Genomic DNA, 57,671 nt, shown 5'->3' with positions numbered 1-57,671 from the left:
CCGTCCCACTTATATTATAACTTTCTTGGCTATATGCCGACAAAACTGAGAATGATAGAATTACCATCCACAGAGAAAGGATTTTAATTTTCATAATGAAGAATTTAGGCTTTTAATTAATGGATAGTTTTCTAACACGATTATTATTAAAATCAGCTACATAAACTGACCCATCGGAACTAATTCCTATTCCAGTAGGGTTATTGAACAGGGCATCTTCTTTACCTCCGTCTCTCCAGCCAGCAGTTCCGGGCATTCCAAGAACAGTTTCAACCAATCCTTCTGAATTAATTCTACGGATACAATGGTTTCCGCTATCAGCGATATACATATTCCCGTCGGCATCGGTGAAAATCTGCTCGGGGTTTCTAAATTGGGCGACTTCCAGCTTTCCGTCCCGATGTCCACCTGCAGTGGATCCGGACAATTTTTTAAATGTTGTCGAAGGTTTGGTCACGTCGATGCTGCAAATACTATTGGCATTGACCCCAGAGTTCCCAAAAAAAGAAATATAAAGAATATTCGGGTTATTAGGACTAAAGGTTAGGCCGTAGCTATCTCCTTGTTCGGTTTTAAAGATGGTTTCGACCTCATAAGTTCGAGGATTGATCTTTACGATATGGCCATAATAATAGCGTGTGTAGATAAATCCGTCGGACGGATTTACAACCATGGAATGCTTCCATCCATTATCGGGTCGGTCACCGGAGGCCGGCCATTTCATTTCTCTAATCCTTGGTCCCCAGAATTCTTTTGGGTCTAATGAATAATAAGAACCCACCGTGGTCTCCGTTGGGAAACTGATGATCCCGGTAAGTGGATCTGCTGCCGGTACGTTGGCAATTACATTTCTGGCCACCGTAATCAATTCATTTTTCTCCTCATCAATTCTGGCTACATGATATTGGTCCGCCACCCGATTAATGATAAAGATATTATCATCTTTATCAACACATAAATACCTTGGTGCAACGATGGACTGGGTGAGGTCGCCATCGCGATAAGTATCGCGACTTCCATTACCCGCTAGGGTTGTTACCGTTACTGAAGTTTTGTAAAAGAAATCTTTATTATAGGCGATGGAGTCATCGCCGATGGCAACAGAGATCTTACAGGTATCACCAGGAAGTCGGGGAGCCAAGACATACATCCTACTGCCGGTTGATCCGACTACTGCAGCTTTTTTACCGTTGAACCAAACCCGAATTTGCGAGGGGTCTGTTCCAAAATTATCACCGGTAATCATTACTTTTTCCAGGTATTTTCCTGAATCGGGGTAAACGAGATCAACTTTGATTGGTTTTGATGCATCGTATGGGACATTGATGCCATCTTCGGCTTTTTCATCTTTACAAGAGCTTGAAAGAATCAATAATGCGAAAGCAAAAGCACCTAAAAAATGGCCAATACGCATCATCGAGAGATTGATACTGAACATAATTTTCGTTTAAGTAAATGGTTAGTTTTTATTCTATAAATTAGCGTAAGCTATTTATTCTTTTTAGTTTTAAAGGTTTAATAATTGGTATTCGTTGATTAATAATTTTCAATTGAGATTGTTATGACAATATAATTAGATAGTTATAGATTGGCATCCTGCACTATCCTGCATAAAGGACCATCATTCACATAAGTTAAATAAATTTTTATTCTAGACGGTATGCAGTATGGAACTCCATGACAAATTTCTTCCATAACCTCCTTTCCTCAAACGGGAAAAGTTCTTTTGGACCGTTACCGTCAGCAAAAGGTCCTGATAATCTAGATTCTGGTGGTCTTGGAAGATCACGGATTATTCTTGACACATATAAATAGCCTTTTTCTTGCTACGGTCACTGTTATTTCTTCCGATATGGAAAGCCTGGTCTAGCCCTTTAGATAAAAGAGGCTGAACAACTGGATTTTGTCGGTCTAGTGATCCAAAAAGAATCTCCCCCAAGAATCAAACGGCAATAGATCCGCCTGAATCTGCCTTCCAATAGTCTCTGCCTCTGCACCCCGGTCCCGATGAATCTATACTGAGGTAAAAAAGGCAATTTGATCTAAAACCCTTAGAATTAAAAGCCAACGAAAAGTACAGGTCTGATTGATGATCATCTCAAAGTCAGATGATTTAAAGAGGTTTGAATTTTCGTTCTCGCCACATATTTCCCTATTATGCCCGTCTTTGAACATATCATCAATCCATTTCTTAGGTAAGGGGTCGCTGCACCGCATGTTTTTGGGTAAATCGACTTTACCCCATGTGGTTTCTCATCGCGGAGTTGTGAATAGGCGAATTTTCGAAATCTTTTGGCATCTTTTAAAGACAAAAGCAAACGGTACAAACCATTTGCCTTTGTCATTGTATTTAGGCATGCTATCTTGTTGTGTAGCCACCATTTGCAAAAATGGTCTGACCCGTTATCCACCATCCATCAGTTACCAAAAACTCAACTAATGGCGCTATGTCTCGAATGTCGGTTAAACCGCCCAGAGCTGAAGCCGATCTGTGATAAGCAACCGCTTCTTCACTCTCCTGTCCGTAGAAAAAGGGGGTATCCATTGGCCCTGGAGCAACCGCCGTCACAGAAATTCCGCGATCACCAAATTCTTTAGAAGCTGCCCTCGTAAAATGTTCCACAGGAGCCTTCATGCCTTCGTAAGTAGAATAGAAACCGGTGTATGCTGCCAATAATGAAGTCACTATTGTGCAGATCTTTCCGTTATCACGGAGTTTTTTTCCCGCTTCCTGAATAAAAAAGTAAGCCACTTTCGAATTGACCTTGCTCATGCTGTCGTATTCACCTTCTGTGGTATCCACAAAGGGCTTCTTCAAAACTTTGCCAACGGTATTGATAGCAATATCAATGCCTCCAAATTTTGCAACAGCTTCATCAAACAGTCTGGTTAAGTTAGCTACATTAGTAAGATCTCCCTGTACCAAAATAGCTTCTGCGCCTGCAGCTTGCACATCTGCCAAAGTTTTCTCAGCTTCAGCTTTTGTACTATCGCTATTATAATGAATAACCAGTCTGGCGCCTTTGGCAGCAAAATCACGGCTCAACAAGCCGCCTAAATTTTTACCGCCGCCAGCGATTAATACTACTTTTCCGTTTACATCGTTGCGTGCCATAATTATTTTTTTTGTTTCAACAAAGTTCTGTAAAACAAACAGTTCCATTATGGTGAGCTTTACGGAAATTTTAATTTATCATTTATTTTTAGTCATTCGTTTTCTGAAGCTACCCGGTGTTTCCCCAGTCCATTTTTTAAAAAACTTGGAAAAATTTGAAGGATCATAAGTGAGCTTAATCGAAATCATTGCGATTGATGAATCGGTTGTAATCAACAGTTCTTTTGCTTTGTCGATTATTTTAGCATCGTAAAAATGACAGGGATGGTTGCCTTCCTGTTTTTGGATTGTGTCGGTAAGATGATTGTGGGATACGGCCAGCTCCCGAGCGATTTCATTCAGCTTGAGGAAATCAGGCACTCGGCCAGTGACGACATCGTCAATGTGCTGTTCTAAAAAGTCGAAATATTGATTGGTTATTTCTATGCTGCGCTTTACTTTTATATTCTCTTTAGTCCCCATTTCAGATATCCAGTTTGTTGGCATATAAAGATCGAAAAACTATATGTAAAAAAATGGTGAACTTTACCGATTGACCCTAGCCAAAATAATCTATGTGCTGGAAGCGTTTCCTTCCAAGCGAACTGGAAATTTTGGGATTTTAATTTTATTAAAATTTTTCTTAAATTCGATAACATTCATTAAACCAAGTGAACCATGAAAAAAATCCTCTCCATCCTGTCGATGACTTCTATTGCATTGACAGTCTCCTTAAACGCACATTCACAGGACACAAATACGGACATCCATACCATCACAATAGGTGTTCCCGAGGTAGCAATCGTCGATATCGAACCACTGGCAAGTAAGAATATCACTCTGGGTTTTACCGCCCCTACCGAAGCAGGACTTCCGATAGTTGCCGACGCAGCCAACAACTCACTCTGGCTGAACTATTCGTCGATAAAATCGGCGACAGATGCCACCAGAAACGTCTCGGTAAGACTTTCAGCGGCCATTCCGGGAATCGACATCCAACTCACAGCAGCTGAGGCTTCGGGTCTCGGTGGCGGAACTCTGGGGATCCCATCAGCACAGCTGACCCTCAGTTCAGCTGATCAGACTGTAATTTCGGGAATTGGCAGCGCGTATACTGGGGATGGGGCAAATAACGGCCATAACCTGACCTATGTCCTTGCACCTACGTCCACCACTGGTGGGTATGCGGACCTAGAGGCCACTGCATCCACGGTCACTACCGTAACCTATACGATCTCGGACAACTAGTACTGAACCCCCTTTAAAATTAACAATAGGGCAACTTCCCATTTGGGAAAGATTGCCCCTTTTGGCATACCATCGAACTTAACAAATAATGAAAAGAAACGTTCTTCTCTTAATGCTGGTTTCTTTATTTGCGACCCAACTCCATGCGGGCATTGTCATTCTCAATGGCCTAACACACATTTACAGAACCGAAAAGGGAAATGTATATAGAGGAATGATCGAGGTACAGAATACCAGTACGGGACCACAGACCGTCAAAATATACCTTCAGGACCTATCATATAAGCATGACGGCAATATATACTACTCACCACCTTCAACAAACCCAAAGTCAAATGCAGGATGGATCAAGATCAACAGCAATCTCCTAAACCTAAAGGACCGGGAAAAGGCTGAAATTCACTATGAAATCACCGTGCCCGACAGTATCAATACCGAAGGCAGCTACTGGAGCACTATTATTGTAGAACCTGTCGATGAGATAATACCCAATAAAAATACTTCGGGACTTCAGATCTCCTCCATTGTCAGGTATGCCGTACAGCTCATAACCAATTATTCTGCCGACGGCCTAAAGCCAAAGTTGGTTTTCGAGAAGATCGACCTGGATGGTTCAGGGGCTTACCCCCGTCTTATGGTCGCTTTGGCCAATGAGGGTCCCATTTATTGTAGACCCACGGTCTCGATCGAACTTTATGATACCAAAAGCGGGAAGAAGATCGCTCACATTTCCAGTCAGGCAATGGGCCTACTTCCCAACACTTCGAAGACCTATCCGATCCTGGTAGAAGGAGCGCCTCCAGGCAGATACAGGGCTGTACTGTATGCAGCTGACCAGGATCATAACGTTTTTTCGGTCCAAGCTGAACTAGAAATTTAGGATGAAAGTGACCTGGGCACTATTTCTTCTTGCAATCTATTCTCTTACTGTGCCTGTCCTAGCACAGAACAGGAGTCTGGACGAAAACATTAGTGCCCACTCTCCCGGAGATGCAAGGTCCGTTTCTTTCATGGTTCACAATCCGACCGATCAAATCAGAACCTTCTTAACTTCGGTCCAGACTTCCGATAGCCTAATCGTCTCCCTGCTCAAGGAAGAAAGGATAACTTTACCACCAAACGACAGTGTCATGCTGATAATACCCCTTCTCATTCACCCCAAAGCATCTCCCGGTGAGAAGACTGTATCCATTTCAACATTGGACCCCCAGGTTGGACGTTCCTTGACCTATACTTCAAAGATCCGGGTCTCCAGAGTGAGCGGGATCACTATGACCGCATTGAATTGCAAAGTATTCGCAAAGGCAGGCGAAACCGTCAGCACTACCGTCCTGATCAAAAACGTAGGCAATTCCCAAGAGCAGCTCTTCTTATCCAGCCGAAGTAAAATTCAGCCACCAGAGACCGGTTTACTACTCAATGCGGGTGAAGAAATGACAGTTGTCATTTCCCATCAAACGGATCCGGGAGAAGGAAGGATCCTTTCCTACAACCTTGATCTCTCCGTGAGGACTGCAGATCCTGATGCCCATCCCTATATATTTAGCGAAATGGTGACGGTTATCCCGGTCAAGGCAAAACAGGAGGATATCTACCTACGGTTTCCGATAACAGCATCCATCTCGTTTCTCGGGATGAAAAATCAAGGCAAGATGGAGAACGGCTTTCAAGGAGAGATCTATGGCAGGGGAACCTTGGGTAAGATGGGAAAGGATGAACTTGAGTTCCGTGCCATTACCAAGAACCCTATCCAATTCAGTTCTTTCTCTCAGTATGAAGAATACTTTATGAACTACAGCCGAAAGAACCTTTACGTGCATTTGGGGGACAAGGTATTCTCTTCCTCCTTTCTGACGGAATTCGCCAGATACGGACGAGGCGCGGAAATCAGGGTTGATATGGGAAAGCTGTCTATCGGAGGTTTCTACAATAGGCCAAGATTCTTTAGGGAAATAGATAGCGAGTTAAATCTACTAACTACATTAAAAGTGGATTCCAACACAAAATTCACCGCAGGATACCTGTATAAGCAGCCCCTGAATGGATCTGATCGCCAAGGATCCCCCTACTATCCATTTCCATATTCTTCACATCTGCCTTATTTAATCGGCCAGACCAGGATGTTCGGGCTTCTTGACGTCCATGGTGAATTCTCACTCAGCAAGAGCGGTAACGAAATTGGGAGGGGGTACAGGATAGAGGCTAAGGGAGACTTTTCAAATTTCCATGCTAATTTTGCCTTCATGCATTCCAGTCCCCGATTTGCAGGATACTTTACAAATACGACAATGGTCAACGGAAATTTTCGTTACGCTTTTCTAAAAAGGTTGGAATTGCTGGGGAATATTAATCGGGATGCAAGGAACTTTCAACGCGATACGCTCCTCTTCGCTGCGCCCTATAGGAACAGCATGCAATATGGGCTGAACTATCGCTATCACCCCACGGGTAACATTTTGATTTTCAATGGATATCAGCGATATTTGGACCGCTTCACTCCCCAACAGTTCAATTATGAGGAGATATTCTTTAGAATTTCCCTAAATCAAAAGATCGCAGACCTCCAGGTCGACCTGGAGGCTCAGCTTGGAAACACCAACAACCTTATCGCAGGTTTTTCCGGTAGATCGAACTACTATACGGCAAACTTCAGCATCGACAGGTTCAATACGCTGTTCAGCATGTTCGGAAGCTTTGCCAAAACCTCGAGATATCAGGAGATGGACCAGGGACAATTCTTTTACGGAGGAAGGATCATTAGTCGGCTTTCGCCCAAAAGTTCACTGAGTGCATTTTTTCAGAACAACTTTATGCCGGAAGAATATTATAGGGATAGGAATCAATTTGAACTTAGCTTTAGACAAAAGGTAAGCTCTGTCCATTCATTTCAGCTGTCGGGAAGATACTTATTGCAGCGCGGCAGTTTGGGGCAGAGAGACTTTATTCTATCATTGCGCTATACGATGCAGTTGGGGCTCCCCGTTCGTAAGGTTGCCTCTTACAGCAGCCTCAGCGGAAATGTCCGGAACCTAGGGGTAGAAAGTACACAGGGCATCAGGTTGAAGCTTGGCAGCAACGTCTCTTTGACCGACGAATTTGGCAATTACACGTTCAAGAATATCCCTCCTGGAGACTACATGCTGGAGGTCGACAGGTCAGCGATGTCCTTGGAGGATATTACGGACGTCCCTATCCCGATTCAGCTGAAGATAGAAAAGGATGGAGGAAATTCCTTCAATTTTGGGATAACCAAAGCCTCCCGAATTACCGGAAAGGTCAGCCTCACCCAACAAAGGGAAGAAAAGGACAGCACTGAAGGCCCGATAGTCGGAAAGAAACCTCAAAAAAATAGTCTGATAATCGAAATCACCAACGGTTCTCAGATTTACAGGAAAAAATGCGATATAGGTTCGGAATTCGACTTTACCTATCTGAGACCTGGAAAATGGACGCTCAGGGTCTACCTGGGAAATCTCGAAAAGCAATATCAGTTGGCGAAGGATATCTTTGAGATGGAACTCAAACCGGGTGAGGAGAAAGAACTTGGGATAATTGTCTCAAAGAGGCAATTTGAGATCCATCAGCAAAAGCAAACCATAAAAATCAGTTATAAGGGGGAGGTAAAATGAGTTATACAAGGGCAATTTTGATCGTTTGGACCCTGTGCATACCAATAGCTGCAAGATGTCAGACATCGGGAGCCTCAAATACGACGATTACTCTACCTTCAATTGCTTTGATTGACGTAGAGCCAAAGGGAAATATCACCATGAGCTTTCTGCCCCCTACCGATGCGGGCAATCCGATCTCACCCCCTCAGGCAGATATGTCCAAATGGCTGAACTATACTTCGGCCGTGGCATCAGGAGGTAACAGCAGAAGTATCTCCGCTTCGATAAACCAAGCGGTTCCGGGAGTAGACTTAATGATTCTTACTGAAACGGCAACTTCCGGTGGAGGCAACCTTGGGGTACCTGTGGGCCAGGTTCTACTGGGAACGACCCCTGTGGTAATAGTGAGCGGAATTCGTGGAGCATACACAGGGAACGGGAAGAACAATGGGCATCGGCTCCGATTTAACCTTTCGACCAACAATTATTCGGATCTGGGAAATATTTCTAACACGAACATAATAATTAGCTTCACAATAATTGAATGATGAATTACAGCGCTATCGGAATAAGTTCTTATTTAAAACCCCTACTGTTGCTTGTTCTACTCTTACTTGGAACGCGGGCAAATGGTCAGAGGACAATAACCGTTGTCGGTTCCAGCTGGAATGTGAACCCTGAACCGATTACGGAGGCAGGCTTAAATTATATCGGCACCTATGAAAGCGCATCGGACCAGCTACTTTTGACAGCCCGGGTACCCCTATTATTGACAAGCGGAAGGGTATCGGTAAGGTATGAGCCATTTCCCACTTGGAACAATGCCCTGAACCTTTCGGTAAGGAGGACTGGAAACGGTACAACGACCTGCCTATTGTGCACCATTAACGGAGGCACAGCCTATCAACCGATTACCACCACCGATACCGAACTGTTTAACATACAGGCGGTCCTGGCGCTGGCAGCTTTCAACAATATTCCGATTCAATTAAGGTTAAATGGGGTATCCGTTACACTCCCAACAGGAAATTATCAGTCGAGGGTCATTTTCACAATTGGGCCAAATTAGGATGCGGATTGCAATGATTTAAAAAATGAAACCATTAAAAAAAACTAGGTCTGGGCATACAGTCCTTTCTAAAACCTTCATCAGGATATTTACTTTGGCATTTTCTCATTCCCTGGTCGAGTATTTCAGGAATCAGGATTCTAAATTAACCGGTTCGATAAAACTAACGCATTTAGGAAATGGTAGTTCCTGTTTTGTGCGTTTAATTTTGAAAAGCAACCTAAGAGCTTCTCAGAGGTTAATTTTTTGCTGTGATAAGATATCCCTGGATTTTAAGGGTCCCGAATATTGACGTATTCGACACTCGAGGTATAGGCAATGATCTCGGGATCTGACAGTTTATCTACTTTGCCATTGTGATAAGAGGGTCTTCTACTATTACTAGAATTCCAGCTGTACACTAAGATACTTTTGATTCCAGACAACTACCTATATTAAGTAAACGATCAATCTTTACTGACTCAATTTTGATTGACCGGCGCTAAAAAACAGATAAACCTATATCTACTCTAGGTTGCAATACATTCTTATCTTTTCGGGTTTCTACCAAAACATACATTGGGTGATTTTATATAAATATTTCATTCCGCTAGACAGATTGAGCGTTCAAGAACTACTTTACCTTTTTCCACGAAAGAATGCTGCGCACCAGATATAGATGTCCGAATAAGTCAATAATGCGCATTAAGCTCTAATACCTTTTCCTCCTGCTACTAAGTAACTTAGCAAACTTGTACTCTTTGGAAGGGGCATTAGTCCAGGAAAAATCGAATGACCGATTTTGGAAGTTCAATATGGTCAGCCCCACCGTTTCGAGCCATGTACATCAGTGGGAGATGAACCAGAATTTTCACTGTAACCTCCCGTATGAAAATACCTCAATATAGGTATTTTTCTTTTTTTTGACATGCGTTAATTTTGAACCCATCAAACCATCTCAACAATGAAGAATCTGTACCTCGTATTTTTGATCCTCTTTATCTGCATGACGGCCTCGTGCGAAAAATCTGCTGAGAAGGAACCTCCCAAATCAGGAGCGAAGGAACTGCTAAGCATCACCTTCTTTAAGATCAACAATTCAATCCTGGAAGAAGATATCATGGCTTCAAAGTCTGGATCCACCTTCAAGGCCAATTTTTCCCAGGGAAAAATCCTAAGGAACCTCTCGGCTGTACTGAATATCTCTAAGGGTGCCAAGTTGATATATAAGCAAACAGAGTACGATACCCAGGACGGTGAGGTTACGGTCCATGGTGATTTTACTGCCAAGGTTGAGTTTTCAGTGGTTGCTGAGGACGGAACACAGGCAAAATATAGCCTTACCTCAGTATCTGAACCCTTTTCTTCAGAAAAATCAATTCTCAGCTTTGTCGTTCGATCTCAAGAGAACCATTCTATCGGAAAGGATCTTGTCGGTACCATAAGCGGCAATACCATCAGGTTGACGGTACCATCCGGAACTGAGTCAAGCTTAAAGGCTGAAATAAAGATTTCCCAAGACGCCAAGATCTTCGACGGTGAAAACAAGGCCGTGGAAAGCAGCATCCCCTATCCTTTTTCAAGCGTTTATCAGGCAGACGGAAATGAGGTTAGGTCCAAGATCAAGATTGAGGCTCAGGATAAGTCCTTTCAGGAATACCAAGTAATCGTGAACACCGAGAAAGGGAAACCTACCGATACCTTTGAACATTCTGGTCCAACAAAGCTCTCTTCGATATTCTTCAAAACCGGAATGGAGGCAGAAATAGCCTACTTTACCTCTCCTATCTATATTACCTTCCAATATGATGCACAGGGAAGAATTAAGAAGATAAGATACTACCTATATTTGGATAAGGACGGTAAAAATTATTATTCCTATGTGGGGGCAGACATCTACACCTACAAAACCTCTTCCGTAGATATTAAAAAACTATCCATATTCTATGACTTTCAGGATTATGGCAACCTGACCTCCGAATTGGGAACCAACGGATATCCAAAGAATCTTCGATATCTATCCTCTACTGAGGGCAATACGTTTTATTCGAATTTCCATTACAATTCCGCTGGCAACCTAATCCGGCAAGAAGGAAAGGGATCAATGTTTGATGCGGGCAGTGTGTTTGAGGATCTTACGGGTGTTCCTTTTGATGTTAAATATGAGTATAAAAATGGTAATTTGGTCAAATCGGGCACCTCAATCTATTCATATTTTACGGACAGGGAATCAAATGATGGATGGGCTCAGGGCTTGGTCGCATTGGGAACGGACGCAAGGAATGGCATATATTATGTCCATATGGGAAAAACCAGTAAGAACCTACTTAAACAGATCTATGACTCAGAAGATGATACCTCCATCGATTTTTCCTATAAGTTCGACGGTAACAACAGGGTGAATGAGATGCGAGTGACCACAACCTTAAATGATCATTGGGGAACGGCTGAGAAACCTGCAATTGTGGAATTCAATTATCCAAAATAAAGAAATTTGGTTAATTCTATTCTTAAGGATATGATCACCGTATCAATTTCATGGATTCTTCTGTAATATTCACAATTATGGAACTATATCTGGCAAGTTAGAAGAAAGAAAAACAATGAAGAACAAAAACTGCACTGAAACTTGTTTCAGTGCAGTTTTCGCTTTTAAACTTCCCATCTTTTTACCTAAAAAAACACTCATACAACGGATTTTCTTGAGATATAAAAAATTCCAGATTAACATCAATAAAATTCTATGCTTTAGGGCAATTGTAAGAACATCAATTTAAGTTAATGTATGCTTGATGATCGAAAGGCAATAGAACAGCTTATCCTTAGATGAGGGTTCGTCTTAGCCTCACCACTCGGCAGCACGAACAAGCCTTTTCCCGAATTCGGAAATCCGATCTCGGTCACATCGCCCCCCCACCACAAGGTTCCATGATTTCACCCAGAGCGGATCCCCCGGATTGCAGCCATAAACTTGGAGCGCAGAAAGTATTTGCTTTCCATTTTAAAAATAGGGATTTACCCCTGCTGTCATACGGACCTTGGTTTTTTCAGATAAGTAGTAGTCCTGATTTCGTATTTTCTCAGAACCTTAGCACTTGCTCCTCTTTGGAAAACTTCTGATATTTCCCGGAATAACCAAATTGAATGTGCCCCCCTTATGAAGAAATGACTTTCAGATAGATTAATGGATTTAAACTCTTGGGATTATTTTTAATAAAGTATATTTATAATAAAATAACGGGTATAAATATTAAATTTAATAGAATTAATAAAACTGTAATATGAGGACATTTTTTCTGTTTCATATCCTGTATCTTTTCATCATCAGCGGCAGCTACGCACAGTTGAAATATTCCAACGATATCATTAAGACCGGAGCAGAGCAAACTGAGAAGTATATCCATAGATTGGAGGGGAAGAAAGTGGCTTTGGTGGCAAATCAAACAAGTATCATCGGGGAAACACATTTGTTGGACAGTTTACTCAATAGAGGAATTAAAGTGACCAAGGTATTTGGCCCAGAGCATGGATTTCGGGGAAATGCAAGTAACGGTACAGAAGTGACCGATGAAAGAGACTCTAAGACCGGCATTGAAATAGTATCGTTGTATGGCAAAAAAAAGAGCCCTACTCAGGAAGATCTAAAAGACATTGACATTATCATCTTTGATATCCAAGATGTAGGGTGTCGATTTTATACCAATATTAATTCACTTAGAGACGTCATGGAGTCTTGTGCAAGATATGGGAAGGAACTATTGATTTTGGACCGGCCTAATCCAAATGCATATTTTATTGACGGCCCTATCCTAGATATGAACTATAGATCTGGAATCGGTCAGTTTCCGATACCTGCTGTGCATGGATTAACGGTTGCTGAATTTGCTCAGATGGTCAATGGCGAGGGCTGGATGGAAGATAATTTGAAATGTAAAATTTCAATAGTTAAAAATGCCAACTACACGCATGACCTAATGTACAAATTGCCTGTAAATCCGTCCCCCAATTTGAATACACCAGAAAGTATTTTGTTGTATCCTTCTACATGCCTATTTGAAGGGGTATCCCTAAACCATGGCAGAGGCACCGAATTTCCATTTAAAAGAATTGGAGGTCCAATGTTGAAAGGAAGATATAGGTTCTCTTTTACCCCTATATCTATTAAGGGCATGAGTGAAAATCCTTTGTATAAGGGTGAAGTTTGTTTTGGAATCGATTTGATAAATTACGATTTGGAAAAGTTAGTCCAATCCAGACAAATCAACCTATCATGGATGAAAGAACTTTATGCTGCCCATCCCGACAAAAAGAAATTCTTTGACAGAAGCCTACATGAGCAAATTGGCAATATAGATTTTCTTGCAGGTACTCCAGAATTTAAGAATCAAATTCAAGAGGGGTGGACGGAGGAAGAAATTCGGGAATCATGGAAGCCTGGCCTTGAGAAATATAAAAGGATGCGCGAGAAATACCTAATCTATAAGGATCGGTAAATACGACCAAATACCTGACGTTCAAGCTGTAAAATAGATCAAGAGAATTAGGAAATGATATTCCTTTACCATGTAATCCGAATATGCAATACCCAGATTCCGGGTACCCTATACATAAGTTATTTTTAAATAGAAATTTTTCCTATAAAAAGCAGTCAGCATCCGAGGTAAAGGGCAAACGCTCTATCACTTCAAGCTCGCTCTATGCAATCATTTGCTTGATTGCGGTGAGAATCTTCATCAAATTACTATTTGTATTAATCCACCAGGCCGGTGGCTATTGAAAAGCTTCGAAAATTTTTAATTCTGGGTAGGATCCTTAGGTTAGCCAATGGATTAGATTATGAACTCATTATTCATCTTATCAAAAGAAATTCATTGGTATCAGCATATCCCATAATGATGTGATGGCTTGGTCAGAATGTCAAGGGGAAGCATTTTTAAATAGTGACAGTATAAATCAGGGGCAAAAATTTGGAAAACTATTCTAAAATTGCAGCCTTATAAACATCTGAAATTATAATAAGGCCAATCAACAATAATAGGGACAAAGGTTTATCGATAATTTTTAAAATCATTTTAATTATAGTTCGGTGTCCAATTAATATAATATAAATTATTTGATCCAACAAATGACTGTAAAACAAACATAGATTATTGAATTCACAATGCTTGACAGTAATCGAATAACCAGGAAAAAGGCTGGCAATCGCCTCCCCTATTCTATAATACTTCCTATAATGTTGGTGCTGTCCCAAAAAAAATGTTTAGTCCGGAAATGCTACAAAGAACTACCAATGGATTTTATGAATCGGCTTCTTTACCGATTGGCAATTTAAATTAATCCAAATTGATAATTATTAAGGAATGGGATAAGGAATGCACCGGTAAAGAAGTTAAAGGAATCAATAATAAACAAGACCACCTTGGGGTTTGGCTGTCGAATGTCATAACCTAAACTTTTCTGTTTGAAAGGAGAATGAACCAATTATTCTTTACAAATGTACATGTACGGTGTGAACTATCTTTTAAGGTGATTTAATTAAATGATTAAGATTAAAAAAGACCATCTTTTTAGGGATAGTCTTTAAAAATAATTAGTTTGTGTGTTTATCTCTTAAGATCCTAACAACGCTCCAATGGTTGTTAGCTCCTTTGACTGCTGTGACATTGAATGTGGTTTCGAACGCTTTCAATGTAAATTCTATCAGGTCATTGGAATAGTCAGCTGTTATCCTTTCGAGTTCATCCTGTGCAGAAATCCTTAATACATCTTTTTGATATGAATTTAAATATTCCATAGGGTTAATTATTTATATGCGCGTTTTCTTAAACTATCTTAAAAAAGACCACCCGAAATCAGATGGTCCTTAGGGTTTGATGATGAGTATAAAGAGAATCAAATATAGTTATTTAAAACTATTCTAAATAAAACGCATTGAAACAAATTTGTTATATCCACTTTCAGCTTATCCCTAATCATAAAAATCGATACAAAACTTTAATTCTATCCATTTTTGTCAGCACACTCTTTTCTGCAGTTTTCATTTTTTACTCCTTACCTTAAAGTGAATGTTCTCATATTCGAATTTTCCTGTCCTTATTTCCTAGGGACCTCAATATTATTTTTACCGGACTGAATAGAAGCCCTAACTATTGGGCTTTATTTATTTTTCACTATATTTAAGTTCTACAACCACTATAGTATAATTTGTTATGTAAGCTAACCCAACGGAATCGACACCGTTGGGTTTTTTGATTTTGGTATTTGGCACTTTCTTACTATGGATCATAATTTATGGGATTAAGAAACATTTGTTCTTACTCAAATATTACCCTATATAGAAAGATTTTATTTTCAGGTAAAGGGTAAATAACGCACCAACTCTGTCCATTGTAGCATTGCTGTACACCGCTAAGCTGTAGATCTTGCTCGGGCAGCCAATTACCTTCTGTAATTTTACCAAAAAGGTTGCTCCGGCCCAAGTTAAGGTAGGTATACGTTATCGTGGAACGGAATCGATTTAGGTTCAGAATGCCAACAATACTTCATTGCCGTAAACCCCTCAAAACCATCGACCCCTGATCGTTCCGGTGGACAGCCAGTTCTGACTAGCATAGCCGTAATTAGTGATAATTAATAAAATAGATGCATGTTCAGTCCAGGAAAATCTCCGAGTCAGGTACCTTTATTTAAATTTGAAAGTAATTCAGTCAAATTCTTTTACATATTAGTGGATAATCACCGGTCAGAATGAAGAGGGCTCCGAAAAAGTCGCCGTGAATAATAATAGCCTCCAAAAACCAGGGTTAAAGCGAAGGACTGAGCCCATTGAGAATCGCTTATTTGGAAATAAAATATGGTGAATGCTTAGATATGCAAAGGATAAGTTTTAGGAACGTAAAAACACATTGGACATTTTTTAATTAATCGCTTTTAAATCGTCTCCGGAATGTCTAAGGTTCCCTTTGAGAAAAACTTTATGCAATACACCGTTATCATTTCTTTCAGAAGGGCACTAATTATTCAGATTTATACCCATAGCTCACAATATCCCTAATTCTTAGAGCACTCGAATCCTGACAATGGTTAATTCAGTATATTTTTTTAGTATAAGGAAATACCTTATCTATACACTTAGAATAGAATATTAAATATATAAATGCAGAAGAGCATAGGCTGACTCAAATCCCATTGAACAGGCTTTACTGGCATGCGAAATCGAGTTAAACTATGTGTTAATTGTAAGACCAAAGCTTAATGATGGGGACTCGTCCATCGATATTAATTGAAGATCCCTTGTTTCCATGTTTTTATTAATTATAAGTGAAAAACGCCTATAGTTGCTTCCGCTGAATAATTAAATGCGTGTGCAATTTTTAAGGTATTTAATGGCCTTAATATTTATTGCCCGCCCCCCTGTCGGGCATCGATATGAATCATGATTTGCATCAATAATAAAAATGGTCAGATAAATAGAGGTCATTTTCCATCGTCTCTCTTCCGCTTACATTTTCCCATTACCATAATTCCGATACCCAATGCAGGAAGGTCCTTTAAAATGAAAAAGTCCGTAACTATGACCCCATCCTTTATTCTCCAAATATCGGGGGTTGTAAACAAAAAGCTCAAGGTGAATATAAAAGTGATCACAGTAAACATTCCAGCTAAAAAACCAATTTTACGATTCCAAAAAGATGCAATCAAACCCAGTGCCGTAATAATCTCTATTGCGCCTATCAGGTTAGAAACAGCTTGCAGAGAAAATACTTCATATAAAACGCCCATTATAAAATGATGACGAACCAAGGGTTCAATTGCATTTGCCTCAGTGGGGGTGAATTTGAATGCCCCGATCCAAAGTAGTATAACAGCTAATCCCAATACACTCAGTTTATATCCTGTTTTTTCTAATTGATAATTCATTATTTGGTTTTTTTTTGATAAAAATTCTATCCCCATTCCTTATTGGGAATGGTTTTGGTGGACTGTCTATTTTTCTCCCGCTCCACCTGAAACATGAAGCCTTAAATTCATTATAACGTTATAAAGATCACTCCGGCAACAGCCATCAGTAATTCAGAGGACATTCGTTCTTTAAAATCAGGTTCAATAAATTCAAATCGAATCTCTCCCTTCTTGTTCAGGATAAATACCGAGGGTACGGGAAGCAGCATATCACTATTTTTCCCACCTGTTGTTTCAGGCAAGAGTTTGTGGTAGACGGTCGGTGCCTTAAATACGATACCCATGGCTTTAGACAGCGCAAGGTCGGCATCCGAGAGTAACCTATACGTCAAATTACCCTTTTCGATACTGGCCTTAAGGTTCTCCGGCTTATCTGTACTTACCGCAATAATCTGGTAGCCCAATCCAATTATCTCCTTCTCGATTTCCTGCAGACCGGACAGTTGTTGATTGCAGTAGGGACACCAGCCTCCTCTGTAAAAAATCAATATGGTAGGTTTTTCAGAGAAGAGTTTTTCCATTTGAACCGATTTTCCAGCAGCATCAGTCAAAATCATCGCAGGTATCCTTTCGCCGATCAGCAAGGGGCTGATGTCCTCTGCCCTTTCGGGATAAACCTGCATTCCCTCACTATGCTGTGAATACGCTGAATTGGAAATAAAGATGAATAAGCCAATGACAATAATTAATATTTTTCTCATTTTTAATTGTTTTAATATCGTTACAACTGATTCCTAAAGGAAGAAATATTCTCTCCGGAATGTTTCTTAAAAAACCGGCTGAAATGCGCCGGACTGATAAACCCAAGAATATAGGCTATCTCTTTGGCCGATTTGTCAGTATAGTTCAGGTACCTTTTGGCTTCCAGAATGATCCTCTTTTGTATGAGGCTGGAGGGAGAAGGAAATTTAAGTAATGCAAAGACATTCGAGAGGGTCTTGGGCGACCTGTTGAGCGCTCCAGCATAGAAACGGACCTCATGCTCTGCTCTAAAATTACATTCCAGGAGCAGGTTGAATTTTCTGACCAGGTCCAGCTTTTCATCGGTGAGCAGATAGCTGTCCGTTGCCTGCTTTCTTGCCAGGCGGGTAACACTGATAATAACGCGCTTGAGGAGCGTTCGAAGCATTTCGCTCTGCATCCGGTCCCTGACCTGCATATCCGTCTCACAGAATCGCTGAGTCTGGTTTATCTCTTCAATGTCCTGACGCGAAAGGCGGATAAACATCGGATTGTTGATCCCGTAAAAGAGAAAACCGACGCAACCGACCTCTGCATCGTGGTCAACGATACAATAGAATTCACGGTTGAACTGCCAGGCAATCAGTCGATCCGGACGTTCGAACCTGAAATTCTGGTTGGCCATCAGCGGGAGTACCGTATTCTTGGGAAAAGTATACCGTACTTCATCAATCATTGCCTCCTGGTCACCCTGAAAATTGAATACAATGGAATTGATTGTACTCTCGTGCAAAATCCCTGCGTTTGTAAGCATCCCCTGATCGTTACCGACCAGGAAGGCTTCATTGCTCTTTTCATTCAAGTATTCTAATTTCATCCTCCGTTTTTCCTATAAATGTACTGCTCACTAAAGATAGCAAAGAATTATCCGGTGTAAGTACTAAGAATGAACAGGCTTCCCCTTTTGGAAGAAACCCGTTCACAAAACATTTTTTAGTTAAGCGTAACCTTTACAATCTGAGGCAATGTCGTAAAAGCATTGGGATTCGGAACTTCCTCGATTACTTTACTTTCTCTCAAAGACATGCCGGGAAGGTCCATTCGGATATTGGCGCCAGGGTACTGGTCCTTTTTCGTTCCATTGTCATATAAGGATATCTGGTCCGAAACATCTCCCTTCTTCATGGCATCGATCCCATTTCCTTTGGTCGCATAGAACCAGTCATTGCTCAGTCCGTACATGGTAGCAAGGGCTATTCTGTCTCCCTTCACTACATCCAATTGCTGCATAACCTTACCTCCCGAAGCGCCGCCTGCTTTTGGAAGAAGGACGGTGCTCGATGGCTCTTTCAACACATAAACTTTCTTTACCCCGGATTTGCTCTCAAGATTCCCGGCCAGGATTTCTGCATTACCTGTTTGTGCCAGATCGCTGAGCCCCTCTCCACGGTCCTTCTCCCCGGTTTTATAAAAAGGGTTTTCATCTCCGGAGTATACAACTACCAGTACGGGAGATAGCGGCGTGAAGATACCGGTCATTCCCTGAAGATGGTCATCAAGTACAGAATTATCTCCCATTTCTGCTATATTGGTAAGTCCGTTTACAGATGGCTGGCCTTCGGCATAGATAGGGGTCTTATCCAGAATGTCCCCGCCCGGAGCATAGGAAACGGTCCATACACCTGGACTGAAAGGTGTTTCATTGGCGGTGCCACCACTTGTATTCTTAAGGGTAAGGGTAAAGCGGGAGTTGCCATGATAGGCCAATGTGGCTTTCATCAACTGCGATGCTGCCAGATACATATTGCCCTGGGCATCTGTACCATTCACTTCTGATATATTTTTGGGTGTAGATTCGGCTGTCCCCGGATGCATCACGCTCATCCCCGGAGCCTGGTTGATACGCGTACCATTGTCCCATAGCTTGATCTGCGAAGATACATCTCCGGTAACGGGAGTTCCGTCTGCATTATACAGGTTGATACCGGGATTTTCGGGTGCAAAGAACAGGTCGTTGCTCCAACCGTACATAGTAGCGAAAGACAATGCCTGACCAGCTCCGGCATGAAACTCAATGCTAACGGACTGTCCTGGTAAGATAACCGGTGGTGTACCTGTTCCCATGAAGGTTCCTGACTGCACCAGAGGTTTTGAGTCAAGGACGTTCTCAATGGTGATGGTGTTAGACTCAGGTTGCGGAATCATATGATCATCATTGCATGAAACCAGCGTCGCAAGCCCGCAGGCACAGAACACAGAATATGGTGATATATGCCTGATTTTCTTGTTTGCGTTCATAATTGTTGTGTTAAAATATATATAACATCAAAGTTAGCCTCAGTTAAATTAACGGGCAATGTCGTCATTTCCCGATGTCTTGTCCAGATTTCCCGATTCCTTTCCATAATTCACAATTAGACGTACGATTATCTTATATCTGAAAATCTTAAGGTCTCCCTGGCCTACTAAGGCATCAATAGAACATTCCTAAATTTATTTCCATTTCAACTTTTACGAATACGATTTCCATCAATTCCCCTTGGAACTCCTACTTGCGTTCAGTCGACACTTTACACGAGAAAAACTAATGGGTTCTAGACATGACTGAATGAAATAGGTGTTGTTGATCCCTCCTCAGAGAAAAATAGGTTAAAAGGGTTAATTTCTAATTTCTTTCCATACCTGTATCGATATATAAATATGACTTAAAGGGATACATCCCTATTTATGTTTTTATTATAGATGGTGCTGCAAAACTTTTAATGATTGGTTGAGGCATTAATCAGGGATCGCCCATTTCAAGGTATTTTCCATACCTCCAGCTAGCTAGTGATAGGGAAATGGAAATTTATAATTTTAAGTTGTATATTAGATTGTGGGAAAACAAGATTGTTCTAAATACTTTAGCTTCACCAAGGAAGAAATGAAATCATTGGTAAGAAATTACATAAGATCATTTATTATTCTTGGATTTATGATTCTGTTGGGAATGATCATAGCACATGGTCTTAATTATCATCTTTGGCCAACAAAATTCCTTTTCTACTTGATGTTATTTCCTTTGTTGTTGGCCTATTTCAAGAAAATTGAAAAAGCACAACCCTAACCTACCCTTAGGCTTCCTATATTTATTAATAACGTTGTTTATTTCTGTAACTCATCAAATAATTTATATCTACGAAAAAAACTGTCGAGACACCTCTGGTTTATCGCTATAATTTTTTGAAAAGTATTTAATCTTAGATCTCATATACTGTTGTTATCATTCCAAAAAATCAGGTTAATTTTTTAAACGGTTCCTTTAAAATTATTGGTCTTCCATAATTGTATTTAGACCTGGCATGGAGATCTTATGGTGAGTGCAAAAGTGAAAATTATCTTTCGGGAGATAAGTCCACCCAATCAAAAGATATTTCTGGGGTGAGGCCTTCACAAAATGGAGAAAAATTCAATTGATGAAGGTTCAGACTGAAGATTAGATTCAATTACCTTTCCACGGAATGCCCCTTCCTGCCTTCTTTCCTAAGTACCTGTATTAGTTTAGTTTTATGGATGACCTCTTATATAGTTCGCCAATTCTTTAAAACAGAAAATGCTATTAAAACAAGAAAAAGTTCCTGACTGCAACATTTTTTTTACAGAGTTTGCTTAATTTCGAGATCTGGGTACGGTTTCAAAACATCAGGAATCACCTCCCTAAATATCTAAAGACAATTATCATGAAAGAATTCAACCACCCGAACCTTGTCCTTATTAACCGATTTTTTGAGGCCTACTCTTTAAGGTCAATAAGTGTCATCAGAGAGGTGCTTCATTCTCAAGTAAAATGGAACGTCCCCGGAAGACATCCCCTGAGCGGTACGAAATCTGGCATGGAGGAAATAATCGAATATATGGATCAGTTGGCTGAATTCAATTTCATGTCTGAAGGAATTGTCTTAGGCTTTTCAGATGACCATATAATAGACTGTCACAGGGTCTGGAACAACCAGGGTAAAAATCCAACCATCAATACCATGTTGTGCATATTATGGAAGATCCAGGACGGAAAGATCCGGGAAATTTTCAGCTTTCCCCAGGATCAGTATGAAATTGACCATTTTTTCAATTCACAACTGGAAAGTTAATAGCAGTGGACCATTGTGGATGGGGTGATTTCAAATTTTAGGAAAATGTGACCCGATGTAGATCCATCGACACCTTGGAAGGCTATATCTACCCCTGCCCAAGAATCTAATTGGACCTTTGGGGAAATAAGAGTCTCTTTTCAGATGCCGATTTCATAAAAACATGTACGAGGTCTGCCAACCGCTGGGGAGTGTCCTGATTTGGCCTTCTATCCATTCCATGGATACTGCTTTAATTTTTTTATATAGTTTTTCGAAGGATGTAACTCAGAACCTTTCCTATTTCATTGAGCTCCATGGGGTCTGCTTGCCATTTTGCATCCTGATTACTTTCTCACCCATTTTCAAAACGGCATTCTTGGATTCTATCCAAAATTAATAAGTCAAATTGGGCTGAATGTCCTGAAGGTCTACTGCTAATTAGGTTTATCAAAATTATATGCTATCGAAAACATAAAATTTCTAGGAGCTCCGACAAACCCTCGGGTATAGTCAAAACCTCCCAGATAATAATACCTATCAAGTATATTATTGGCATTCAAAGAAAGCCTTACTCCTTTGAGGTGGTAATAAAGAGCTGCATTAATGGTTGTATAACCAGTTCATTTATCCCATTGTTCATTTCCTTGAACATCTAGTCTGGAAAAATCCTCTATGCTACGGGTAGAAGCATGTTGTAATCCCGATCTAAACCCCAGCCTTTTAAAGCAGGTTCGGGGATTATGTATTTTTCCTAGAAACCAGCGACATAACTTGAAGCAATTGGCAGCATCTTGCCAACCCCAGATCATATTGATCAGGTTGGGAAATGCCGTTCAATTTGAAAATTGTTTGAATAGTTCAGCTTGATGCGTCTAAGTTGCAATATCTGAACAGGCGTAATTTAATCCTTTCTGTACCACAAATATTCGGGAGGCAATAATAGAAACAGATTATGAATTGAGAATATTGGCGAGAAGGTGGTTTCAAGCCTATTCTCCCTTCTTTCTATCTTGCATAGCGATCAGAAGGGTAAACAACCTCTGCTGATCGATCGGTTTTTCTAAACTTCCATCAAATTTATACGTTTTTTTTTCTATATCATCGAAATCAAGACTTTGGGAGGTCGAACTCGTAAATTTTATTACAGGTACGCAACTTGTATTTTCATTCTCCCTTATCTCGCGTAGGACTGACCATCCGTCCATCTGAGGCATTGAAATGTCGGTTATCACACAATCCGGGATATTTGACTGAATGTGGTCTAGGGCTTGGCAAGGATCTGAAAACGTAAAAATTTTAGTTCGATCGGAGAAAAAAGTCCTTATGTACGATAAAGTGATTAAATTGTCATCAATAACCACCAGATGAAGATCATCTGGCAAATCATTTTTTGTATAGGATTCAATTGGTAAATTTCTGCTACGAACCTTCTGCAGGGGAACACTGAATCTAAATTCGGATCCTTTCCCAAGCGCACTTAAGAGGGTTATTTTACCACCCATGATCTCTGCCATGGTATTACATATATAGAGACCTAAGCCAAAGCCCCCATTGCCGGCTGAACCTGAGGCCATAAAATATCTTCTAAAAATATCTTTTTGGTGTTCGGGATCTATTCCTTTTCCCGTGTCCCTCACCAAAATTTCGAGCCATTTCCTATCCTCTTTAGAATGATAATGGGCACACAATTCAACCTTTCCGGCTTTTGTATATCGTATCGCATTCCCAACCAGGTTAGAAACAACCTGTCTAGTTAAGGGGGCACTCCCCAGAACATCCATTCCAGCTGGAATATCTAAGGACATTTCCAAGGATAATCCCTTATTTCTCGCAGAATGGGCGTGCATCTCGGCAACTTGTTCCAAAAGCAGCTTAGGTGAAAAGTAGTCGTTGAATAGAAAAAATTTTCCGGCATCCATTTTTTCCAGCGTAAGGATGTCCTCCATTGTTCTGCCCACCAGTTCAACATCACTTCGGATTTCCTTTAAAAGAGTTAATTTTCCAGGACCGATAACCTTTTCGTCAAGGAGGATATTAATCAACGAAATGAGTGAACTAACCGGGGCCCTAACATCATGGGCAACCACTGTCAATATCTCAGTTTTTTGAAGGGCCATACTTTCGGAATGCTCTCTTTCAATCCTTAATTGCTTTTCATATTGGTTCGCTCTGATCCGATACAGTTGAAGAAAGCAAAGGGCAAGTACCATTGCTGCCGATCCTAATTTAAGATTCTTCTTCAGCATCCCCCCGGCTTTCTCGTGCAGAGAGAGCCCTGACTTGCTGATCTGGATGACCCCTGCTTTTTCATATTCCCTTATCTCCTCCATCGTAGACCTAATGCTGGCTAACAAATGATAGTTTGAACCTATAATCTCCCGTTCCTTCAACCGCAAAATTCTATATCTCTTTGAAAGGTCCGTAAAGCCACTCTTGAAAACTTGTGAATTTCTGTCCAGTACCCTTTCCGCCACTTTCCTGACTGCCAGTACCCGATCGTCAATTATCCTGATTGCGTTGTCTTTGGTAATGATAGTATCGTCCTTTGCTCTGAAAATCCTTTTCAGAAGATTTTCCTTCCTATTAATCAATGTATCGGCGCTAATGGTAAAAGTGGTGTCCAGTAATAGCATGGCGACAAGGGAATCAGCTCCGATCGGAACAACCGGCGGCTCCTGAGAGAGCTTTCCATCAGGTAGTTCCACAGAATCTCCGAGTGCGAGAATGAGCTTATCCAGATCGGCCTTAAGTACAGCATATCTCTGTGCACTTTCCCGTTGCCATTGAAACTCAATGGCATTTTGCCTTAAATTATCAGAAAATGGGGTCGTTTCCATCAAGGAGTCCAGGAGACTACCTATTCTGGTCACTTTTTCTGCATAATGGCGATATGATTCCCTTTTCATGTCCAGGGCATAGAGCCTGAATAGATTGTCCGCTTGTGAAACAGCAGCAAAAAGGTGGAAAAGACCATCGGAACGCTGTTCCGCAAGACCATAGGCTTCTTTGAGGATTTTCTCGGATCTATTATGTTCTCGGATGCCAAACGCCGTTATGCAGATCAAATAAATGGATACGGTTCCTAAGGTAATTAGGAGGATCGTGCGTAATAGTTTGGGATTCATTTCAAAGGATATTAAAGTAGTGTGGAGCCCGTTTATTTTTGCGAAGGTACTCATAAAAACACACATTTTCCATTTGGAGATGGTCTCAATCCTTAGCCACTTAGGCCTTTGAACAAATTATAGCCATTTTATTAGCTCCGTCGGACACGTGCCAATTAAAGTTAACCTGTAATTGCCATTCCATTGGGCACCCACAAAGTTCCATGCCTACACCTAAAAATTATCAAGTAGAAAAGAATACGGGATTCCCTGTATCGTTAGAAGGTGCCTAACATCAGGTAATAAGGTCACATAATACCTATACTCAAATAAATACTTAACTAGCAAATCCCTTATAGCATTGAATTTTCACCTACAAAAATTTCTTCAGAAATCAAATTCGGTTCAGTGCCGGTTATATTGATAAAATTCGGGACGAATAACAAAGTCTTATTAAATAATACATTTCATGAAAGCTCGATACCCTTTGATTTTTTTAGCCTTATTCTTCTGGATCCCGTCGATATTCAAAAGCCTGAAAACCAACATAAAAGATAGGGCCAATCACCAATATCCACACACGAAAATCTCGATCAGAACTTCAGGAATTCCTTCGTTCTCCAGAATGGAGGTTAAGTTAGGGCTCAATATCCCATTTTATGAAAGCCAGGGTTTCATTTATAGTTGGAACAAAGTAGATGGAACAATAGTTGAGTACCTCCTGAAAGAGCAGTTTAATAGCTTGAGACCTATCAATCTACATCCAATCTCTTTCTCACATTTTGTATCCATATAGGAGGTGGTCCCGAAACCTAGGTAACGTGGACTGTACTGGAGCAAGTTCAAAGAAAAATCTTCCTAAAACACCTATTTTTCGTTGGAATAGGCTGCCTTTGCAATCCAATCTGAAATTGATTTCCCCATCTTCCTCCTAAATCTCATTTCCCATGAATTTTATATTCCAAAGAGTATAAAACCACTAAAAATGCTTTGTTAAAATGTTTTTATGCAACATTGTTGCGTTTAAAATATTTCATTTTTATTATTGCAACATAATTGCATTTAATTAAACTATATAACAACTAATAATCGACCATGTTACCCTCAATAAAGAAATTTAACCCCATTAATGTCACATTCACCTACATGGGTACAATTCTAATTTTAGTGTTTTTATTTAGTTCTGGAGCTCTTGCACAGAACAGTAAACAGCAGAATAAATTAGTTTCGGGACAACTAGTGGACTACTTGGGCCGGCCCATCCAGGGAGCAGGTATTTTTACCGGTGGAAACATGGCCATAGAAAAAACGGATGCCAAAGGAAAATTTTCGGTAATATATCCCTTGGACCGAATAATTAGGTGTGAACACCAGGCATATATGCCTCTTGTTATCAACCTTAATAACCACCGAATCAAGGAAAGCAACGTTTGGACCATGCAAGGAAAGGCTAATTTCCTAAACACCATAACGGTGACAGCATCTACTCTCCCTAAAGAGATAAGAAAGATTTCTTCAAGCGTGTCGATATTGCAAAAAGGGGCTCCTGAACTTCAACAGATCCAGACCATTGATGAAGCATTATCATATATTCCGGGGGTAATGGTCAACCGAGGGAAGGGACTGAGTACAACAGGTACGCATACAGGGGTTATTCTTCGCGGAACAGGAGCCGCCAATAGAACCTTGATCTTAAAGGACGGTGTGCCAATAAATGATTCCTACACTGGTGGTGTATCTGAATGGAACAGCGTGGCAACAAACGGAATAGAACGAATTGAGGTGGTCAGAGGACCAGGCTCTTCCATTTATGGTTCCAGTTCAATGGGTGGAACCATCAATTTGGTTACCCAAAAGCCCAACGATAAATGGACTCTAGGAACAGACCTTCGATATAGCACCTATGGAACCTTTCAAGGCAGCCTTAAAATTGGAAAAAGGTTCAATAATAATTTAGGATTTATGGCCATTGCTGAATACAAAACGACAGGTGGTTATCAATTTATTGCAGACAGCATTTGGATGGACCATTATAAAAAACCGAAATCCAGTCTCTTTAATATGAACACAAAGGTTTCCTATGATTTCAATAGTGCCGGAACGCTAACAGCTACTGCTGACCTTAATTTACAAGAACCTATTTCCGGTACTTCAACTATTTTTGATGAGTCTTCAACATCTGGAAATTATCAGATTAGATATACCAACAATAAGGCTCCATTTGTCCATGATATTGTTGCTTATTACAATATACAAAACCGTTCAACCTCTTCTTTGGCCTGGAACCCAAATGATAGTGAATTCAATGATTTAAAATATATTTCATCCATTCCTTTGGATACATATGGCCTGATTGCGAAACTAAGCAGGTCTTTTGCCAACCATGACATCAGTATTGGAGCGGATCTTCGATTTACTGAAGTTATATCCAAGAAAAACTATCAAGCAAATGGCACGCAGAATTTCTCCGGACGCCAGGATTTCATATCTTTCTTTGTCAATGATGACGTTCGGTTCTTTGATAACCTGCACGCAAATCTAGGTCTCCGATTTGACCATTGGGCAAACCGAAATGGATATTTCTTTGATAGCTTATCTAAATCAATAACCGAAATAAACTATGATGATGCTGAATCCAATATTTTGACGCCAAAGGTTGGGTTGACCTATCAGGTTACGGATTTCCTGCGCTTACGTTCGGTCTATGCCACTGGATTCAGGGCTCCAGCTTCATTCTATATGTTTAATGCAACACCAATAGGATCTTCGTTCCGTTTTGGAAATCCTGAATTAAAACCCGAAAAAATGCGCTATTCTGTGGACCTGGGGGCAGATATGCAATTATTTAAACGATTGGATATCTCGGCAACGGCCTATATGTCTCAATACAGTGATTTCTTAGCAGCTGTGATGATTGATAAATCTGAGGTTCCCTCCTATTTTGACCCGGGCAATCTGCCGGTAAGGCAATACAGGAATATTGGAAAAGTACAGCTCTGGGGAATCGAGGGATCTGCAAAATATCAAATTAACTCTAGAATAAGTACACAGGTCAGTTATTTCCTCAATCAATCCAAGATATTAAAGTATGAAACAAATCCTGAATATGAAGGAAATGAAATGGGTGACAATCCCAGAAATATATATTCTGCAGCCTTGATATATGACAACCCGAGAATAGTTCATGCTAGTTTATGGGGAAGGTTTACAGGAGAATTCTTTGGCGACCTGGAGAACAGCAATGAGAAACAAATGCCTGCAGTATCCTTGATTGACTTTAAACTCGCCAAAAGCTTTGGTCCATATGCTGTGAATTTCACGGTCAATAATCTTTTTGACAAACAATATTTCGGGAGCTACACCTCCCCCACCAGTTATTATTATGCTCCAGGCAGAATTATAATGCTGGGCATCAACTATAATCTTAAATAAATAAACATCTAAAATGACTCTATTAATTGAAAAAATACTATTCGCGATCGCAAATTGGCTTTATGTCCCGGTTTATTTGGGTCTGCTCCTCATGGTCTGCTGGATTGCTTGGTCATTGGGGGAATTTATTTATGAATCCTTCCAGGTATCGAAAAGATCTAAGGTCAACACCTTTTTTCGCAACCATAGTAAGTCTATCAATTCATCATTGATAAATTCAGACCAAGCTGACATTGAACTCACTGAACTGATTCAAAGCTGGGAGAAAAAGGAAAATGGCAAACTTGACCGCATTCGAGCGATCATCAAAATTGGCCCATCGTTGGGATTGGTTGGAACCTTGATTCCCATGGGCCAGGCTTTATCTACCCTATCAAATGGGGACATGAACGCGATGGCCAAGCACATGACCTCGGCTTTTACAGCAACGATAATTGGATTAGTTTGTGGAATCATAGCCTATATGATTACGCTGAAAAAAGAACAATGGCTGTCAAAGGATTTCTTGGCTTGTGAGGCAAAGTTGGAAAAATTATTAAGAGAGGTAGACCATGAAGTTATTAAATAAGAATAGGTCAGGTCAGGCACAGACTCCTTTGGAGGATCCGGTAAGTGGCGTAGCTAATTTATTTGACATCAGTGTTGTATTGATCGTAGCGATGATTATGGCATTAATGTCGGCATTGAACGTGTTGGATCTTTTTGATCCCGCTACGGAAATGACCATGACCAAGAAAAATAAAGATGGTGAAATGGAGATTATCACGAAAAAGAGCAAGGAAATAAAAGTCAAGAAACTGACTCCAGAAGAAGCCTCTGGCCAGGGAGAAAGATTGGGAACTGCCTATAAACTGGATGATGGTCAGGTTATATATGTACCAGAATAAGTATGAAGTTCAAATATTTAGTTTTATTACTGACCTGTTTATTGTGTATTTCACAAACTTTAAATGCTCAAAACGCAAAAGAGAAAGAGAAGATTGCGCTGTTGGTTTCTGAAAATTACAGCAAACCGGTAGCCGATGCAATCCAGTTGTTGAACGAATCAGCAGAATTTTCGAACCACTTTGAGGTTTTTACAGTTAATAACAGTAAAGATCAATTAATAGATGCAAAAATAGCGGTTTGCTATGTACATATAGGACAGGTAATAGAAAGATATAGTGAAAATTTAATGCAAATTGTAGAAAAGGGCGGATTCGCTTATGCAGTAGGCGAAACACCTGCCGCAAAGGAATATCAAAGCTGGGGAATGCGTTTTGATGCGGAAATAGATCAGTTTTTTGAAAATCCCAGCCCTCAAAACATTAAACAACTTGTCCTTCATCTGACTAATAAACATTTGGGAACCTCCTTCCCGAATGCGCAACCGCAAACCTATCCGGAATTCGGAATCGTTGACTGGAAAAACGGTAAGGTATACAGTGATTTTGAAACTTTCAATTCTGCTCAAGATATTCCAAACGAGGAGAAACCTTGGATAGCCTTGTATACATTCAGATATGAAATTGTCACGGGTCAGATTGATTATTTGAAAGAGTATGCCCAAGCGATAGAGCAAAATGGATTTAGACCGATCATATTATTTGGGTTTCCCTTGGAAGCACCGATTGAGAAATTTTGCATAGATCCTTCCGGAAAATCAAGAATAGATGTTTTGGTCAATTTCTCTTCAATTCCAGGAGGAGCTCCAGATAAGTTGGCAAGAGCATTTGAGAAGCTTGGGGTTCCAGTCATCAATGCCATCAGTTTGAGCCAGTCAAAATCGGAATGGGATAAAAGTCAAATTGGAATTCCCATTGGAAACCGCACGATGGCCCTAGTCCGTCCAGAAATTATGGGACAAATCCAACCCACCGTGGTAAGTACGCAGGAGCTCAAAAAAGACAAAAACAACCAAATTTACACGGAAAAAACGCTCCTTAAAGATCGTGTTTCCAATTTGGCGGCAAAAATCAAAGCATGGTCGGCATTACGGCGAACAGACAATTCAGACAAGGATATAACGTTGATCTATTAAAACGGACATCCCGGAAAACATAATATAGGTGCCAGCTATTTAAATGTATTGCCCAGAAGCATATACAGCATTATTATGGGATTGCAGGCAAATAATTATGACCTGGGTGAAAGAATTCCGGATATGGACAGAATATTTGACGATATTATGTCTGGAGGAAGAAATATAGGCACCTGGGCACCACAAGAGCTGGATAGATTAGTCAAAGAAAATAAACCGGCTTTGGTAGATATAGAAACCTACAAAAGCTGGTTCAAAGAATTAAATCCGGAATTTCAACAAGCTGTCATCAAAAAATGGGGATCTCCGGATTCATCCAGAATCATGGTATGGAAGGACGAGCATCAAGAATCATACTTTGTATTGCCCAAGATTAGTTATGGAAAATTGCACCTTATGCCACAACCGGCAAGAGGCTGGGAAGAAAACGAAGAAGCGATGTTCCATGATGTCAATCTTCCCCCCCATCATCAATACATTGCATTTTACCTCTATCAAAAGCACCAACTCAAAACCAATGCCTTGATACATTTAGGAACCCATGGCACCTTGGAGTGGCTTTCGGGCAGAGAAGCTGGGGCAGACAGCAGAGATGCATCAGATGCACTGATTGGAGGTATGGTCAATATAAACCCATACATCATGGATAATGTTGGTGAAGGAACTCAGGCCAAAAGAAGAGGAATGGCAGTCATTATAGATCATTTGACACCTTCATTTCAAGAGTCTGGCTTAAGACCGGAATTGAAAAAATTAGCAGGCTTGATCAATGACTATAATCTGGCCAAAGAAAAAAGTCCGGCAACGTCCTCCGCATATCTAAAAGAAATCAATCAGTCCTTGGTTAAGAACAATCTGAATCGGGATCTGAACCTTGATGGTGAACTAAAGGAAGATAATATTCAAAAATTGGAACATTATCTTCAGGAGATCAACGAAAAACAAGTTCCAATGGGCATGCATACATTCGGAGTTTCCCCAGATACCACCCGGGCCACCCTGACGGCAACAGCCATGGTCAACCGTTTAAAAGAAATCGACGAAAGCGAAAGGGAAAAATTAATCGAAGAATATAAAGGCAGAATATTGGCGAGTGGAGCAGCGGAGATGCAAGGTTTGCTGGATGCACTGGAAGGAAAGTTTATTCGTCCGGCTACAGGGAATGATCCCTTAAGAAACCCTGACGCCCTACCCACCGGTAAGAACTTTTATGGTTTTGATCCATCCAGAATGCCATCACAAGGAATCTATGCAGAAGGAGAAAAACTGGCAGAAGAATTAATATCGAATTATTTACAAAAACATAATGGTCAGTTTCCCGATAAGGTAGCCTTCAATTTATGGTCAGTAGAGACGTTAAGGCATGAGGGAATTATGGAATCACAAATCCTGAATCTATTGGGAGTAAAACCAAAATACGATGGATTTGGAAAAGTCAGAGGAATTCAACTGATAAGCAGGGAGGAATTGGGCAGGCCACGTGTTGACGTTGTGGTCACTCCATCCGGTCTCTACAGAGATATGTTCCCACAATTTATGCAACTTATGGACCAAGCTATTAACTTAGTGTATCGGTCCACTGAAGAGGACAATTCCATTCGAATCCATGTAGACAAAGCGATACAGGAATTAAATAACGAGGGCTTAAAAGATAGCAACTTGATCAAAAGGTTGGCTATGGTCAGGTTATTTTCATCTGAGTCCGGAAGTTATGGGTTGGGTGTTGATGATGCCGTCCAGGCAACGGACAAATGGGAAGGCGGCAAAGAAATTGCCGATGTCTATTTTAATAGGGCCAGCCATCTTTATGGTCAGGGCTTTTGGGGCGAAGGAAAGCAGGCGATTGAAGAGGCTACCGGAAAAGATCTGGCAATTTCATTGTTCAAAAAGGCTCTTTCAGGAACTAAGGCAGTCGTTCACAGTCGTTCAACGAATGTTTATGGTGCTTTGGATAATGATGATCTATTTCAGTATCTGGGAGGGATGACCTTAGCAATAAAGCAAATTGACGGAACAGAGCCCGATATTATGATCAGCAACCTGACAGATCCGGGAAATATGAAGCAAGAGTCATTGGATAAATTTATAGGACGGGAACTGAATTCCAGGTATTATAATCCCGAGTGGATAAAGAAAATGCTAGATGAGGGCTATGCTGGAGCGAGAATGATCGGTCAGGTAGCAGATAATATGTGGGGATGGCAGGCTACAACGGATCATGCTATCCGATCAGAAGATTGGGAAGAATGGAACAATGTCTATGTAAATGACAAATATGGTTTGGACATTAAGGAAAAGTTTTTAGAATCCGGAAATCTATATGCTTATCAGCAAATGTTGGCCAGAATGATGGAAGTCATTCGAAAAGATAAATGGACTCCAGATCAAAAGACTATGTCAGGTCTGATGGATGTTTACCTGGAAACGGTGGAAGAAACTGGTTTAACCTGCTCGGATCAGGTTTGTGGCAATGAGAAACTGGTTGACTTCATGAAGAAAACAGCCTCAACGGATCTTCAAAAAAATGCCTTGGAGAACTTACAGCAAGCGTTGGGTAAAATTCACAACAGCTCTTCAAATGCTACAAATCCAGTGCAAAAGGCCATGAATCAAAATAGACCAGATGCACGGCAAAAGGATATATCTTCAAAAATAGGACAAAAAGATTTTTCTGAAATCGCCCAGAACGCTATTCGAAATAAATCCATCCAAAAAGCGCCAAAGATTTCCTTAAAAGGCTACAGGATGAAAGAGGAGAAACTAATAAGCCTGAAATCTGATTCAAAATACATCCATCATAAAAACTTGGCAGTTTTGATTTTATTCTTAGGAATTATTGGGATCGGGATATTATTTAGAGCATGGTCCAATAACTAGAAAAACTGCATAATCTGAGATGGAAAAATTTCACTGAATAGGTAGGCTTTAAAGGCAATGGGTATAATTAGCGGAGCAAACATCCGAAAAATGATGTAACTGGAGGTTCTTTAACATCCAATTACGTAGAGACAAATTATCCTAACAAACCTTTTGCAACGTGGGATTTAGATTTAACCTGATCCTTAAAAAATTTATTTTTTTAATACATTTTTTCACCCGGATGAAAAAGTAGCTAGATGTTTTATTTGTTGCAAACACATCAAAAATGATAATTTGTTACGATTTGAAAAAAGTCAGATTGATGATGATCAATGTAATCATGCTCCACTTAATTCCGTTTGATATGGATGTCTGTTTGCGGAAAAGGAATTTCGATACCTGCTCCATCCAGGGCCTCTTTGCAGCTGATGATAAGCTGTTCCTGCATTGCCCAGAAATTTTCATTCTTTGTGGTAACCCGAATAGAAAGATTGATAGCACTATCTCCGAGGTTCGTTACCACCACATCCGGTGCCGGATCCGAAAATGCATGCTCGTTTTTATTGATAATGTCCAATAAGATCGCCTTAGCTTTCCGTAAGTCAGCATCATACGACACGCCGATATCAAACCAAGTTCTTCGTGTCCCGAGCTCAGTATAGTTGGTAATATTACTATTCGAGAGCTCTCCGTTTGGAATTATGACAAGCTGGTTTTGTGGAGTAACCAGTCTTGTATTGAAAATATCGATTACCTTCACCGTTCCGTCCACACCTGTGGAGGATGAAATATAATCGCCCACACGGAATGGCTTGAACAATAAGATCAGCACACCTCCTGCAAAATTTGATAGCGACCCCTGTAATGAAAGTCCGACCGCTAATCCTGCCGCACCGATTACTGCAATAAATGTGGAGGTCTGAACTCCCAATTGGCTTACAACCACGATAAACAGGATGACTCTTAAGGTCCAGTTGATCAAGTTCCCAAGAAATGTTCGGATGCTTGGATCAACATTACGCTTTATAAAGATTCTATCCACGAGATTTCTTACCATACGGATCAACCACAGGCCTAGGAACAGCACCAGTGATGCTGAAACCAATGAACTGATTATAATGGGAGCATACGCAATAGCACTGTCTACAAATTTTTCGATTTTACCTTCTACATTTTCCAATTGTTCTACTTTCATTTGTTTTAATTTTATACTTCGTTAGAGTTATTACTCTCCTCAAGTTCGCTTACAAAATCCTCCCCCCAGTAATGAATGTCATAGTGTTTAATCTGTTGTAAGGACCTTTTAATCCGCAAATGTGCTTCATCTTCCTGCATGGTAAGAGCATGATGTAGGGACTCGATCATGCTCCGGCGATCATATGGATTTGTGGGGACACAATAGGGTAGTTCAACCGATGCTCCCGCAAATTCCGAAAGAACCAAAACACCTGACTGTTTCAAGAGTCCTTGCGTAGCGACAAACTCCTTGGAGACTAGGTTCAGACCGTCGCGTAGAGGTGTAATCCATGCCACATCTGCCAGGGCATACTGAATAAGAACCTCTTCAAATGGTAGGGCCTGGAAGAAATATTGTATGGGCGTCCAGTCCAATGTAGCGTACTTACCATTGATTTCTCCCACTGCCTGATTAACCTGATCCCTTATCTTATCATAGATACGCATGCCCTTTGATGGTGGGGTACAGACGTTGATCAGTTCGACCTTTCCCAGAAATTCTGGGTATTCCTTCAGAAATTGTCCGAAAGCAAGTACCTTTTCTAGCGGCCCCTTTACATAGTCCATCCTCTCAATAGACACGATACGTTTCATTTCTTTACTCGCTACCTCCAGCCTGTAGGTTTCAATTCGTCTAGCGATTTCTTCTTTAGCTAACAAACCTTCAATCAGCCCATAATTCACGCCAACCGGTTGGGCACCCAATCGGATCGTTCGACCTTCGACCGAAATTAGTTTGGTCATCTCCTCAACACCAAGTGCCATGCTGTATGTAAGAAATTGTTTGGAAACATTTATCGTTTTTAATCGCTTAAACGGAGTATGGCTGCGAAGTACATCGATAAAGTTCTCGACATATCGCGGAATATGAAAGCTGATAAAGTCACACATAAGTAGGCTTCCTATGATTTCCCGTCTCCATGGTATTGTGTTAAAAATATCAGCCGCAGGGAAAGCCGTATGATGAAAGAACCCAATTTTGAGATCTGGACGCATAGTTTTCAAGAACGATGGAACCATCCACAGGTTATATTCGTGAATCCACACCAACGCTTCAGGTTCGGCTTCCTGAGCTATCCTCTTAGCAAATAACATGTTGATCTTCAAATAATGTTCCCAGTCCAAATGGTTAAATTTAGCCTTATCGACAAAAGAAAATATTGTTGGCCAAAATGCCTCTTTGGAGAATACCCTATAAAATTTATCAATATCCTTTTGGGAAAGTGAGATAGCTGAAACATCAAGGTTGGGGAACTTATCGATGTCAACCTTTTTCCTCACATCCTTATTCCCATCTCCCATATCCACTTCCTCTCCAATCCAAATACCGGGCCTTCCCTTTTCAAAGAGCCCCAATAATGAAGGAATTATACCATTTGGACTCTTCGGAGGAACTTGTTGAAGTTTTCCATCGACCATCATACGTTCGTAGGGAAGTCGGTGGTAAACCATGACTAGCTGTCGATCATTTGAAGTTTGCCGAAGAAGTGGTTCCTCAATGAAATCATTAACATAGGCTGCAAATTCCTTGCTTTCCTTCATGGATTCAACAATCCCACCGGCACCGGCATGGCGTGCCTGATATACATTCGATAGGCTTTCAGTCGCTTCTAGAAGTGCAATTTCCGACTCTCCTACGACAACACCTTGAAATCCTGTTTGAAACAGGGAAAGGTCGTTCAAAGTGTCCCCAGCTACCAACACCCTGTTGACAGGTACGCCTAAATGACTTACTAACTTTTTCAGTGTGCTTCCTTTATTTACACCTTTTGGAAGTATATCCAGATATTTATCCATTGAGGTGACCACATCGCAACCTCTTTTTTCGGCAATTTCACGAACTTTAGCAAGATCGGTGCTTAAATCGTAATAGTACGAACAGCGGCGCTGTTGGGGCACACGTTGGTAAACCAAGCTAGGAATCCCCGAGAAAGCCTCCTGAAGTTCATACACCGAGGGCCAATTGCTTTCGATTTCATGTTGAATGGAGTCGATCGTGGTAAGAGTAGAACCGTCACAGATGGTAGCTCCAACATCGGCAATTATAAAATGCGGCGTAGGAACCGTTGGATCGTTCAACAGTGGGATAACTGACTCTAATCCGCGACCTGTTACAAAAACCAATTGGATATCCTTATTTTCTTTAATAATCTGATAGAGTTTTAGGCGATCTTCCATTGACCCTCCTAGAAATGTTCCGTCTAAGTCTGTAGCTAATAGCATCATATCAATGTTTCCTCCAATTCCTTAAATTTAGATTCGACTGATTGGTTTCGGTATAGGATTTCATAGATAGATTCCAGTATGGGTAAATTCAACCCTTGCTCGTTCGCATAGTCAAAAAGTCCTCGAGCTGCCCCGTATCCTTCAGCAACCATTCCCAATTTATTCACAGCTAATTCTGCCGAGTGGCCTTGAGCTATCAATTCTCCAAAACGTCGGTTTCGACTGTTGTTTGAATATCCCGTAACCAACAGATCACCAGCATATGTTGAATTTAACATATTTCTCTGCTCACCGGGTATAGATTCTAGGATATTTTGCATTTCAAACAAAGCGTTGCTAATCAGTACTGCCATGAAATTATCTCCATAACCTAAACCTTTGGCCATACCGCTAGCTATACCCAATACATTCTTATAGATAGAGGCATACCCAACCCCAATTGGATCGCTGTTACTTCGAACTTGAATGTAAGGTCTTCTAAACAATACACCTAACTTATCAACTGTAATCTGGTTTACGCACGATAAACTTAGGTAAGTTGGTTTGCTTTCTGCAATTTCTTCAGAATGGCAAGGTCCTGCGAGTGACGCGATGTGAGTCAATGGTATTTTCAATGTTCTGCTTAAATAGCTGCTAGGAACTTCATTTTTCTTCCCTACAGTTCCTTTGATCGTGGATAAAACAATTTTATCCTTAAAAAGGGAAGGATCAAGGCCATTACAAACAAGTTGCAGAGCTTCACTTGGAACAGCAAAAATGATATTTTTTGCTCGAGATAAAACTTGGTCCAGGTTATCTGATGGAAAGATTAACAATGGATCGAGCTTGACCTGCGGAAGATACCTTGGATTACTTCCGTGTTCCAGAACGTGCTTAACCTGCTCCTTTCTTCGAAGGTACCAATAGGTTGGGATTTTATTTTCGGTCAATATTTTTACTAAAGCAGTAGCCCAACTTCCACCACCAACAACACTTACTTCAATCAATCTTTGGGGATTTTTTGCAGAATAGAATATAGGTTTGGATCCTGCAGTTAAATAATTAATGAGCAACAAAAGTAATAAAAAATAAACTAATAAGCAAATTTTGCACAAGAATAAGTACATTTTTAGGGAATGCATCCTGATTTGATATCATCGAAAAGAACGAAGATAATCTGAAGGGATCCTACAACCAGACCCAGATCTTTTGCTGCAGTTTTATTTTTCTGATTCCGATAGGGCCTTAATATTGTACCTTCAAATGTCCAACTCCCAACATATGTCTAGGGTCGATGCACTCTTTAGGTCTACAAGTGTCCTATGAGTAACTTGTTTGAACATGGCCGATACAGCATCCACATTTACTTCATTAGTAAGGTTCATCATTATACTGCACACAAATCAGGAGATTGGGGATATTGTCATTCGCAATCTATTTCGATTATTTCTTAAGGGTGGATCTTCCTAGGAAAACTAGCTGCCCAGCAAGGAAATTTCCAAAATCCTCAAAAATGTCCATCGACAATTATAAAATAGAAAGATATTCACTGGGACTACTATTAAACTATTTTGCTAACAACAGGTTTTGTCCCACCCTTGCCATAAGTCAAGACAACACGGTAAAATCAACCCGTAAAATCAATTTATGCTTCGTATGACTAAAATGCTGTCTGATTTAAGTTTCACACGCAGCCAGGAAGACAAGCGTTCTTCTTGTTCCTTAGGAAGCTGCTTATCTGAATCGTAAAGCAGAACAGTTCTATTGAAGCTGCTATCGGGATTCACGATAACGGTCTGTTTCCCAATAGAGAAGGGTGCAAGGTCAGGGTAAAGTGCGGTAATTTCTTTAATGGTTTCCCTATCTTTAAATGTATATCCGGCCAGCTCATTTCGGAGGTTCTGGATAATAATGTCCTTTTCCGAAACATGTTGCGATTGTTTATGTATTTCTGCAAGAATATCTCCTTTCAGGTCGCTAGTGTCCTGACGGATGAGTAATTCTGCTCCCTCCAGACGATAACTGCCCAAACGGCCTTGAAGATCTTTTATCTCATCATTGCCAAACCTCTTATCGAGAAATGCTAGTTCAATTTTCCTGGCTCTATTATTAAAATGTGTCTTTTCGTAAATTAGTGTATACCCTTTATCGGTAAACTCATTTTCAATAAAAGCATTAGCCTGTTGGACAAACTTACGCTCCTGCAAAAGACTATAGGCCAGATAAAAACTAGGAACAAGCATAATGACAATAAGTGCAGTGACCGTTCGTGTAATTCTCTTTTCACGAAGGGTATCTACAAATTTTACCTTCGGATATTTAAGGAGTTTGACGATCAGAAAAGTAGAGATACAAATAAAGAAACAGTTAATGGTATAAAGGTAGATTGCTCCTCCAAAATAACTGATATTTCCAATTGCAAGACTGTAACCTGCGGTACAAAGTGGTGGCATTAGGGCAGTTGCAATTGCCACACCTGGGATTGGATTGCCTTTTTCCTTCCTAGTAATGGCAATAACTCCAACCAGACCTCCAAAAAATGCAATCAGTACGTCATAGATGTTGGGAGAAGTACGTGCCAGGAGTTCCGACTGAGCCTCCTTAAATGGGCTTAATAGAAAATATAAAAAAGATACCAACAAACTAACCGCAGTAGCGATAGCTAAGTTTTTTGCAGATTTCTTCAATAATTCAAAGTCATATGTACCCAGTGCGAACCCAGCCCCCACAATAGGTCCCATTAAAGGGGAAATAAGCATGGCCCCGATAATCACCGCTGTAGAATTGACGTTCAGTCCGACAGAGGCTATGACGATAGCACAAGCCAACACCCAGAGATTAGCACCTCGGAAAGAAATATTTGAAATAACATTTTCCAGTACCCTGTCCTTTTCGTCCTCTCCATAATGTAGGTTGAAAAAACGAATAATTTTAATCATATATAAAAGATTGTTGCAGAATATAGCATCAAATCTATGATACTTATTTCATAGTTCTCTACAAGAGACAAAAGATTTATCAGGGCGTAGCGGGTTAGCTTCACATTTAAATATTTAAGGTTTCTTTTCGAAATAAGCCGCATTCAAATTAGTCCTATAGTTTCAAAGCTAATAAGTAAACTTAGCTGTTGATTAACCCGCTGAACTGGTTCCATCCAAATACGTTTTAGGATTCGAAACCGGAATTGTAAGGCTGAAACACCACCTGATTAAACTAGTCATGTAGATTCTGATTTTCACTTCCATTTTTGCCAGACCTCCCAATTCTTTGACACTACATACCGCCGAATGGCTGTGTTTACTGTCATATATAAATCGTATCCATTGTTAGCGAAGGTTACAGATTGATTTGGGATTCAGTGGGACAGCTGGAAAAAAGTTGTGCAACTTAAATATAAAAACTGTATATTTCATAACATATTCAAATCATTATGGGACAGGCATTTAAAATTTTCAAAAGGATACTTCTCACCACATTTGTTATGGGTGCATTTTATTCTAAAGCTTCCGAAAAATGCGACTGTCAAGCAAATATCCTTATGACCATCAGTAAAGTGGAAGAAAACTATGCCGGATTTCCCGATAAGGTCGCACAGCCAAGAAACGTGGAATATAATGCTCTTAAGGAACGTCTTATTTCCAAATCTGCTCTGATCACTGATCCGGATTCCTGTTTTGAGCTGCTAAAGGAATACGTAAACTTTTTCTATGACAAACATTTCAGGATCGAATACAGTGCTATGCCCGACAGCGTCGTGATCCCTATTGACGGTAAGATGATTGAAGAACTTCTAACTGGCCAAAATGAAAATTCTATTGAGGGAATATGGATTGATCCACATGGCTCGAAGATCGCGATCATGGAAAATGGGAAAGACACTTTCTGGGGAGTCAAGGTTGCTTCAACCACCGATCAATATCCCCCGGGGTTCGTATACTTCACGCTCGCAAGACAAGGAAATTCCTATTCGGCATCCCTTTACAACAGGAAATTAAATATTGACATACCGGCAAAGAAAGTCGGAAACTTTCTGAAAATCTGGAACATGCAGCTCTGGATACGCGAGAATGCTCTACTAACAACAATGGAATCGGAGGAGGTCAAAAGCTGGAAGGAAAATTCAAACGGGCTAATGTTCAAAAAAATAAACCACGACTTCAATTACCTGAAGATCCCAACTTTCGAGAACAACGACAGGGAGATTGGAAGCCTCATCGCGCTTAATGACTCAACGATCAGAACAACACCATACCTGCTCATTGACCTTAGGGGCAATGGTGGTGGCGGATCGGGATGGACCAGCCTTATCCCTTATATCTCTACGGACCAGATTGACCAGGGCGGTTCATACCTCAGGGTTTCCAAGGAAAATTCATCAAGGAAAATTGCCGATCTGGAATCTTACGTCAACAGCCCCATACCCACCTGACCTCAAAAAGTACTTTCCAAAGGAAACAATGGATGCTTACCGCAGGACCTACAATGAGCTCTCCCTTTCAAATGACCAATTCCTGTATATACCTAGTGTGAACTTTCCACGAGAAACCATCCTTCCTTTGCCCAAGAAGGTAGCTGTGGTATTTGACGGCCTTTCAGGTAGTTCTACAGAATTCTTCATCTACCTAACTCGACAGAGCGAAAAGGTCGTGACCTATGGGCAGAACTCCTTGGGAATGATGGACTATGTGGGGATGTCCATCCCTACCGATCTCCCCTATCAGGGATTCAAGCTTTACATACCTCCTGAAAAATCGAGCTGGACCGACAAAAATCCCATTGACAGGACAGGCTTCAGCCCGGAATTCCCTATAAAGGAAAAAGAGGAGCTTTGGATTGATTTTATACTTCAGGATCTCCCTAAAAGGTAATTTTCATTGGAATAAATCTGAAAGCTAAAATTAAAACCGCCAAATATGGAACTCAGCTTTTTCACTGTACAGGTCAATAATCTACATTAGTCAGAATCAGCGTATGGCAACTTTACAAAATGACTCTGAACTTTTAATGGAAAATTACCATCAATACTCAATCTCCTTAGGTTCTTTATCTGGTAATTTCACCATCAATGTTTGAAGCCTTTAAAGGAACCTCCAAGCAGAAGGAACTTCTTATCCTCAAATTAGAAGAAGTACGAAAACCCCCGGACATAAATTATTTCGATGAAAATTCTTTTTCGGTAAAAGAACTCTTCGCTATCTTAGGTTAAGCTAAAGTATGGTTGTTGGAAAGGGCATAAAAAATAGACAGTAAAAACACCAGCACGCAGAAATACTACCGAATAAAATTGATTCTGTCCTAAATACAAAATGGAACGTTTATATCGTGTTTAATTTCAATTAGCGATCACCTTATTTCAGCGACAGACATCAGATAAATAAAAATTAATACAAAAACATGATACTAAGAAACAAAATCCTTAATGTTGAAGAACAACTTTATGAGGCTATGAAAAGCGGTAATATAGAAACCCTTGATAATTTGCTGCACAATGATTTACTTTTCATGCTACCGAGCGGTGAAACCATCACCAAAGAAATGGATCTAGAAACATATCGTAGTGGAAATCTAAAAATAGTTGAGCTTATTCCAACTCTTGAACGCCTCAATATTATAAATGATTTAGCTGTTGTTACCTTAAAAATAAATCTGAAGGGAAATTACAACAACCAGCCTTTTGATGAACTATTTAGATATATACGCTTTTGGAAAAGCTTTCCTGAGGGTTTAAAAGTTGTAGGAGGAAGTGGTATTTCAATTTAACTTTATTTAACGAAAACATTAATTTAAGATGTCGGACAGTCAAGATATTTAGTTTCTTAACCAGGTTTTGAAAATGATAGAGTATTATAACACTCTTATTTGCTAACATGCTTTGAAAAATCAAGGGAAGAAAAATCCTGAGTACAATAACGATCTTGTCCTATGACAAGCATTCTATAGATACCGAACTGGTATATTTGCTGGATAAGAAGCTGCAAAGGCTTTGGAAATATTCTATCAAAAATAAAAATTATTTATGAACCATAAATTCGAAGCAGGAATCAATATTGCGATTAAAGTTCCTAAATCCAAATATGAGAAAACTGTTGATTTTTACCGAGATATATTGAAGCTTGAAGTTTCAGAAAGGGCCATCAACAATCCTACTATCTCAAGAACACATGAAGTACAGTTCGGAAAGAATGTGATTTGGCTGGATTGCGTCGATAACTATACCCATTCGGAAACTTGGTTACAACTTACTGTCCCAAATGTTGCGCTGACTACAGATTACTTGCTGTCCAGGGGTGTCGAAACTTGTGATGAATTGGAAGAGCTACCAGAAGGGATGCACTGGATTCAGGATCCTTCAGGTACAGTTTTCAACCTCCAACAGCGTAATGAATAATCATTGATTTTCCTCCATATCTATGTATTTCAATGATCAGGAAATAGCATCTATAGCTATCTCATGCAGATTAACCTTTGGTGAATGGTTACATTTCCACGCATCTTGCACGCGAAATTCAATAGCACGTAATTGGCAATGACACTATTGACTCGAAATCAGGCTTGTAAGGGTTATCATGTATTTCTGAAAAGTCATCGCACCATTGCCAAAATAGGTTTCCAAAGTTTTGTGTTCGTCAAAGGAATCAATTGATAGTATATTGTTAAACGTAGTAATTATCACTTCGATTGATCCCATTTAATTTTTATCTGAATACAACTTGGAGACCTTTATTGAAAAAATTTTTATTTTAATAACTTCCATGAAAGATTAAGTAACAAATTGTATTTTCAAACTTGTTGAAAACTTTAAAAACATGAATCGGCTCGTTTAAAATTTGGAACAAGATACGATTCGTCGAGAAATGGTTCCAATAAGATTGCCTAATTAAATCGACAACACATAATCATGATGAAAAGAAAAATAGAATTCCTAACTTTAAGGAGGTAAAAAACTATCAATTAAAAAAAATTGACTTTTATTCTATATCTCATTCAATTATGCAAAAACCTGTTCGGACTTTCAGCTCATTAGTTGGTATACTCATTCTCTTGAACATCATCCTGCTGGCAGCAGTGTCCTACCTCCTTCTTAGTCGATGGCCTAACATTTCAGACATACATAGGATCGATATCAAGGATCCCTCAGGCAGGAACAGGATCGTGCTGTCCAATGAAGAAAAAATCCCTGACCCCATCATCGGAGGCAAAGTCTTTCAGAGGGCATACAAACCTGCGGGCCTGATTTTTTACGACAGGAAAGGAAATGAAAGAGGGGGACTTGCAATTACAGACAATGAGCAGACCAATCTAAATGCCCTAGCATTTGATTACCAGAATGCCGATGCAGTAGGAATTCTAGCCCAGGATAACAAAAACGACGATTACTTCAGGGCAGGAATGATTATCAATGACAAGGACCCGGCGGCAAGACCTGGTCATAATATAAACCGAATTAACTTAATAACCGAAAACGGTAATGCCTCGCTGGTGATCAAGGACCGGAAAGAAATTCCCCGGATCATATTAAAGGTGGATAGCCTCGGAAATCCAAGCATAGAGATGTTCGATGCGGACGGTAAGGCTATAAGGTAGATATGACTTAAATCTTTCCCATTACATGGATTCCATTCGCAAGCTGACTGAACCTTCATCCAATGACCATACCCCTCCCAATTGCACGAGACGGGACAAAATCCAGTCTCAGGAAAAAATATTCCCTGGAAACAGGCGCTGTTGGAATGAACTGGGAGCAAGTGAAAAATAATCGATCAATAAATCAAAATATCTGAATAATGGCACAAAAAAACAAATTGAAGCATGAACAGGTACAGTACATCGAATTCTTAACCCGGGATATAGGTAGAGCTAAAGATTTTTACTCCAATTGTTTTAATTGGAAGTTTACGGACTATGGACCTGGCTATACGGCATTTGAAGGAGATTTCCTTGATGGCGGATTTACCAAGGGAGATCCGGTAGTTGGGACCATCCTTGTCATCCTATATTCCGAAGATATTGAATCGAGCAAGGAAAAAGTGATCAGGAATGGCGGTACCATTGTAAAGGACATATTCAAATTCCCAGGTGGAAGACGATTTCATTTCGCTGACCCAGACGGGTACGAACTTGCCGTATGGTCACAGTAAAAGGTCAATATCTATAAATTATTTCCTTGTAAAAAATTTGCAGATATAATGTTTTTTGCATTAAAGTCCAAATGCAAGGGAGGAAATGGAAGTGATCAGCGAACGGCACACTTCTATGTTCCAATATCAGCCAAGGAAATTATTCACCATTTTATTGGGTATCTAGAAAAACTATGCTTTCAAATAGAAATATTTAAGTCTTTTGGATGTTGGATGTTTCAAATCTTGAAAGAATGATTTAGAATATTGATACGAGTACCTTAAACCTATGAAATAACCTAAATGAGCAGGAGGTTTAAAAATACGATCGCTCTTTCAAATTTGACATACCTCTTTCCATTTCCTTGGCTTACTCCATGAATGTTCCCAACCTCTCAAGCTCCTTGGCCCTGACAGGCTTGGTTATATAATCAAGAACCATTCCGTGCGCAATTGCCCTTTTCCTATCGGTCGGGTCCAATGATGAACTGACCATAACCACAGAGATCCTTCGGGCCAAACGATTCCGTTCTAGCCGTTCCATCACCTCCCAACCGTCCATGACCGGCATCATGATATCTAGGAAGACGACATATCTTGCCCCATCTTCTTGCTGGGAATCCAGCCACTCCAGAAACTCGGCACCATTAATGAACTTTGCATGGACATGCCCCATCCCAAGGTGCTCAAGAAGGCTGGACAGAAGGAACGTTGATATTGTGTCGTCATCCACCAGTATGATCCTATTCATCTGGACCTCCCTTGTACTGTTCCCGATTAACAATCTGCCTGATCACTCGGTCCATTTCATTTGCCGAGTCTAACAGAGCTCCAATGAGGAAACCCGATCTGGCTTCCGTCCTGACGTCCCTTTTCAGATGCTCTGCCAGTCCGATAATACGTGCTAATGGAGCTCTAAGTTCATGATTGTGGCAAAACAAAATATCCTTGAGGATATTTTGATCCTCATGCTGCTTGGTAATGTCTATCGCTGTACCGTGGATCCCGATGCAGGCTTCTCCAATATGGTCGGGCTTACCAATGATCTTAAGCCGCCTAAGTTTTCCACTTTTGGTTCTGACAGAAAGAAAGGTCTTCAAAATCCTGTGACCTTTTATCGCCCTTATGACCTCTTCAAGAAAAATAGACTCATCCTCAGCTTCAACATAGAACTGCTTTACATTCTCAAAATCGGGAATAAAATCTCGATCCACCTCAAAAAGGTCGTTCATCCCGCTAGACCATTTGATGGTCCGTTTCTCGATGTTGATCCACCAATTTCCAAACCTTACATCTGACTGTGCTTCTGTAAGGAGTCTTCTATCGATCACATAGTCCGTAACATCGACCAACGACCGGACGATCACCATTACTTCACCGTTTTTGTCAAATACAGGAAAATGCTTTATCTCGAAATACTTTACGTTTTCGATGGAGGTCCTCTTCTCTTGGGGATCTACCCAGGTTTTTATTCCCTTTGAAATAATCCTCCTTTCCCTGATGACTTCATCGAAAAGGTCTTCCCAATTAATTTCATCTATGAAATCCGAGCTTGGAAATACAGAAAAAAAACTCTTTGAAATTATGTCTTCTCCCCCTAGACCAAAAAGCCCTAGGTAAGTTTCATTTGCGTCTACGATTGTAAATTCTGGGGAATTGGGAAGAACGATCATGCATGGCACCCCTAGCCATTTAAATAGGTTAGAATAGTCAAAATTCAAAATGTTACTTGGTTAAGTTAAGGTAAAAATAGTTCAAAATTTATGCCAGATTTAATTGGAAAATAGAGTTCTTATCAGCGCAATAAATTTAAGTACAACTTATGACAACCAGCATGTTTAGCGATCGGCGCCTCCCTTTTTCATGCTGGTTGTTTTTCGTACGAATATATGCATCGTACAGAATGGTATTCATTATGGACTTTTCATCAAATGCGGAATTTGAAACTATTTGAATAGATTATTTAACCAGAAATGCCGATCTAATTCTTGCCTCAAAGAATATCATTTACCCTATAAACAGATCGTACCTATGTAAAGCATTCTGGCAATATTGGAGATCGCTCGTTATTTTTTCCGATAGTGGTTGCAAAGTGGCGCTTAATCCAAAATCAATTTGTGACTAGCAGTTTAATTTAGGTTATAATTGCAAATTGAACTGGTCCTATCTAAAGTTTACGATGGAGAATCTGCGTTATTTTAGAAATAGATTCATGCCTTCCAAAAAATATTTACAAAAAAAAATCTATAGGTTATTACCAACCCAAACTGTAGCATTTTATTTTTTCTCCATGGCCACTTTAAGCCCCATTAAAACAAATACTAATCCAGAGAACTTGCTAAGGTACATGGTAAATTTAGGATTATCCTTCAATCTATTCGAAAATGCACTTAAAAAATAAACAAGGATTGAGTACCAAATTAACCCCATAATTGCATAGCAGCTACCTAAAAATATAAATGGTACCACAGAGCCGAGTTCTTTCGGATTTATAAATTGAGGAAAAAAAGAAATAAAGAACAAGGCAACCTTAGGATTAAGAACATTTGTGATGAGCCCGGATTTAAAATTACTCCAACCACTATCTGTACCTGTTAATCCGTTTTTTAAATTAATTTTATTCCCTTCGGATAATAAAGAAACCAATCCCAAATAAACAAGATAAAGCGCTCCTACATATTTAATTATCATGAACGCCAAACATAAAAGCCGAGATTTAAGCAAATGTACTTAAAAACAATAACTATTTCACCTTATCTTGCCACCTGTAGGTCTATGTTTTCCGACATCCCCGATAAGAAACTTAACAGGTAATCATATCGCTTATTTTTTATTCTGACTCTTTAAAAATTTGGTTACGCTAAATATTTTCGAGTCAACCAAGATGAAACAAAAACATTCGGTCGGAACTATTTACGATCTTTTATAATTGCTGGAATTGTTACCTTGTTCACCTTACTGTGTACTCATGGCTACAATAATTCTGCCTGGCCATTGAAACTTCTATTTTACCGGTTCCAAATCCATGATTGTTAGCATATTTAAGAAGATTGCAGAGGATTAATCATGTCCTAATGGATGTTTTTTAGCATGCAGTCCATAATTTTCAAAAGAAACCGATTTTCTTATAAAAGAATTTTATATTTGGAAAAAACAAAATTATTTATTTAAAGAAATCATTAATGAAAAACTTAAGAAATTTATCGTTGATCCTATTGTCCTTAACTTTCACACTTTCTTCGTGCAGTAAAGATGATGAACCTACTCCAGGATCGGAAACTAAAGAAGTCCAATATAAAATTATTGGCTCTACTGGAGTAAACATCAGTACTATTGTTTATTATGACGGCGACACACCAGTCTCTAAAACCGGTAATTTCGGTAGTGAGTGGACCAGTGAGGCCAAAATTTCCACAAAGACCCCTATGATTTCTGCCAACGGTATGGGGCCAAATGATAATTCAACACTCAAAGCACAGATCATTGTTGATGGTAAGGTTGTGAAGGAAAGTGCAGCGTCAACTGGAAAAATTTTGCAGACAAACGTTTCATTATTTTAGATAAAAGTATACCAAGTAAACAAAAAGCCTAACCTACCATTAGGCTTTTTATTATTTTAGTACCTGCCAAATTTCTTTACTCTAAATATTTGAATTATGGGCTTTTAATTGGTATACTTTGGTAAATTATTTCCTACCGAATCGGGATTTGCTTTTACACTATCTTTAAACTGTTTTTTATCGTTGGTACAGAAATTTCCTGCCGCTATAAAAGGTGGCTTCGGATTTGAATCTTCGTTTCCGTTATCTATTTTATAATAAGGAAGATTATCTTCCAAAATTAATCGCTTCAATGGTTTATTATTATTACCCTTAACTACTCCAAAGCACATTCTTTTTGTTTTACCTTATTTATTTCTAAATTAAGTAAGTTTATTTAACTTGTTTTATCAATCAATATTGCCCAATAGAGTAATCACCCTATTGGGTTTTTTCTTCTAATGCATATCAATCTACTACATTTTTAGCTATCTTTAAATGGTCAAATGTTGTAATAGCATAATGAATTTAGTAACCCAACGGATTCGACACCGTTGGATTTCTGTGTCTAATTTCTATTCCGACCTAACCTCATTTACTTTTCTATGCATTCGGGCCAATATCTCCTTCAAAACCGATGAACTCGAAATTATAGTTATTATTACTATGCGAATAGGTTAATTGTTCGAATACTGGACCTGCCTTAAAGTTCAATCAAAGACAATTTTTCCCTTAAATTACAAACTTGGGCAAAATTTTAATTGAGTACTTTTTAATTCATTATACAGCCATCAATTTGAATTTAATTTCTGTTTGATTTCCGTCTAATTGAAGCCATAGGTAATCTTTGGCCATTGGGTTTTCTCTCTCAAAAGACATCCTGAATCAATAGTCATTCGAGAACCTTTTATGTCACCCTCTATCCCAGAACTAATAGTGGTTTAAGTCCGGAATTTATATTCAGGAGCATTACCTTTATTTTTCATTAACCTTCTTGACTCTGCAACAGCCTCTTCTATAAAGATGGTGTATCCATGGCTAATCTCACCTAGAACAAGATCCTCCATGCGTGTACTTACCTCAAAGGTCAACCTGAACTTAACGGTCTTGCAAACCTTCTGTTAGCATTTTCCATTTTAATATTGAATCAGGTTTGAATAGTCACACGAACCATATGCAGAATCTTTAAAATCAATTGTAAAAAAGATCAAGTATCGAAGTGATTTAAATCATTTTATTCAAATGTAACCTTTCTTAGGTTTGGAGTTATTAATCCACAACAGAATTTACCAATTACTTACAGATGAGTTACAAATACTTTCTAAATGCTTTAGAACCTTTGCTTAAAGAAATCTTCGAATTTTATAATCTAAGCCATACAAAAGCAGATGCCAGTATCAACATTGAAAAAGGATGGCTAATAGGTGCTGATATATATGTTATATGTGGGTACGTAAGATCGGAATTATACATCCATAGGATGTACATTGAAAAGGAATCTAATGAACAAGTCATAGACGATCAGGTTGGAAATTTGATCGAGAGGATAAAAAATGATATTTATAATCGAACTACCCTAAAGATCCAATGATATTTCATACCACGTTAAAATCAGTAAATCTATAAGCTTACTGGTTTAATTTTTGGACAGTTTGTAATCAGAATGCCCTGATTAGTTTCAAATAATTTTTTTAAACTTGAAATTTACTATGAAAATAGATTACCTAAAAAGGAATTTTATACCCTTTTCAGTGACTTTGAATTCATAAAAACTATCAGTTTTTAGGGAATTATTTGATGGAACAATCATCTTTTCCTCCAGAAGTGAGGTTAGATCATCCTTAAAATTTCCAAAAATTTCCAGTTCAAAGATTGTTTTACCATGATACAATCTGAATAAAATTAAATCTTTTAAAGGTAATGGCGTCTCCATAATTTTTATAATAATGAATATTGACTATACAATTAGCACCTGAATGAATTTAAAATCATATAATCCCAACTTAATATGTTCATGAATTGTTTCAGAATAATTAATTAAATCACGACAATAATACAAGGCAAAAACCCAATCAGATGAATCAACTCCTAGATTTAGAGTGAAAAATGATTCTTATGATTTTTGGTTCTTCTTTTCCTCACTCTGCATTGATGCGTGATTTAGCAATACTTGTTAAGGTTTCATCTTTTTTTTCCTCCTCATCGATGCCTTTTCCAAAAATGTCAACTATTTTACCAAATCCAAAGGTGATTGCGATCCGAGACGTTTGAAACAGAAACAGTTATATCGTTACTAGTTCATAAATATAATTACCTTGATTTTACTGAACATTATTTTGATTTTCAGACAGTTATCCCTAAATGTACGTTTATAGAGAAGGTACTATTGCCGCATGAAGAATTTTGAAAACCATTAGATAAGATTAGAACGAATGGTCTTACGAGAAATTTATATGATTTAGATAAAATTATGATAGCCGAATACGGTGAAATTGCCATTGCTAATGACGAATTGTTCAACACCATTGTTGAGCACCGTAAAACGGTTACACCATTACGAGGAATGGATTATTCTAATCACAAGAAAGGGAAATTGACCATTATTCCACCAGATTCTATCATAAATAAATGGGAAGATGATTACAAGACCATGCAGGAAAATATGATTATGGGTGAGAGTTTGAAATGGAAGGAACTATTGGATAGAATCATGGAGATTGAGGGGAGATTTAATCAACTGTTTTAATTGATTACATGTGGTTAGAATAAACATAACGATCAAATTTAAAGTATTGAGATAAGAATAAAACGGATTAATCTGATCTGACATAAAAGCAAAGTTTATCACGCCTGCAATTTTAAAATCAGGTTGGGATGGGCAAACGCAAATTGGTCGTGAAATTTTCTTTACAGACAGAAGTATCTATGTAAAAGGGAAATTGACTGCAAGAGGTAAACGAAAATTTGCAGACAACATTCTATTTTACAAACCCAATGTTCCGATTGCAATTATTGAGGCAAAAGACAATAAACAAACCGTAAAAAGTGGCATTCAAAAAGCTCTTAATTATGCCAATACTTTAGACGTACCCTGTGTCTTCAGCAGCAATGGAGATGGCTTCTATTTTTCATGACAAAACAGCTAGCGACGGAGCAATAGAAAAAGAAATAACATTAGACGAATTCCAAATTCCCGAAATGCTTTTGGGAGAAATACAAAAAATATAAGGGAATTGCAACAATAGAGGTTGAAGAAATTGCCAAACAGGATTATTTTCAAGATGGCTCTGGACGAAGCCCAAGATATTACCAACAAATTGCAATTAACAGAACGATTGAAGCAGTTGCAAAAGGTATTGACAGAATTCTTTTGGTAATGGCAAATGGAACAGGAAAATCGTATACCGCTTTTCAAATTATTTGTAGATTATGGAAAAGTGGTTCTAAAAAAAGAATCCTCTTTTTAGCTGATAGAACTGCATGGATTGACCAAACGGCTTGTGGAGATTTCAAGCATTTTAAAGATGCCTTAACCATCATCAAACATAAAAAAATCGATAATGCCTATAATATTTACCTAGCATTGTATCAAGGGTTGCCTGATAATAAATCAGAAGATGCTTAAAAACAATTCAATCGAGATTTTTTTGACTTAATCATTATTGATGAATGCCAAAGAGGAAGTGCAAAAGAAGATAGCAAATGAAGAGAAATTCTTGAATATTTCATTAAAGCTACTCACGTTGGATTAACAGCAACGCCAAAAGAAACAACCTAAGTTTCTAATATTGACTATTTTGGTGATCCCATTTACACTTATTCCTTAAAACAAGGAGTTGATGATGGTTTTCTTGCTCCTTACAAAGTGGAAAAAATCACATTAGACATTGATGCAGAAGGCTGGAGACCATCACAAGGATTTTTAGACAAAAATGGAAATCCAGTTGAAGAACGAATTGGTTGTCTGAAGATACTTGGATTACAAACTCCTTGAAAATTAGTATAGTTTGCAATCTTAAAATCGATATGAATAAAGACAATTAAGTACACTTATTTTAAGTTAACGAAATAATATGAAACTAATACAATGGACACTTTTTATAGATATGTTGGTGTATGGTGAAATAAATGGCATGATAGAATCTGATAAACATGCTGACGAGTTTATTTCCTTCATGTCGAAGAATGCTGATATTTTTGACAACAAGATAACGATGATATGCGTAGAGGGTATGAGAAGTTCAATTTTAAAATTTATGAATATTACGATATTCAGCACGCATTGATTTCAGATTCATTGGTTATTACATATAAACCTAAAGAATTGAATACAGAAATTTCCTGACACAATAACTAATAATGCATTAAATTACAGCACGTTAACTAATATAAAGATGTAGCAAATATACCGTGATTTTAGAGAAAAATAAGTTTCCAACATCGGTAGTAATTTCTCCTGTTATTTCGCCAATTGTCACATTTAATTCTAAATAATCACAGGGACTTCTGGAAAGTTGAAAATCTACTGACTACGTGACTACATGATTACAAATGCATAAATCAAAAACACAAATTACTTATTTAAAGCTACATATGTTAATAATTTAAAGATTTACTTTTTTTAATTTACTGACTACAAACAGCATTTTGTAGTCGGTAAATCTTAAAAAATCACCAATTTAGCCCATAATTGGTACTTCTTCCACCTGAATCAGCCTTTATTAGAACACCTTTATTCACTAAATCTGTAATATCTCGTAATGCAGTGTCAGCAGATACCTTTGTCATCTTTGCCCATTTCGATGAAGTCAGATTTCCTTCAAAATTATCCATTAATTTATTCAACATTACTCGTTGCCTATTATTAGTGATATTAAGATTGTTTTGCATCCAAAAGTGATGTTTTCTAACGACTTTATCTATTATTGTATTTGAAGCAATAATAGCTTCTTTGAGGCAGTTTAAAAACCAAACTACCCAATTGGTAATATCCGAATCTCCTTTTTGTGTTTTCTCTAGAATCTTATAGTATTCCTTACGTTCCTGTTTAATTTGCGCAGACATACTATAAAAACGTTGATTGACACCATCCGCTTTCGACAATTGCATATCTGTTAATGCACGAGCAATACGTCCGTTACCATCATCAAATGGATGTATAGTCACAAACCATAAATGTACAATAGCAGCTTTTAAGACTGGATCTATATGGGATTCCGCATTAAAACATCTTATAAATCTCTTCATTTCTTCTTCAAGCCGTTCAGCTTTAGGCGCTTCAAAGTGTACAACTTCTTTTCCCATTCCTCCTGAAACAACTTGCATATCACCACTTCTCCATTGTGCCACATAAATTTTATACAAACCACTTCTTCCGATTGGAAATAATGCACCATGCCAGCCAAATAATCTTTCTTTACTTATGGTCTTATCTGTATTCTGTGTAGCGTCTAACATCATTTCTACAACACCATCGATGTGACGATCAGAATTTACAAGGCCTGAATTTTCCAACCCTAATCGAGTCGCTATCGATGAGCGGACTTGTTCTGGATTTAATATCTCTCCCTCTATTTCTGATGATTGAACAACATCTTGGATAAGTGTTTCCAAATTTGCTTCGTCTTTTAACTCAAATCCTAGCAACTCTACTTTTCCAATAAGCTTTCCTTGTAAATGCCGAACGTCGCTTAATAGATTAAGTATCTTCTCACCTTCCCATTGAAAATCTGTCCAATTATGTCGTTCGTGTATATAGATTGCCATGACCTCAAAATTGTATGCGGTAAATATAAGTAATATTTACCGCATATAAAGCGGAGAATAATCTATTTATTCTCCGCTTTTAAAAAGATTAATCGACATCGTTTTTTCCGTACAACAAAACATTAGAAATTAAATAACGTAATTGAAATTTTAGGTCAAAATCCATATCAATCAACTCAGCTAGTCCGCATAACTTCAAAAGTTTAGCTAGATTATCGACATGGCCAACATTCTCACGCTTGAGCAAATCACTTAATTCTTTAATTCCTTTAAATGGACTCCTTCTACTAAGAATTTTCTCTGCTATTTTTGCTCTTAATTGGTCAGGGTCTACGGCTTCAGATAAAAAATAAAAGTCATTTTCAAAATTATCAACTTCAGTAAAAAACTCATTAACTTACATTTAATAGTTCGTACCTGAATCTGAATTTTTTGAAAACTAACATACTGTAAATCAGATCTTAACACTTTTTGTGTCGGAATGTAATTAAATTGACTAGAATTCACATACCTTAAAATGTTAGACATTCGTTTATTTATAGTTAATGTGATAATTTAAACATTATTAATATCTACCTCAGATAACCAAAATTACAAATATTGAAATCCATTATTTGATGCAATCGTCACTAAAGGATTAATTATTTCAAAAAATTTTTTTCGATCCAAACCAATTGAAATATCGGTTCCTACATTAAAATAATCTTGTAAAAATTTCTCTTTAGGCCTATTAATTCTATAAGTTTCTACAGCTAAATTCTGTAATTCAAAAAATGAGTTATAAAATTTATCTAAACGCGGTATTTTATTGTTTTTCTGCAAGTTATAAGTTTTATCAGCAGGAATTAGATTCCAAATTTGGTTATGGGAGACAAAACTGTATGGAATAAAATGTTCAACATGATATTGACCTATAAAAAGCTCCTTTCCCGTATAAATACATTTTTGAGGGCCATTAACTTCAAATACAAAATCCCAAAACTTGCGTTCTTTTAAAAGTGAACTTCTTAACACTGGTTTGATAAGTTTATTTGGGATATCTGGTACATTTGGATTTCGAACCTGGAGGAATAGTGCAAGATTCCAATAGATATAATCTCTTAGCAATCGGATATGTTTTTGAAGATATGGTATCCATTGGTCCAAAATCTCAATTCTATCTTTATACAATCGATATAAAGGAATATTAAAACTACTTTGAGATAAATCATAAATTTCTTTAGTATTTTTTATTCCAGGATACCAAGGGCTTAAGAACCAATGTGGAACCTGCTTGTCAAAATGGACCAATAACTTATTAGTCTTTAAATTTTTTGATGTTAACAATTTTGAGAAAATTTTATCCTTTGATTCATCTATTGTTATTCCTTCAATATCCTTAATCTCTTCAATCGCCCGTTGAATTAAATCAAATTGTCCGAATGAAATATTAAAATAATTCACTGTATACCAGGCATTGGTTATCATCCCAGCAAATAGGTTCTTTTTACTAATCGTATATGTACCCGATTCGATTGAATCTAAAATTGCCAATAACCAATAATATTTATATGTAGCTGAAGTATTGTTTAAACAGGCAGACAAATAATTAGTTGGCAGTAATTGATCGAAAGGTAAAAATGTCATTAGATATAGATGTTTTGAGAAAGTATAAAAATTAATATAATAAATTAATATTTACTTTCTCTAAAAAGATTTAGGATTTATATCACCTCTATCCTATTCTCTCTAATGGTAAAGCTTTGGTGTTAATGAAGTAAACTAATTATTTGACGACTACCTATAAGGTTAGCCAATGTTTTTTAGAATAAGGATAAATACCTAAAATTTGAATTTTTGCTAATTATTATTTAATTTAATCCTAACCAATAATTAAACCATAATCCATGATGAGCAATTTAATTCTATGGCAAATCTTTAACATAGCTCTTGCTATAGCCATTATCGTATTAATAGTAAGGTTTTTTTATCGCAGAAAAACTAAGCAATAGAACTCTAAGCAGTTTTTGTAAAACTGCCTTTATTATTTTGTTTTGTTGTTGAACAAAATATGCCTTGAAAATATTTGAGCTGTTACGCTATTTACCTTTTCTTATTTTTTCTGGTCATTCTAGCTTTCTCTCCACTTCCATAGTTATAGGTCTTGCTATTGCTTTCCTTTTTTTTATGGAATGCCCCGCCTCTAGTCTCGTCGAATTCCTCTTTTTCTTTCCCTAATTCTGAGGGTTTATAGATCACCACATCATCAGGTAAAGGAATTACCGGAATTTTCTGACCTATGGATTTTTCGATTTTCTTAACTTCAGGAAGTTCAATGTCTGTTGCAAAGGTAATCGCAATGGCTTCATCCTCCGAAGTCTTTATGACATGCTCTACAAATTGGTCTTTGTTTTCGGGAATTTCAAAGTGGAAGATAAAGGGAACTCCATTGAGGTCAATGTCTGTTGTGCCTTCATTTGCAACAATTAACAATCTGCTTTGAGAGCTCTGCTTATAAATATTGATATCAGTAAATGCTGGATCATCATGAAATAGAGGATTTAGAATCGCAGCCTCCACTTTCTTAACATGCAGCCTATTTAATAGGTTGTGTGCAGTTTGCTTGCTATTAACAAAAACCACTACTTTATCGAATACATCTTCATCAGTCATTAAAGAATTCAAAAGGTTGATTTTTGTCGTAAAATTCGGAACTTGGTATAACATCAGGTCATGGGTATCAACCATCACATCGCCTAGCTCATCGACTTCAACAAGTGTAGCAAATTCCATAAAAGGATCGATCATCAGATGCAGCTTTTCATGGTCAACAGTACTGAAGGCAAGATATTGTACATTTCCGCAGCTTTGAGCCAATTCGCGCACATTGGTTTGCATTCCCTGCTTTACGATTTCCTCCGCATCATCGACAATCATCATCTGAATACGGTTCAGATTCAATCCTAGTTTCAGGTACACTGCTCGCGCCCTAGCCGGAGTTGCCACCACAATATCCACTCCACGAACAAGGTCTTCGATCTCCTCCTCCATCGCTCCGCTGGTCTTAAGCCCCATGATGTGCAGATTCTTATTATTGCTAACTGCATAGAAGCGGTCGACAATCTCTGTAATCTTTTCTTCATTGGGTGCTAAAACCAATACTTTCGGCGCTTCATCATCTGAATACTTTAACCGCATCAATACGCCTAGAACATAAGTTGTAGTCTTCCCTGCCCCTTCCGGTGCAATTCCAAGAATACTATGTCCACCAACAATACGTGAAAGTGCTTTTAACTGGAATTCTTTGGCTGTTAAGTAACCCAATTCCTTCATGTTCGATTGAAGGCGTTTTGAAAGTTTTAGTTTTTCTAGTGACACGTTGAAAATGTTTGAGGGGGTAAAGATAACAAAAAGAACAGGATTATGGGATTATGGGATTACAGGATCTGGGGGATAGTATTGTTGAAGAGTATTGGGCTTAGTATTGTTGAAGAGTATTGGGGTGAAAGGATTGGGGTGAAAGGATTGGGATTACAGGATCTGGGGGATAGTATTGTTGAAGAGTATTGGGCTTAGTATTGTTGAAGAGTATTGGGGTGAAAGGATTGGGGGAAAGTATTGGGGTGAAAGGATTGGGGGGAAAGGATTGGGGAAAGTATTG

At 38.9% G+C, this 57,671-nt stretch carries 50 protein-coding genes and 1 pseudogene (1 of these 51 running past the window's edge); 28 read left to right on the top strand and 23 right to left on the bottom strand.

The window, feature by feature from the left end:
- The 5 genes from E0Y80_RS18050 to E0Y80_RS18030 all read right to left on the bottom strand — a co-directional run.
- On the bottom strand, nucleotides 1-94 hold the start of the coding sequence (locus E0Y80_RS18050; protein ID WP_156309074.1) for a SusC/RagA family TonB-linked outer membrane protein. It extends 3,005 nt beyond the left edge of the window; 94 of the gene's 3,099 nt are visible here — the first part of the coding sequence; the start codon lies at nucleotides 92-94; its stop codon lies beyond the left edge, outside the window.
- An 18-nt stretch (nucleotides 95-112) separates the two neighbouring features.
- The gene (locus E0Y80_RS18045) at nucleotides 113-1,438 is read right to left on the bottom strand and encodes an IPT/TIG domain-containing protein (protein ID WP_197091672.1); all 1,326 of its coding nucleotides are present in this window, start codon (nucleotides 1,436-1,438) and stop codon (nucleotides 113-115) included.
- A 208-nt stretch (nucleotides 1,439-1,646) separates the two neighbouring features.
- Nucleotides 1,647-1,805, bottom strand: a complete 159-nt coding sequence (locus E0Y80_RS18040) for a hypothetical protein (RefSeq protein ID WP_156309073.1) — start codon at nucleotides 1,803-1,805, stop codon at nucleotides 1,647-1,649.
- Between the two features lie 554 nt (nucleotides 1,806-2,359).
- A complete protein-coding gene (locus E0Y80_RS18035; RefSeq protein WP_231596096.1) occupies nucleotides 2,360-3,163 on the bottom strand; it encodes an SDR family oxidoreductase in 804 nt (267 codons plus the stop codon).
- Nucleotides 3,164-3,193: 30 nt separating this feature from the next.
- Nucleotides 3,194-3,601, bottom strand: a complete 408-nt coding sequence (locus E0Y80_RS18030; RefSeq protein ID WP_231596095.1) for a helix-turn-helix domain-containing protein — start codon at nucleotides 3,599-3,601, stop codon at nucleotides 3,194-3,196.
- A gap of 171 nt (nucleotides 3,602-3,772) precedes the next feature.
- Here E0Y80_RS18030 and E0Y80_RS18025 point away from each other — a divergent pair, with 171 nt between their 5' ends.
- The 7 genes from E0Y80_RS18025 (at nucleotide 3,773) to E0Y80_RS17995 (ending at nucleotide 13,494) form a co-directional block, all read left to right on the top strand.
- Nucleotides 3,773-4,342 (top strand): hypothetical protein, encoded by a 570-nt coding sequence (locus tag E0Y80_RS18025; RefSeq protein ID WP_156309072.1) that lies wholly within the window; start codon nucleotides 3,773-3,775, stop codon nucleotides 4,340-4,342.
- 88 nt (nucleotides 4,343-4,430) lie between these two features.
- Nucleotides 4,431-5,222, top strand: coding sequence for a WxL protein host-binding domain-containing protein (locus tag E0Y80_RS18020; protein WP_156309071.1), 792 nt, complete (start codon nucleotides 4,431-4,433; stop codon nucleotides 5,220-5,222).
- Between the two features lies 1 nt (nucleotide 5,223).
- A complete protein-coding gene (locus tag E0Y80_RS18015) occupies nucleotides 5,224-7,971 on the top strand; it encodes a hypothetical protein (protein WP_156309070.1) in 2,748 nt (915 codons plus the stop codon).
- 140 nt (nucleotides 7,972-8,111) lie between these two features.
- Nucleotides 8,112-8,501: a hypothetical protein gene (locus E0Y80_RS18010; protein WP_197091666.1), complete on the top strand. Its 390-nt coding sequence runs from the start codon at nucleotides 8,112-8,114 to the stop codon at nucleotides 8,499-8,501.
- A complete protein-coding gene (locus E0Y80_RS18005) occupies nucleotides 8,498-9,022 on the top strand; it encodes a hypothetical protein (RefSeq protein ID WP_197091665.1) in 525 nt (174 codons plus the stop codon). Before E0Y80_RS18010 ends, E0Y80_RS18005 begins: the two co-directional genes overlap by 4 nt.
- Before the next feature lie 943 nt (nucleotides 9,023-9,965).
- On the top strand, nucleotides 9,966-11,489 hold the full coding sequence (locus E0Y80_RS18000; protein ID WP_156309068.1) for a hypothetical protein: 1,524 nt from the start codon (nucleotides 9,966-9,968) through the stop codon (nucleotides 11,487-11,489).
- Between the two features lie 793 nt (nucleotides 11,490-12,282).
- Complete coding sequence (locus tag E0Y80_RS17995; protein ID WP_156309067.1) at nucleotides 12,283-13,494, top strand: exo-beta-N-acetylmuramidase NamZ family protein; 1,212 nt, start codon at nucleotides 12,283-12,285, stop codon at nucleotides 13,492-13,494.
- A 1,097-nt stretch (nucleotides 13,495-14,591) separates the two neighbouring features.
- Here E0Y80_RS17995 and E0Y80_RS17990 read toward each other — a convergent pair.
- The 5 genes from E0Y80_RS17990 to E0Y80_RS17970 form a co-directional block, all read right to left on the bottom strand.
- The gene (locus E0Y80_RS17990) at nucleotides 14,592-14,795 is read right to left on the bottom strand and encodes a hypothetical protein (RefSeq protein WP_156309066.1); all 204 of its coding nucleotides are present in this window, start codon (nucleotides 14,793-14,795) and stop codon (nucleotides 14,592-14,594) included.
- A 1,682-nt stretch (nucleotides 14,796-16,477) separates the two neighbouring features.
- Nucleotides 16,478-16,921: a DUF417 family protein gene (locus tag E0Y80_RS17985; RefSeq protein ID WP_156309065.1), complete on the bottom strand. Its 444-nt coding sequence runs from the start codon at nucleotides 16,919-16,921 to the stop codon at nucleotides 16,478-16,480.
- 110 nt (nucleotides 16,922-17,031) lie between these two features.
- The gene (locus E0Y80_RS17980) at nucleotides 17,032-17,664 is read right to left on the bottom strand and encodes a peroxiredoxin-like family protein (protein WP_156309064.1); all 633 of its coding nucleotides are present in this window, start codon (nucleotides 17,662-17,664) and stop codon (nucleotides 17,032-17,034) included.
- 20 nt (nucleotides 17,665-17,684) lie between these two features.
- Nucleotides 17,685-18,521, bottom strand: a complete 837-nt coding sequence (locus tag E0Y80_RS17975) for an AraC family transcriptional regulator (protein ID WP_156309063.1) — start codon at nucleotides 18,519-18,521, stop codon at nucleotides 17,685-17,687.
- A gap of 116 nt (nucleotides 18,522-18,637) precedes the next feature.
- Complete coding sequence (locus E0Y80_RS17970; protein WP_231596099.1) at nucleotides 18,638-19,768, bottom strand: spondin domain-containing protein; 1,131 nt, start codon at nucleotides 19,766-19,768, stop codon at nucleotides 18,638-18,640.
- Between the two features lie 1,595 nt (nucleotides 19,769-21,363).
- Between E0Y80_RS17970 and E0Y80_RS17965 the strand changes: the two genes are divergently transcribed.
- Entirely contained in the window at nucleotides 21,364-21,771 is a 408-nt protein-coding gene (locus tag E0Y80_RS17965) for a nuclear transport factor 2 family protein (RefSeq protein WP_156309061.1), read from the top strand.
- Nucleotides 21,772-22,742: 971 nt separating this feature from the next.
- On the opposite strand, the gene E0Y80_RS17955 is transcribed toward E0Y80_RS17965, so the two are convergent.
- A complete protein-coding gene (locus E0Y80_RS17955) occupies nucleotides 22,743-24,932 on the bottom strand; it encodes a hybrid sensor histidine kinase/response regulator (RefSeq protein WP_197091664.1) in 2,190 nt (729 codons plus the stop codon).
- A 394-nt stretch (nucleotides 24,933-25,326) separates the two neighbouring features.
- Between E0Y80_RS17955 and E0Y80_RS17950 the strand changes: the two genes are divergently transcribed.
- From E0Y80_RS17950 to E0Y80_RS20820, 6 genes and pseudogenes are all read left to right on the top strand, one after another.
- The gene (locus E0Y80_RS17950) at nucleotides 25,327-25,653 is read left to right on the top strand and encodes a hypothetical protein (RefSeq protein WP_156309059.1); all 327 of its coding nucleotides are present in this window, start codon (nucleotides 25,327-25,329) and stop codon (nucleotides 25,651-25,653) included.
- Between the two features lie 350 nt (nucleotides 25,654-26,003).
- Nucleotides 26,004-28,289 (top strand): TonB-dependent receptor plug domain-containing protein, encoded by a 2,286-nt coding sequence (locus tag E0Y80_RS17945; protein WP_197091663.1) that lies wholly within the window; start codon nucleotides 26,004-26,006, stop codon nucleotides 28,287-28,289.
- A 13-nt stretch (nucleotides 28,290-28,302) separates the two neighbouring features.
- A complete protein-coding gene (locus tag E0Y80_RS17940; RefSeq protein WP_156309057.1) occupies nucleotides 28,303-28,857 on the top strand; it encodes a MotA/TolQ/ExbB proton channel family protein in 555 nt (184 codons plus the stop codon).
- Nucleotides 28,841-29,176, top strand: coding sequence for a DUF2149 domain-containing protein (locus E0Y80_RS17935; protein ID WP_156309056.1), 336 nt, complete (start codon nucleotides 28,841-28,843; stop codon nucleotides 29,174-29,176). The genes E0Y80_RS17940 and E0Y80_RS17935 overlap by 17 nt, the downstream gene beginning before the upstream one ends.
- 2 nt (nucleotides 29,177-29,178) lie before the next feature.
- Nucleotides 29,179-31,347 (top strand): annotated as a pseudogene (locus tag E0Y80_RS20825) (cobaltochelatase subunit CobN); the annotation flags it as partial.
- Complete coding sequence (locus E0Y80_RS20820; protein ID WP_394350247.1) at nucleotides 31,324-33,186, top strand: cobaltochelatase subunit CobN; 1,863 nt, start codon at nucleotides 31,324-31,326, stop codon at nucleotides 33,184-33,186. The pseudogene E0Y80_RS20825 and the gene E0Y80_RS20820, both read left to right, overlap by 24 nt.
- 331 nt (nucleotides 33,187-33,517) lie before the next feature.
- Here the strand turns inward: E0Y80_RS20820 and E0Y80_RS17920 are convergent, their stop codons facing one another.
- The 4 genes from E0Y80_RS17920 to E0Y80_RS17905 form a co-directional block, all read right to left on the bottom strand.
- Nucleotides 33,518-34,363, bottom strand: coding sequence for a mechanosensitive ion channel family protein (locus E0Y80_RS17920; protein ID WP_156309053.1), 846 nt, complete (start codon nucleotides 34,361-34,363; stop codon nucleotides 33,518-33,520).
- Nucleotides 34,364-34,374: 11 nt separating this feature from the next.
- The gene (gene ggpS, locus E0Y80_RS17915; RefSeq protein ID WP_231596094.1) at nucleotides 34,375-36,630 is read right to left on the bottom strand and encodes a glucosylglycerol-phosphate synthase; all 2,256 of its coding nucleotides are present in this window, start codon (nucleotides 36,628-36,630) and stop codon (nucleotides 34,375-34,377) included.
- A complete protein-coding gene (locus tag E0Y80_RS17910; protein ID WP_197091661.1) occupies nucleotides 36,627-37,616 on the bottom strand; it encodes an NAD(P)H-dependent glycerol-3-phosphate dehydrogenase in 990 nt (329 codons plus the stop codon). Before E0Y80_RS17910 ends, ggpS begins: the two co-directional genes overlap by 4 nt.
- Nucleotides 37,617-38,249: 633 nt before the next feature.
- A complete protein-coding gene (locus tag E0Y80_RS17905; RefSeq protein ID WP_156309051.1) occupies nucleotides 38,250-39,548 on the bottom strand; it encodes a DUF389 domain-containing protein in 1,299 nt (432 codons plus the stop codon).
- A gap of 491 nt (nucleotides 39,549-40,039) precedes the next feature.
- Between E0Y80_RS17905 and E0Y80_RS17900 the strand changes: the two genes are divergently transcribed.
- From E0Y80_RS17900 to E0Y80_RS17875, 6 genes are all read left to right on the top strand, one after another.
- A complete protein-coding gene (locus tag E0Y80_RS17900; protein ID WP_156309050.1) occupies nucleotides 40,040-41,038 on the top strand; it encodes a S41 family peptidase in 999 nt (332 codons plus the stop codon).
- A 97-nt stretch (nucleotides 41,039-41,135) separates the two neighbouring features.
- Nucleotides 41,136-41,477, top strand: coding sequence for a hypothetical protein (locus E0Y80_RS17895; RefSeq protein WP_156309049.1), 342 nt, complete (start codon nucleotides 41,136-41,138; stop codon nucleotides 41,475-41,477).
- A gap of 526 nt (nucleotides 41,478-42,003) precedes the next feature.
- On the top strand, nucleotides 42,004-42,369 hold the full coding sequence (locus E0Y80_RS17890; protein ID WP_156309048.1) for a nuclear transport factor 2 family protein: 366 nt from the start codon (nucleotides 42,004-42,006) through the stop codon (nucleotides 42,367-42,369).
- A gap of 256 nt (nucleotides 42,370-42,625) precedes the next feature.
- Entirely contained in the window at nucleotides 42,626-42,997 is a 372-nt protein-coding gene (locus E0Y80_RS17885) for a VOC family protein (protein WP_156309047.1), read from the top strand.
- Nucleotides 42,998-43,599: 602 nt separating this feature from the next.
- Nucleotides 43,600-44,193, top strand: coding sequence for a hypothetical protein (locus E0Y80_RS17880; RefSeq protein ID WP_156309046.1), 594 nt, complete (start codon nucleotides 43,600-43,602; stop codon nucleotides 44,191-44,193).
- Nucleotides 44,194-44,393: 200 nt separating this feature from the next.
- Entirely contained in the window at nucleotides 44,394-44,747 is a 354-nt protein-coding gene (locus E0Y80_RS17875) for a VOC family protein (protein WP_156309045.1), read from the top strand.
- Nucleotides 44,748-45,096: 349 nt separating this feature from the next.
- On the opposite strand, the gene E0Y80_RS17870 is transcribed toward E0Y80_RS17875, so the two are convergent.
- From E0Y80_RS17870 to E0Y80_RS17860, 3 genes are all read right to left on the bottom strand, one after another.
- Nucleotides 45,097-45,477, bottom strand: coding sequence for a response regulator (locus tag E0Y80_RS17870; RefSeq protein WP_156309044.1), 381 nt, complete (start codon nucleotides 45,475-45,477; stop codon nucleotides 45,097-45,099).
- Entirely contained in the window at nucleotides 45,470-46,399 is a 930-nt protein-coding gene (locus tag E0Y80_RS20815; protein ID WP_262885883.1) for a PAS domain-containing protein, read from the bottom strand. Before E0Y80_RS20815 ends, E0Y80_RS17870 begins: the two co-directional genes overlap by 8 nt.
- Nucleotides 46,400-47,003: 604 nt before the next feature.
- Nucleotides 47,004-47,417: a LysE family translocator gene (locus tag E0Y80_RS17860; RefSeq protein WP_156309042.1), complete on the bottom strand. Its 414-nt coding sequence runs from the start codon at nucleotides 47,415-47,417 to the stop codon at nucleotides 47,004-47,006.
- A 491-nt stretch (nucleotides 47,418-47,908) separates the two neighbouring features.
- Between E0Y80_RS17860 and E0Y80_RS17855 the strand changes: the two genes are divergently transcribed.
- Entirely contained in the window at nucleotides 47,909-48,286 is a 378-nt protein-coding gene (locus E0Y80_RS17855; RefSeq protein WP_156309041.1) for an MmpS family transport accessory protein, read from the top strand.
- 104 nt (nucleotides 48,287-48,390) lie between these two features.
- Here the strand turns inward: E0Y80_RS17855 and E0Y80_RS17850 are convergent, their stop codons facing one another.
- Nucleotides 48,391-48,618: a hypothetical protein gene (locus E0Y80_RS17850; protein WP_156309040.1), complete on the bottom strand. Its 228-nt coding sequence runs from the start codon at nucleotides 48,616-48,618 to the stop codon at nucleotides 48,391-48,393.
- A 588-nt stretch (nucleotides 48,619-49,206) separates the two neighbouring features.
- Nucleotides 49,207-49,332 (bottom strand): hypothetical protein, encoded by a 126-nt coding sequence (locus E0Y80_RS20900; protein ID WP_262885880.1) that lies wholly within the window; start codon nucleotides 49,330-49,332, stop codon nucleotides 49,207-49,209.
- A gap of 236 nt (nucleotides 49,333-49,568) precedes the next feature.
- On the opposite strand from E0Y80_RS20900, the gene E0Y80_RS17845 reads away from it, so the two are divergent.
- The 6 genes from E0Y80_RS17845 to E0Y80_RS17830 all read left to right on the top strand — a co-directional run bounded on the left by E0Y80_RS17845 (nucleotide 49,569) and on the right by E0Y80_RS17830 (nucleotide 52,551).
- The gene (locus tag E0Y80_RS17845; protein WP_156309039.1) at nucleotides 49,569-49,856 is read left to right on the top strand and encodes a hypothetical protein; all 288 of its coding nucleotides are present in this window, start codon (nucleotides 49,569-49,571) and stop codon (nucleotides 49,854-49,856) included.
- A gap of 879 nt (nucleotides 49,857-50,735) precedes the next feature.
- The gene (locus E0Y80_RS17840) at nucleotides 50,736-51,011 is read left to right on the top strand and encodes a hypothetical protein (protein ID WP_156309038.1); all 276 of its coding nucleotides are present in this window, start codon (nucleotides 50,736-50,738) and stop codon (nucleotides 51,009-51,011) included.
- A 347-nt stretch (nucleotides 51,012-51,358) separates the two neighbouring features.
- Nucleotides 51,359-51,493 carry a hypothetical protein gene (locus E0Y80_RS20895; RefSeq protein WP_262885879.1) on the top strand — a complete coding sequence of 45 codons (135 nt, stop codon included), beginning with the start codon at nucleotides 51,359-51,361 and terminating at the stop codon, nucleotides 51,491-51,493.
- A 4-nt stretch (nucleotides 51,494-51,497) separates the two neighbouring features.
- The gene (locus E0Y80_RS20670; protein WP_197091670.1) at nucleotides 51,498-51,890 is read left to right on the top strand and encodes a DEAD/DEAH box helicase family protein; all 393 of its coding nucleotides are present in this window, start codon (nucleotides 51,498-51,500) and stop codon (nucleotides 51,888-51,890) included.
- Nucleotides 51,891-52,130: 240 nt separating this feature from the next.
- The gene (locus E0Y80_RS20890) at nucleotides 52,131-52,259 is read left to right on the top strand and encodes a hypothetical protein (protein WP_262885878.1); all 129 of its coding nucleotides are present in this window, start codon (nucleotides 52,131-52,133) and stop codon (nucleotides 52,257-52,259) included.
- 79 nt (nucleotides 52,260-52,338) lie between these two features.
- Nucleotides 52,339-52,551, top strand: a complete 213-nt coding sequence (locus E0Y80_RS17830; protein ID WP_156309037.1) for a hypothetical protein — start codon at nucleotides 52,339-52,341, stop codon at nucleotides 52,549-52,551.
- A gap of 385 nt (nucleotides 52,552-52,936) precedes the next feature.
- On the opposite strand, the gene E0Y80_RS17825 is transcribed toward E0Y80_RS17830, so the two are convergent.
- From E0Y80_RS17825 to E0Y80_RS17815, 3 genes are all read right to left on the bottom strand, one after another.
- A complete protein-coding gene (locus tag E0Y80_RS17825; RefSeq protein ID WP_156309036.1) occupies nucleotides 52,937-54,031 on the bottom strand; it encodes a Fic family protein in 1,095 nt (364 codons plus the stop codon).
- A gap of 591 nt (nucleotides 54,032-54,622) precedes the next feature.
- Nucleotides 54,623-55,657: an HNH endonuclease domain-containing protein gene (locus tag E0Y80_RS17820; protein WP_156309035.1), complete on the bottom strand. Its 1,035-nt coding sequence runs from the start codon at nucleotides 55,655-55,657 to the stop codon at nucleotides 54,623-54,625.
- A 456-nt stretch (nucleotides 55,658-56,113) separates the two neighbouring features.
- Complete coding sequence (locus tag E0Y80_RS17815) at nucleotides 56,114-57,388, bottom strand: DEAD/DEAH box helicase (protein WP_197091659.1); 1,275 nt, start codon at nucleotides 57,386-57,388, stop codon at nucleotides 56,114-56,116.
- Between the two features lie 45 nt (nucleotides 57,389-57,433).
- Here E0Y80_RS17815 and E0Y80_RS17810 point away from each other — a divergent pair, with 45 nt between their 5' ends.
- Nucleotides 57,434-57,586, top strand: a complete 153-nt coding sequence (locus tag E0Y80_RS17810) for a hypothetical protein (RefSeq protein WP_156309034.1) — start codon at nucleotides 57,434-57,436, stop codon at nucleotides 57,584-57,586.
- Nucleotides 57,587-57,671 lie beyond the last annotated feature (85 nt).

The organism is Sphingobacterium endophyticum (genome assembly GCF_009733535.1).
GTDB lineage: Bacteria > Bacteroidota > Bacteroidia > Sphingobacteriales > Sphingobacteriaceae > Sphingobacterium > Sphingobacterium endophyticum.
This window is presented reverse-complemented; position numbering and strand designations above follow the sequence as displayed.

What these genes read in the sequence shown, in the direction of transcription:
- E0Y80_RS18045 (WP_197091672.1), bottom strand. Translation starts at nt 1,438, where the DNA reads ATGTTCAGTATCAATCTCTCGATGATGCGTATTGGCCATTTTTTAGGT.
- E0Y80_RS18035 (WP_231596096.1), bottom strand. Translation starts at nt 3,163, where the DNA reads ATGGAACTGTTTGTTTTACAGAACTTTGTTGAAACAAAAAAAATAATT.
- E0Y80_RS18030 (WP_231596095.1), bottom strand. Translation starts at nt 3,601, where the DNA reads ATGCCAACAAACTGGATATCTGAAATGGGGACTAAAGAGAATATAAAA.
- E0Y80_RS18025 (WP_156309072.1), top strand. Translation starts at nt 3,773, where the DNA reads ATGAAAAAAATCCTCTCCATCCTGTCGATGACTTCTATTGCATTGACA.
- E0Y80_RS18020 (WP_156309071.1), top strand. Translation starts at nt 4,431, where the DNA reads ATGAAAAGAAACGTTCTTCTCTTAATGCTGGTTTCTTTATTTGCGACC.
- E0Y80_RS18015 (WP_156309070.1), top strand. Translation starts at nt 5,224, where the DNA reads ATGAAAGTGACCTGGGCACTATTTCTTCTTGCAATCTATTCTCTTACT.
- E0Y80_RS18010 (WP_197091666.1), top strand. Translation starts at nt 8,112, where the DNA reads ATGAGCTTTCTGCCCCCTACCGATGCGGGCAATCCGATCTCACCCCCT.
- E0Y80_RS18005 (WP_197091665.1), top strand. Translation starts at nt 8,498, where the DNA reads ATGATGAATTACAGCGCTATCGGAATAAGTTCTTATTTAAAACCCCTA.
- E0Y80_RS18000 (WP_156309068.1), top strand. Translation starts at nt 9,966, where the DNA reads ATGAAGAATCTGTACCTCGTATTTTTGATCCTCTTTATCTGCATGACG.
- E0Y80_RS17995 (WP_156309067.1), top strand. Translation starts at nt 12,283, where the DNA reads ATGAGGACATTTTTTCTGTTTCATATCCTGTATCTTTTCATCATCAGC.
- E0Y80_RS17990 (WP_156309066.1), bottom strand. Translation starts at nt 14,795, where the DNA reads ATGGAATATTTAAATTCATATCAAAAAGATGTATTAAGGATTTCTGCA.
- E0Y80_RS17985 (WP_156309065.1), bottom strand. Translation starts at nt 16,921, where the DNA reads ATGAATTATCAATTAGAAAAAACAGGATATAAACTGAGTGTATTGGGA.
- E0Y80_RS17980 (WP_156309064.1), bottom strand. Translation starts at nt 17,664, where the DNA reads ATGAGAAAAATATTAATTATTGTCATTGGCTTATTCATCTTTATTTCC.
- E0Y80_RS17975 (WP_156309063.1), bottom strand. Translation starts at nt 18,521, where the DNA reads ATGAAATTAGAATACTTGAATGAAAAGAGCAATGAAGCCTTCCTGGTC.
- E0Y80_RS17970 (WP_231596099.1), bottom strand. Translation starts at nt 19,768, where the DNA reads ATGGGAACAGGTACACCACCGGTTATCTTACCAGGACAGTCCGTTAGC.
- E0Y80_RS17965 (WP_156309061.1), top strand. Translation starts at nt 21,364, where the DNA reads ATGAAAGAATTCAACCACCCGAACCTTGTCCTTATTAACCGATTTTTT.
- E0Y80_RS17955 (WP_197091664.1), bottom strand. Translation starts at nt 24,932, where the DNA reads ATGAGTACCTTCGCAAAAATAAACGGGCTCCACACTACTTTAATATCC.
- E0Y80_RS17950 (WP_156309059.1), top strand. Translation starts at nt 25,327, where the DNA reads ATGAAAGCTCGATACCCTTTGATTTTTTTAGCCTTATTCTTCTGGATC.
- E0Y80_RS17945 (WP_197091663.1), top strand. Translation starts at nt 26,004, where the DNA reads ATGGGTACAATTCTAATTTTAGTGTTTTTATTTAGTTCTGGAGCTCTT.
- E0Y80_RS17940 (WP_156309057.1), top strand. Translation starts at nt 28,303, where the DNA reads ATGACTCTATTAATTGAAAAAATACTATTCGCGATCGCAAATTGGCTT.
- E0Y80_RS17935 (WP_156309056.1), top strand. Translation starts at nt 28,841, where the DNA reads ATGAAGTTATTAAATAAGAATAGGTCAGGTCAGGCACAGACTCCTTTG.
- E0Y80_RS20820 (WP_394350247.1), top strand. Translation starts at nt 31,324, where the DNA reads ATGGTCAACCGTTTAAAAGAAATCGACGAAAGCGAAAGGGAAAAATTA.
- E0Y80_RS17920 (WP_156309053.1), bottom strand. Translation starts at nt 34,363, where the DNA reads ATGAAAGTAGAACAATTGGAAAATGTAGAAGGTAAAATCGAAAAATTT.
- ggpS (WP_231596094.1), bottom strand. Translation starts at nt 36,630, where the DNA reads ATGATGCTATTAGCTACAGACTTAGACGGAACATTTCTAGGAGGGTCA.
- E0Y80_RS17905 (WP_156309051.1), bottom strand. Translation starts at nt 39,548, where the DNA reads ATGATTAAAATTATTCGTTTTTTCAACCTACATTATGGAGAGGACGAA.
- E0Y80_RS17900 (WP_156309050.1), top strand. Translation starts at nt 40,040, where the DNA reads ATGGGACAGGCATTTAAAATTTTCAAAAGGATACTTCTCACCACATTT.
- E0Y80_RS17890 (WP_156309048.1), top strand. Translation starts at nt 42,004, where the DNA reads ATGATACTAAGAAACAAAATCCTTAATGTTGAAGAACAACTTTATGAG.
- E0Y80_RS17885 (WP_156309047.1), top strand. Translation starts at nt 42,626, where the DNA reads ATGAACCATAAATTCGAAGCAGGAATCAATATTGCGATTAAAGTTCCT.
- E0Y80_RS17880 (WP_156309046.1), top strand. Translation starts at nt 43,600, where the DNA reads ATGCAAAAACCTGTTCGGACTTTCAGCTCATTAGTTGGTATACTCATT.
- E0Y80_RS17875 (WP_156309045.1), top strand. Translation starts at nt 44,394, where the DNA reads ATGGCACAAAAAAACAAATTGAAGCATGAACAGGTACAGTACATCGAA.
- E0Y80_RS17870 (WP_156309044.1), bottom strand. Translation starts at nt 45,477, where the DNA reads ATGAATAGGATCATACTGGTGGATGACGACACAATATCAACGTTCCTT.
- E0Y80_RS20815 (WP_262885883.1), bottom strand. Translation starts at nt 46,399, where the DNA reads ATGATCGTTCTTCCCAATTCCCCAGAATTTACAATCGTAGACGCAAAT.
- E0Y80_RS17860 (WP_156309042.1), bottom strand. Translation starts at nt 47,417, where the DNA reads ATGATAATTAAATATGTAGGAGCGCTTTATCTTGTTTATTTGGGATTG.
- E0Y80_RS17855 (WP_156309041.1), top strand. Translation starts at nt 47,909, where the DNA reads ATGAAAAACTTAAGAAATTTATCGTTGATCCTATTGTCCTTAACTTTC.
- E0Y80_RS17850 (WP_156309040.1), bottom strand. Translation starts at nt 48,618, where the DNA reads ATGTGCTTTGGAGTAGTTAAGGGTAATAATAATAAACCATTGAAGCGA.
- E0Y80_RS20900 (WP_262885880.1), bottom strand. Translation starts at nt 49,332, where the DNA reads ATGGAGGATCTTGTTCTAGGTGAGATTAGCCATGGATACACCATCTTT.
- E0Y80_RS17845 (WP_156309039.1), top strand. Translation starts at nt 49,569, where the DNA reads ATGAGTTACAAATACTTTCTAAATGCTTTAGAACCTTTGCTTAAAGAA.
- E0Y80_RS17840 (WP_156309038.1), top strand. Translation starts at nt 50,736, where the DNA reads ATGATAGCCGAATACGGTGAAATTGCCATTGCTAATGACGAATTGTTC.
- E0Y80_RS17830 (WP_156309037.1), top strand. Translation starts at nt 52,339, where the DNA reads ATGAAACTAATACAATGGACACTTTTTATAGATATGTTGGTGTATGGT.
- E0Y80_RS17825 (WP_156309036.1), bottom strand. Translation starts at nt 54,031, where the DNA reads ATGGCAATCTATATACACGAACGACATAATTGGACAGATTTTCAATGG.
- E0Y80_RS17820 (WP_156309035.1), bottom strand. Translation starts at nt 55,657, where the DNA reads ATGACATTTTTACCTTTCGATCAATTACTGCCAACTAATTATTTGTCT.
- E0Y80_RS17810 (WP_156309034.1), top strand. Translation starts at nt 57,434, where the DNA reads ATGGGATTATGGGATTACAGGATCTGGGGGATAGTATTGTTGAAGAGT.